Here is a 57,671-nt window from a genome sequence, read left to right as displayed (position 1 = left end):
AAGAAAATCATTTTAAATCATTTTCCACAGCCCGAAGTGCTTTCTATAGAAACTAATCTAAATTATTATGACAAATCTGATGGTTTGTTTAATAAGTTTGAAGCTAGTGACTTAACAAGCTTGCATAATGATGCAAAACAGCATATTCAAGAAAAAATACCAGAAAGCGGGCTCATTCAAGTAGCACAAAAAGAGGCACTAGAAACCATTTTGCTTATCGAAACTATTGTTGAAACCATTGGTTGGAAATTAGATTACTCAGCTTTAGAAATAGGAACTTCTGAAACCAAAAAACTTGAATAATGTTGAATATTTCTGATGATAAAAGTAAACTTCAAATAGAAGTTATTCATGGTTTTTTAACAAAATCATATTGGGCTAAAGGAAGGACTTTAGAGGAGGTTAAAAAATCAATAGACCATTGTTTTTGTTTAGGTGTTTACTTAGATGGAAAGCAAATAGGTTTTGCAAGAGTAGCAACTGATTATACTGTTTTTGCATACCTCATGGATGTATTTATATTACCAGTTTACAGAGGTAATGGCTATTCTAAGGAATTAATAAAAACAATACACGAGTCTCCAGAATTACAAACCTGTAAAGTATGGATGCTTAAAACAGCAGATGCACATGGATTGTATAAACAATTTGGATATTTAGAGTTAGCACATCCTGAAAAAATCATGGAACGTCTTTTAAAATGAACATCGAGCAAATTCGAGAATACTGTTTAAGCAAAAAAGGAACCACGGAAGATTTTCCCTTTGATAATGATACCCTTGTTTTTAAAGTACTAGGCAAAATGTTCGCATTGGCTTCTCTTAAATGGTGGGAGCGCGGAGAGGCAGCTATAAATCTAAAAGCAGATCCAGAATATTCAGAAGAGTTACGTGCTGAATATAACAGTATTCGGCCGGGGTATCATATGAGTAAAAAACATTGGAACACACTCTATCTTCATCAGGGTGAATTACCATCAACACTTATTAAAGCATTAATAGATCATTCTTATGATATGGTTATAAAAGGCATGACTAAAAAAATGAAAGAAACTTTACTTGAGTAAAGTGCTGATAATCATTTGTTTTTAAGTATATTTATAATCTCTCAATCTCCTTAATATTTTTTATAGCATAGTCAAAGCCCTTAAATCTTAAAGCCGTATTTAATTTTTTAACTAAATATATTAACTTTAATTTTTAACAGATTATGAAAACAATCAACCAATTACTTTCAGCAATAGTTCTAACGCTATTGTTATTTAGTACAACTACAATTTTAGCACAAGATGATGCTCCAAAGAGTCAGGAATTTATGACTGTAACCACCAATCATTGGAATATGGATAAGGAGGATTTTAAAATGTCCGAATGGAAGGCTGCTGCAAAAGAGTACCATGAAAAAGTAACCATGAAGAATGAATATATAATGGGTGCTTCATTTTATTTACATAATATGACGGCAGATAATACTGAGTTTCTTACAGTACAAAACTTTGCCTCTTGGGAAGATATGGGTAAGTTTGGGGAGAGAAACGGTGAGTTAGAAAAGGAAGCATGGCCAGATGAAGCAGAAAGAAAAGCATTCTTGAAAAACTTAAGCTCATATTATGCTAACGAACATTCAGACGAAATTTATGCACCTATTGAGGGAGCTAAACATATGACTGAAAAACCAACAAAAGACATGGTGTGTTACGTTAGAAAAAGCCATTTTGCTTTTCCAGAAGATGGCACTATGGAAGAATTTAATAAATTAAGAATGGAAGGAAATGCTGGAATTGTTCAAAAAAACGAATATGTTAAAGCATATTATCCTAATGTACATGCTTGGGGCTCTGACAAAACCGAGTATATAGAAGCGTTTTTTCTAGATTCAATAGCCGATTTAGATAAAATGTTTGATAGAGGGGATGAATTAATGAAAGAAGCATTTCCAGATACTGAAGAGAATAAAGCCAAAGGAAAAGCTTGGAGATCTTACTTTACTGGAGTTCATGGTGATTATCTGTATACATGGATTCATGACCTTGGAAAGTAAAAGTTGTCTAATTAATTTAACAAAAAAGAACGTTTTATGCGTTCTTTTTTGTTTGTAATAATTTCTACTTGTGTTACCTGCTAATAAGCCGTAATATTGCAAAAAATATAAGCTATGAGCGTTTTACAAACATTACAAGAACGAAGCAATAATGCTTGCGAATTATGTACATCTACACAAGATTTAAACCAGTACACCATTCCACCATCATTAAACGAAAATGTAGCCAATGATGTTTTAGCTTGTAAGACTTGTTTAGATCAAATAAATGGCGATACAGAAATGAATCCAAACCATTGGAGATGTTTAAATGATAGTATGTGGAGTGAGCATGTTGCGGTTCAAATTATGGCTTGGAGAATGTTGCAAAGACTTCGTAATGAAGGCTGGCCAAAAGATTTATTAGACATGATGTATTTAGATGATGATGCCATGGCTTTAGCTAGAGCAACAGGAGAAGATAAAGACGAAAGCGAAAAAATCATTCATAGAGATATTAACGGAGTAATTCTTGAAAATGGCGATAATGTAGTACTTGTAAAAGACCTAAAAGTAAAAGGCTCTAGTATGGTTGCAAAGCAAGGTACTGCTGTGCGTAATATTCGTTTAGATCGCGATAACGAGAAATATATTGAAGGTAAAGTTGGGCCAACGCTAACGGTTATTATTACAGAATTTGTAAAGAAGCTTTAATAAGGCGTTTTTTTAAATTCAGACGGATTACAGTTTTTTATAGTTTTAAATTGCCTGTTAAAGTTCGACATATTGTTAAAACCAACTTGATCTGCAATTTCAACTACAGGTAAATCGTTGTCAGATTGTAATAATCTGCAAGCATATTCTACACGTAGTTCGTTTAAAAATTTAACGAAGGTTTTATTAGTCCGCTTTTTAAAATATTTACAAAAAGCATTTTTTGTCATATTTGCTATATTGGCAATAACGTCTAAAGATATTTCTTTTTGAAAATTGTTCATAGTATATTCAAAAACATTACGCATTCTTTGCCCTTCATTATCAGTATATGTTTTATCATAAATAAAAGAAGAAAGGCTTTTGTAGTTCGATTTTGAAGTAAGTTTTAAGATTTTAAGTAGTGTTAAAAATCTATCTAATTTTGTTTCTTTTTCAAGTTGAAAAAATAAAATTTTTATCTGTTTTAGTTTTGATGTTACTTTAAAACCATGTTTAGCACGTTTAAAAAAACCATGCAATTCTTTGAGTTCTTCCAAATCAAAAAAAAAGGAACCAAACGAGTCTCTTGTAAAAAATAAAGAAAGCATATGGAAGTTTTTAGAAGCATTATTATCACTTTTAAAAACGTGCGGAATATGACTTCCAATTATTAAAACATCATTTTTTGTATAATCATTTACAGAATCTCCTACCACAAGAGTACCTGAGCCATCTACAATCAAACTTATTTGTATTTCTTCATGCTGATGGAGTTTCTCATAAAAAGTATCGCCTTGATCAATCTGAAATATAAGAGCATCTTGTTCAGGTTTTGGAATTTTAAAAGGGAGGACTTTCACTTGTGCTGAATTTATTGCAGTATCTCATTAAATTATTTTCATAACTGCGAGTACAATGATACAAAAATAATACTCTAAAATTTAATTTAAATAATTAAAATGGATAATATAGTATGCGTTATGATTAAAAAAGCATTTATAAAATCCTAAAACACGAAGTAATTTTACAGTATTAAAATTTAATGTTATGAGTATTCAATGGAAAGGCGTAATGCCAGCAGTAACAACCCAATTCAATGCCAATGATGAATTGGATATGCAATTATTTAGAAAAAACATAAATGCACAATTAGAAGCAGGTGTGCATGGTATTGTTTTAGGCGGAACGCTAGGAGAAGCAAGTACACTAACCGAAGAAGAAGGGCGTATCTTAACAAGAGAAACCGTTGCTTTTGTTGAAGGTAGAGTTCCGGTACTAATGAATATTGCAGAACAAACTACAAAAGCTGCAATTACCCTAGCAAAAACAGCAGAAGAAGATGGAGCTAAAGGGCTTATGATGTTACCTCCAATGCGTTACAAAGCAAGTGATCAAGAGGTAATTGAATATTTTAAATCAGTAGCAAATAGTACATCACTACCAATTATGATTTACAATAACCCTGTAGATTATAAAATTGAAGTTACCCTTGATATGTTTGGAGAACTTTTAGAGAGTTGCCCTAATATTCAGGCTGTAAAAGAATCTACCAGAGATACAACAAATATTACACGAATAAAAAACCGTTTTGGAGACAGATTAGCCATTATGTGTGGTGTAGACACCTTAGCCCTAGAAAGTTTGCTTATCGGTGCAGATGGATGGGTTGCTGGATTAGTCGATGCGTTTCCAGCCGAAACAGTAGCCATTTATGAACTTCAAAAAGTAGGAAGAATACAAGAAGCTATATCAATTTACCGTTGGTTTATGCCACTACTAGAATTAGATATACACACAAAATTAGTTCAGTATATAAAAATGGCAAGCGTACACACAAACATAGGCTCAGAATATGTTAGAGCACCACGTTTAGTGTTACAAGATGAAGAACGCAAGCGCATAACAAAAATTATTGAAGATGCTTTGGCAGTTAGGCCAACATTACCAGACTATAAAAATCTAAGTGTTTTAATATAAATAGTTTTGGTGTTACCACGCTTTGGCGCGGTCAGGCTTGTAGCCTGTCTTGAACGAAGTCGAAGGTTATATCTTTTGCGAAAAAACAAAAGAATGCCACTTCAATCCCTAATACAAAAGCAATATGCTAGAGATAAGGCCAACTTGCGAACACTGTAATAAATCATTGCCATTTGATTCTCAAGAGGCAATGATTTGTACATTTGAATGTACATTTTGTAAAGATTGTGTTGACACGATTTTACAACAGGTTTGTCCAAATTGCGGTGGTGGTTTTGAGAAACGACCTATTCGTCCAAAAAGATTATTAGAAAAATATCCAGTATCTGTAAAAGTAGTCCATAAACCAGTCGATATTGAGATGCATTTAAAAAATATAAAAATAAAGAGTGACTAACTCTAAAGGCATAATAGGTGTTATTATAGTACCATTTGGTTTTGAAAAAGGGTAGTTATAAAAGATGTAATTTAAAAATGGCAAATCATACTTTTGTTTGCATTGATGCTCACACTTGTGGAAATCCGGTGCGCGTTATTAAAGAAGGAGGTCCAAAATTGGTTGGTAAAACCATGAGTGAGAAACGTCAACATTTTTTAAAAGAATACGATTGGATTAGAAAAGGATTAATGTTCGAACCTCGTGGACATGATATGATGAGTGGTAGTATTATATATCCACCACATAATCCTGAAAATGATTTTGCTATCTTGTTTATTGAAACCTCAGGTTGTTTGCCAATGTGTGGTCATGGTACTATTGGTACTATTACGATTGCTATTGAAGAAGGGTTAATTGCTCCTAAAGTTTCAGGAAAAATCAGAATGGAAGCACCAGCAGGTTTGGTTGAAATTGAATATAAAAAATCTGGAAATAAAGTTGATTGGGTAAAACTTATTAATGTTAAAAGCTATTTAGCTGCTGAGAATTTAACTATTGATTGCCCAGAATTAGGAGAAGTTACTTTTGATGTTGCATATGGCGGAAACTATTATGCTATTGTAGATCCACAAAAAAACTTTTCTGGCGTGCATGACTTTACAGCTTCAAAAATCATTCAATTTTCACAGGTTGTTAGAGATAGAATCAATAAAAAATATCCTAATAAATTTATCCATCCAGAAAATGAAACCATTAAAAATGTAACTCATATGTTGTGGACTGGAAATCCAATAGATTCTGCGTCATCGGGTAGAAATGCTGTATTTTATGGTGATAAGGCTATAGATAGAAGCCCGTGTGGTACAGGTACATCGGCACGTTTGGCACAACTGTATGCTAAAGGAAAATTAAAACCCAATGAACCATTTATTCATGAAAGCTTTATAGGAAGTAAATTTATAGGTCGCGTTGAAAAGGAAACAACTATAGATGGTGAATTAGCAATTATTCCAAGTATACAGGGTTGGGCAAAAATATACGGGTATAATACTATTTTTATTGATGATGTTGATGATCCTTATGCTTATGGATTTCAGGTAATTTGATATTGAATCTATGAAAAGTAATAAGAATGATATTCTAGAAAATCATTGCTATACAGAACTAGTTTATAAAAGAATAAATAAAAAGTTAAACACAAACTTATCGAATAGTGAAACAGAAACGCTTATTAAAAGCGTTTTAAAAGAAACAGATGTAGAAAATTATAAGAAGAAAGGAAAGAATTTTTATATTTCTAATAAAGATTATAACATCAGGATTACAATTAATTCAAATACTTTTAGAATTATAACAGTTGATAGAATTAGAAAAATAATCACGACTTAATTTATTTAGTAAATGTCGAAGAAAGTAATAATTATTGGTGGTGGAATTATTGGTTTATGTTCTGCGTATTACCTTCAAAAGGAAGGGCATCAAGTTACTATTATTGATAAATCAAACCTTGATTCTGGAGCATCATATGTAAATGCAGGTTATTTATCTCCAAGCCATATTATTCCTTTATCTGCTCCCGGGGTTATGAAAAAAGGATTAAAATGGATGCTTAATAAATCAAGTCCACTGTATATAAAACCACGTTTAGATTTAGACTTTTTAAAATGGACTTTGGCTTTCAATAAATCATGTAATGTAAAACATGTTGAAAAAGCAATTCCCGTTATTAAAAATATTTCACTTTTAAGCCAAGATTTATATGATGATATAAAACGTGATGAAGGCTTTTCATTTCATTATGAAAAAAAAGGTTTACTTATGTTGTGTCAAACTTCTAAAATGCTAGAGGAAGAAATAAAAACAGCCAATTTAGCAAAGCAAGAAGGTTTAGATGCTAAAGAAATTAATTTAAAGGAATTAAAACAACTAGAACCAAATGTTTCGTTAAATGTAATAGGAGCTACTTATTATAAATGTGATTCTCATACAACGCCAAATGAATTTATGGAGGAAATGAAAACACATTTAAAAAACGTGGGTGTTGTTTTTTATACAAATGAAAAGGTTGAAGATTTAGAGGTGATAAATCAAAAAATTTCATCAATAAAAACCAATAGACAAATTTTAAAAGCAGATGATTTTGTTTTATCTACGGGTTCTTGGTCACCAATATTGAGTAAAAAATTAGGAATACAACTATTAGTACAAGCAGGAAAAGGCTACCGGATTAATACAAAAAATGAAACAGAAATTGTAATACCTGCAATTTTAACGGAAGCAAAAGTAGCAGTAACTCCTATGAATGGCTTTACACGATTTGCGGGTACAATGGAAATAGCAGGTATCAATCATAACATAAATAAAGTTAGAGTTGAAGCTATTGCTAATGCTGTTAAGCGATATTATCCAGAAATCAACTTAACTTCAGAAGAAAAAAATAATGTAGCATCTGGTTTACGCCCAGTTTCACCAGATGGATTACCGTATATTGGAAAATCTTTAAAATGTGAAAATTTAACTATTGCTACAGGTCATGCTATGATGGGTTGGACTATGGCAACAGGAACAGGAAAGTTGGTCTCTGAAATTATTTCGGAACAAAAACCTTCATTAGAACTAGCCAATTATCATCCAGATAGAATTTTTTAAATTATGAGGTACATCAAATTTCAAATAACTTATTCATAAAAAACAGAGTTAATTTCTGTTCTAAAATGAAGCCAAATACCATTGTTATTTTAACATCAAATGATGTAAAGCATAATAATACAGATGATATAGGTTTGGATGTACATGATGTTGGATTATATTCGCGTTCGTTTGAAGCTGGTATGGTTTTAACTTGTGAACCAGGAATATATATATTCCTGAAGAAGGCATAGGTTGTCGTTTAGAAAACGATTATTTAATTACAGAAAACGGCAATATTAATTTAACCGAAACTATGCCAATAGAAATTGAAGATATTGAAGCCTTAATGAATAATTAAAATAAAAAATATGATTGGAATTGGAGGGTCAACTATAGAAGAAGAACTAAATGCAATCGTATCAAATACACATTTAGTAAAGCCTATACAAAAGGAAGAGTTTCAACAACGAATTAATACAGCCTGTAAATTAATGAGAACTCAAAATGTTCAAGCTATATACTTACATTCAGGAACTAATTTGTTTTATTTTACTGGAACCCATTGGAATTCTAGTGAGCGTATGGTTGGTGCTTTGTTATTTCCAAACGGAACACTTCATTATATAGCACCTCAATTTGAAAAAGGTACTGTTTTAGATTTTATGATTATTGATGGCATAGTTCATTGTTGGGAAGAACATGAAAGCCCTTATCAATTATTTATTCAAATTCTTAACGACAATGGTGTAATAAATGGCGAGGTTTTAATTGATGAAACAACACCTTTTTTTATTAGTAATGGTATTCAAAAAATTACATCTGTATTTACATTAAGTAATGCTAAATCTATTATATCTGGGTGCAGAATGATAAAGTCTGAGGCAGAAATAGCTATTATGCAGCATGCCATGAATATTACTTTAGAAGTCCAGAAAGCCACAGCTAGAATTTTAAGAGTAGGTATTAGTGGTAAGGAAGTTGAAGACTTTATTAATGAGGCGCATAAACGATTTGGAGCTGCTTCTGGTTCTTATTTTTGTATTGTATTATTTGGTGTAGATTCTTCATTTCCGCATGGTGTTAAATCACCAAAGAACTTGGAAATGAACGATATGGTTTTAATTGATACGGGATGCGTAATCCATGATTATATATCAGATATAACACGAACTTATGTTTTTGGAGAGGCTAATGATTTGCAACGACGCATTTGGAATATAGAAAAAGAAACACAACAAGCAGCTTTTCACGCGGCTCAAATAGGAAACACTTGTGCTACAATTGATTTGGCGTCTAGAAAGATTCTAGAGTCTCATGCACTTGGGCCAGATTATAATCTTCCGGGGTTACCACACAGAACAGGCCATGGTATTGGCTTAGATATACATGAGTATCCATATATTGTTAAAGGAGATGAAACTATTTTAAAACCTGGAATGTGTTTTAGTAACGAGCCTATGATTTGTGTACCCAATAAATTTGGAGTGCGCCATGAAGACCATATTTATATGACAAAAGAAGGGCCTAAATGGTTCACTAAGCCAATGAGTAATATTGATAATCCATTTGAGTAACAAGAGAACCTTATCTTAAAATAAATCCATCTTTTATGGGAGTTGGTTAGGGCAATAATAAAGGTTTGCATTTCTGGCTATTCTAAAAAGGTTTGCATTTCTGGCTATTCTAATTTAAAGGAGACATACATTAAGACGACGTATCGGCAATTATTTTCCATTCTCCATTAATTTTTTTGAAAACAAGCATAAAAATACCATCGGCATTTCCAACTTCGCGTTTTAAATGATACTCACCTAAAACATAATATGCACCTTCACTTATTTTTGTAATATCGTTAATTCTAAAGCTTAGTTTTCCTGTGTGGTCTTTTGTAGGGTAGGCTTTTTGGTATCGCTCTAATGTATTATACCAGCCATAAGTTACGCCATTACTGCCATAAAACTTTAACAAATCACTTTTCCAATAACCTTCCATATATTCTTCCAAGTTGTTATTAGACCAAGCTATTCGTTGCTTTTTTAGAACTTTATTAATGGCTTTTATATCGGCTTCTTCATTAGTTTGTGCGTAACTATTAAAAAAACAGACCATAAAAAGTAATACAATAATTTTTTTCATCTGTTTAAATTTATAATGAGTAATAATTTTATTTGTTAATACAAAACATGTACCATGTTTTAAAACGAAGGTAAATGTAGTAAAATCTTAAAAGCAGTTTTAATTTTTTCGATTAAGTGAAAATTAGAAATTAAAAAAGGTAGCTCATCGATGAAATTTACATAAAGGTTTTTTTTATCTAGAGTAAAAATCTATTGGTCGAAAAAATAGTGTGTAAACCTCATATCTTTTCTACTTTTAACTCACAATAAAAAAAGAACTCTCCCTCAAGTTTATTTTTAACCTCTTAAAATCAAATGATTATGGATTTTCAAATTTCCCAATGCAACAATTTTTTCAAAGTAAAAGGTATACTTAACAAGCAAAGTGTAAATGTGTTTAATGATGAATTTAACAACATTTTTGAAAAAGTAAATAATCTTACTATAAGTATTCAAGATATTGAAAGTATGGATAAATATGGTGTTGATGCTATTTCAAAGCTTCATGAAGAAGCTTTAGCTAAAAACAAAAGATTATCTATAGTTGGTTTTGGTTGTAAAGAGTTATACGATCATTTCAAAACTGAAGTAGCAGCAGCTTAATTATAATATATTTTTCTGTTGTTTATAAAAGGCATCTGCCTGCAATTGCATAAGTTCCCTCGCTTTTTTGCGCTTGTAATTATATAGCTCGTCCTCTTTTTCAATATCACTATATATTCTATCGTTAATAGCGTAATCTGCTTTTAACATAGCTTCGAGTTGGTTTTTATTTTGAAGTACGTTAGTTTTTAAAGCTGTTTCTTGGTCTTCTAACTTAAAGTCATAAGCTCCTTTAGGTGATAATAGTTTTGCAAAAATAGGCGAGGTCTCAATGGCTAAAAACAACAAAAAGATAAATAAAGATGGTAACCAAGGGAGTTTACCTAAAGCGTCTACCCTTGCCATTAATCCATCAAAATTATTAATTATGGGTTGTGTGGTTGTCACTTGGGTATCGTAATCACCTTTTAGTTTAACTATTTCATTTTCAATAGCAGCAATTTTTGCTTTATTATCTAGTTTTAATTGTTGTAATTCAGCAAGAAGCGCATCATGTTTCTCTCGTTTTTCTTTGTAGACAGGCCCTTTGCCTAATAATTTTGTTCCTGCTGTTCCTTCGGCTTCAGCAATATAAGTGTCATAAAGCTGATTAACTTCTGCTTCTTTAGAGTCTATTTGTTGTTGTAGTGCTAAAATATTATTGTTTAAACCATCGATACTTGGTGTAAACTGCTCCGCAAGTTGAGTTTTATTTGCTAATGTCATCTCGTTTTTTTGTTCTAGTAAAACTTGATTTATCTCTTTCTCAAAAATCTTAAGTTCTAGAGGTTTTGAAATTACTACGGCTATAATAATGGCTAATAAAATTCTAGGAGATGCTTGAATTAATTCATCTATAACATGGCCTGTTTTTTTTATGGTAGAAACAATATAGCGGTCTAGATTGAAAATGAGTAAACCCCAAATAAGACCGAAGAAAATAGAAGTGTAAAGATTGTCAAAAACAGTAAATAGGGCATAACTAGCGGCAATAAAAGCCATTACTGCAGTAAAGAAAACGGTGGCGCCTATGCCAGCGTATTTGTTTTGTTCTCCTATAGAACAGTCTTCTAAAATATCTGTATCTGCACCAGAGCAGATGATGAAAAAGCGCTTTAACATAATGTGATTGTTTTTTGATTGATTGACTATTAGAACGTTAAAGCGGGTGGTTTGTTACACTTTTTCAGAGAAAAAGATAATTGTTTATCTTTTTCTAGACCGAACACTTTCAATAACCACAGTAGCTAAAATTAAACTTCCGCCAATAAAGGTGTTTAATGTGGGGATTTCGTTTAAAGAGAAAAATGCGATAACAATGCCACAAATGGGTTGTGCGCTTCCAATGATGCTAGCAGTACTTACCGAGAAATGCTTTAAGCTCCCAATAAATAAGGAGTGACCAATAGCTGTGGTTACTAATCCTAAGATTATTAAATATGGGAACTGTGTACTTATATTTTCTGTATTCATAGCAAACATTATGGGAAGAAGTAGAACGCTTACTATAAGCACTTGCTGCGTCATAAGTACTGTACCATTATATTGGTTTACATGACGTTTTAAAATTAAATTTCTGAGGGAGTAACATAAGGCTGAAATAAGTCCAAAGCAGATGCCTTTTAGTTGTGTATTTTCAAAACTAAACTCGGGAGCTAAAATGTAAATACCTATTAAAACTATTATTGCTAAAAGCACATGAATAGGGTTGAATTTTGATTTGGTGAAGAAAGGCTCTAACAGCGCTGTCATTACTGGAAACGTAAACATAGATAGCATACCTAATGCTACATTGGAAAGTTTTAAAGCATAAAAATAGGTAAGCCAATGTGCGCCCAATAAAACTGCACCTAGTATAATTGTTGGTGTATCTTTTTTAGATTTTATTTTAATACTATACTTTTTGTAAATACAATAGATAAATAGGAAAAAGGCTGCTATAGCACTTCTAGACCATATTGTTACAGGGGTTGGTAGATTTATGAATTTCCCTAATGTACCAGATGTACTTATTAAAACTGTAGCAAGTGCTAATAGTAAAAGATGGTTGGTATGCTGGTTTTTCATGTATTACATATTAAAGTTGGGACTGCGTTAGGGATTGCAGTGGCATCCTTTTTTGTTTTTCTCAAAAAAGATATAACGGAAAGCCCGACCCCTTGTGGGTAACGCCCAAATTATTTTTTTGATAGTTCTGTGAAATATTTGTAAAAAAATGGAATGGTTTCTATGCCTTTTAAATAATTCCAAATTCCAAAATGCTCGTTTGGCGAATGAATAGCGTCGCTATCTAAACCGAAGCCCATTAAAATGGTTTTGCTTTTTAACTCTTGCTCGAAAAGTGCCACAATAGGAATGCTACCACCGCTACGTTGCGGAATTGGAGTTTTGCCAAAGGTGTCTTGATAGGCTTTGCTAGCCGCCTGATAACCAATGCTATTTATTGGGGTAACGTAACCTTGGCCACCGTGATGTGGTGTAACTTTTACTTTAATACCTTTTGATGCGATTTTTTCGAAATGCGTTTTGAATAGTTTTGTAATGTTTTCCCAATCTTGATTTGGCACTAAGCGCATGGAAATTTTAGCATAAGCTTTACTGGCAATAACGGTTTTTGCGCCTTCGCCAATGTAACCTCCCCAAATACCATTAACATCTAATGTTGGGCGAATGGAGTTGCGCTCGTTGGTGGTATAGCCAGCTTCTCCGTAAACAGCATCAATATCTAATGCGTTTTTGTAGTGTTCTAAATTGAAAGGTGCTTTTGCCATTTCTGCGCGCTCTTCTTTAGAGAGTTTCTCTACGTTGTCATAAAATCCTGGTATGGTTATGTGATTGTTTTCATCATGAAGTGAAGCAATCATTTTAGTTAGTATATTGATTGGATTTGCTACAGCTCCGCCGTAAAGCCCCGAGTGTAAATCTCTATTTGGCCCTGTAACTTCTACTTCAACGTAACTTAAGCCTCTCAGTCCGGTTGTGATTGATGGTACATCGTTGGCTATCATTCCTGTATCAGAAATTAAAATAACATCGTTCTTTAGTTTCTCTTGGTTGTTTTTTACAAAGGTCGCTAGGTTTGCGCTCCCTACTTCTTCTTCGCCTTCAATCATGAATTTTACATTACATGGGAGTTGGTTTGTGGAGGTCATGAATTCCATAGCCTTAACGTGCATGTACATTTGCCCTTTATCATCACAAGCACCACGAGCAAAAATAGCACCTTCTGGATGTTTGTCTGTTTTTTTAATTACGGGTTCGTATGGTGGTGAATCCCATAATTCGATGGGGTCTGCGGGCTGCACATCATAGTGTCCGTAAACCAAAACAGTTGGTAGGCTTTTATTAATAATTTTTTCGCCATAAACTATGGGGTATCCATTTGTTTTGCATATTTCGACTGAATCACATCCTGCTTTTTCTAGGCTGGTTTTGATGACTTCGGCTGTTTTTAGAACATCATTTTTATAAGCAGAGTCTGCACTTACAGACGGAATTTTTAAGAGTTCTACAAGCTCATTTAGAAATCTGTCTTTGTGTTCTTTTATGTAAGATTGAATGTTATTCATTAGGTTTTTATGTGGATGCATTCAAAAATATAAAAAAGAATGTTTTTTGATACTATAAAGTTTGCAATTTAAAAATGTTGATTATATTTGCAGTCCTTTAGCGGGCGTGGTGGAATTGGTAGACACGCTAGACTTAGGATTTAACCTAATTATTAGTGTTAAAATATTTGAAATGCAGGTGTGGTGGAATTGGTAGACACGTTAGACTTAGGATCTAATGCAGCAATGTGTGGGAGTTCGAGTCTCCCCACCTGTACAAAAGCTCTCAATTTATTGAGAGCTTTTTTTATTTAAAATCAGACTTCGTTTTTACTCAGGTACAACATAGGTACAACATTTTGTTATTTTCTTTGACTTAATTTAGAATAATGAGATTTAAATAGATTTAATATCAAAAACTATTATCTTTTTTTTGTTATTGATATTTTTTCGTAGTAGAAGTGATTTAAATGATTAATCAAAGTTTTAAATTTCATAACCTAAGAGTCGCCGATTCGAGCCCAGTTTCCATAACTAGTAAGGAAAATGCAAAACATTTTCTTATTTAATATTTGCAAAATAAGGCTGTTTTTACTCTTTTCATTTTTTAATTTAAAAAAATCAGTATGTTGGAATAAAATAAAAGCATTATTTTTACAAAAAAACTAACCCCTATGAAAAAAAACCTCGTATTTTTCTTCGTATTAATTTTTCAATTAAGTTTTTCTCAAGCTATAGAAATAGGTCTTTTGACCGACAAGGATACACCAGAAGTACAACCTTTATTAGAACAATTAAAAACTGAAATTAAAGCAGTTTTGGGTCAAGGTAAAACAGTAAACTTTAAAAATGTACTTTCAAACAACTATAATTTAGAAACAGCAAAGGCAAACTACCAATCATTGGTTAATAGTGATGCAGATATTATTTTGGCTTTTGGAGTTATGGATAATATAGTTTTGAGCCAACAGGAAAGTTATACCAAACCCGTCATTGTTTTTGGTTCAATTAATTCAGATTTTATAAACTTACCTTCAGAACAGAAAACGTCTGGGATTAATAATATTACATATATCATCGCTCCGCTGTCTTATAAGAAGGATTTGGACGCCTTCGAAACTATCTACGACTATAAAAATATCGGCATTATTATAGATGATTACATTATAGATGCGCTTCCATTAGAGACGATATTTGATCCATATTTTCAGAAAGCAGGAAAACAATATCGTTTAATTCCGTTATCAGAAAATGGTATTGGTTCTTCTGATTTAGATGGCATTGATGCCGTTTATCTTGCTGGTGGTTTTGATTTTGGTAATGCACAATTTGAGACCCTAACCTCAATGATTAACACTAAAAAACTACCATCATTTTCAGCTAACAGAGTTAAGGATGTAGAGCGTGGTATATTAGCAACCAATCAACCTCAAACGAACTTAGATCAGTTTTTTAGACGTATCGCTCTAAACGTAGAAGCTATTAATAGTGGTACTAATGCTTCAGAATTGCCATTGTTACTAGAGTATAAAAATAAGCTAACTATTAATTTCGATACTGCAAAACTTATTGATTTTCCATTGAGATATGCCATGTTAGGCTCCGCAGATTTTATTGGAAGTACTACAAAACCTAAAACAGAAAATGCATTGTCTATATTAGATATCATGGGTGGTGTTTTAGACCAAAACTTAGGCTTATCTTCGAGTAAAAAGAGTATTGAACTAAGTGGTCAAGATGTTAAAATTGCTAAAAGCGGTTATTTGCCAAATGTTACCGCTGGCGTTAGTGGTGTTTATCTAGACCCTAGAGTAGCAGAAATTTCAAATGGTTCTAATCCAGAAATTTCAACATCAGGAAATGTTGTTTTGGAGCAATTGATTTATTCTGAAAGTGCTTCAGCAAATATTGATATTAAAGATGAATTACGAAAAGCAGAACAGGAAAATTATAATGCTAATGAATTAGATGCCCTGTTAAATGCTTCAGTAGCTTATTTTAATGCCTTAATTCTAAAAACAAATACAAATATTCAGAATCAGAACTTGCAAACTACAAAACGTAATTTAGAATTAGCTGAACAAAATTTTGAAGGCGGTGCATCAGGTAAGTCTGATGTGTTGCGTTTTAGGAGTCAGTTGGCACAGAATACGCAAAACCTTATTGATGCTGGGAATCAATTACGACAAGCCTATTTTACAATTAATCAATTAATGAATTCACCTATTAATAAAGATATAGATATTAATGATGCAGTACTTTCCGAAGGTGTTTATAAAAATTATAAATATCAAGACTTTTATGTCATTTTAGATAATCCGAAATTACAACCAGCTTTAATTGAATTTTTAATTCAGGAGGCTAAAAATAATGCTCCAGAATTAAAAAGTATAGATTATAACCTAAACGTCACTAAACGCACTTATGATTTAAATGATTATGGTCGTTTCATACCTACAGTTGCATTACAAGGACAATATAATCTGGCTATCTCCCAATCGGGAAAAGGCTCGACGCTGCCAGCTGGTTTTCCAGCAGCTCCCGACGGAACATATAATGTAGGGTTGAATCTATCCTTACCAATATTCAATCAAAATCAAAGAAATATAAATCGTCAAACAGCACTAATTCAGCAAGAACAACTAGGTTTTGAAAAGGAAAACATTCAATTAAGTATAGAAAAGAATGTCAATGATATTATTTTAAATTTAATTAGTGAAATAGCAAATATTGAAATTTCTAAAGTATCTGAAGAAACAGCTAAAGAAAGTTTAGAGCTTACACAAAATGCTTATAAACAAGGCGCGGTACCAATTATTCAATTAATAGATGCACAGACGAATTTCCTGCAAACACAGTTAGCAAGATCTACTGCAAATTATAATTATTTAATTACTTCTATGCAATTAGAACGTGCTATAGGGTATTTCTTTTTAACCCATACCGAAGCCGAAAATCAAGAATTCATTCAAAGAGCCAATCAATATATATTGAGTAAAAACTAACAACCTGTATTATGAAGATTAAAAAATATATCCTAATCACAATTTTAAGTTTAATTGCCTTTATCTCTTGTAAAGAAGAAAAGCAAGTTAAAGAAACTGTTTTGCGACCCGTGAAATATGAAGTAGTGGGAGATGTTGATGCTCATAAAATAAGAACATTTAGCGGTACTGCAAAAGCCAGTGATGCAATAGGTTTAAGTTTTAGAAGTAGTGGTGTTATTACCAAAGTTAATCATTGGAAAGGAGCAAAAGTTAAAAAGGATGATGTGATTGCCAGATTAGATAATGTAGAAGCAAATTTATCTTATCAACAATCAGTTTCAGCTTTAAATACGGCGAAATCGGCTATGAATACCGCTAAATCAAATTTAGATAGAGTAAAATCTTTATATGAAAAAGGAAGTAATTCATTAAGTGAATATGAACAGGCAAAAAATTCATATCAATCAGCTTTAGATCAATTTGAATCTGCTAAACAGGGTAAAACTATACAAGCAACACAATTGAGCTATGGTGTTATTAGAGCACCAAAAGATGGTGTTATTGCTTGGACTGATGGTGCTGTAAATGAACGCGTTTCTGCTGGTCATCAGTTTGCCGAATTAAATGCTGGTGATGGAATGAAGGTTGAGGTTGGTTTACCCGAATCTGTTATTAATAAGGTAAAAGTAGACATGACTACCAAAATGGATTTTTCTTCAATTGAAAATAAAACATTTGAAGGTAGAATCTTTGAAGTGTCACCCAGTATTGATCCAAATTCATCAACTTATATTACTGCCATAGAAATTATTAATCCAATACAAGACATTAAACCAGGAATGGCAGCCAGCGTTACTTTCGATTTTACAAATGGTGACAACAAGCAAAGTAAATCATTAATTATTCCTGTTAAATCAGTTGGTGAAGATGGGAAAGGGCGTTTTGTTTTTTTAATTACATCTAAGGATGATGCAACGGGAACAGTGAATAAACGCTATTTAGAATTAGGAGAGTTGACTGCTGATGGTTTTGAAGTGAAAAATGGATTAGTAGCTGGAGATAAAATAGCAACAGCTGGTTTACAAACCTTATTAGACGGACAAGACGTAAGATTAAAATAATAATAGCTAACCAAACCATTAATTATGAATCTTACAGAATTTTCAATAAATCGTAATCGCGTAGTTTTAAGTATCCTAGCTGTTGTTATGGTCATGGGGATGTTGTTTTACGCAAGCCTTTCAAGAGATAGTATGCCACCATATACCATTAGAGTAGCATCAGTAGTATCCTCATTTCCTGGCGCAAGTCCAGAACGTGTAGAAGAATTGGTTAGTGACAAAATTGAAAAAGTAGCACAGGAATTACCAGAATTAAAAGTGGTGAAAAGCACATCGCGTACAGGACTTTCAGTTGTTCAGGTTGAATTAAAAATGGAAGTTTCACCTGAAGAATTACAGCCAGTATGGGACCGTTTACGTCGAAAACTGAGCACGATTCAAGGCTTGCCTAGTAATGTAAATCCGCAATTACGGGATGATGGTATTGGAGAAGTATTTGGTATTGCTGTAGGTTTAATTTCCGATGGTTATGACTATGCAGAAATGAAAGATTATGCAGATGATTTGAGAGATGATTTAATAAAACTTGAAGATGCTGCCAAAGTTGAGTTGAACGGTGCGCAGGAAGAACGTGTTTTTGTTGAGTTTGAAAATACCAGATTAAAGGCCTACGGACTAACTTCTAGCAGATTGAAAAATATTATTGGTAGTACGAATATATTAAGCTCAGGTGGAACTATTAATGTTGAAGCCGAACGTATTATTCTTGAACCAACGGGTAATTTCAACGATTTAAGGTCGATACAGAACATGTTAATCCCCGTTGGAGAAAGTGGACAAGTTATAGCTCTTGAAGATATTACTACGGTTAAAAAAGGGTATATCAATCCGCCAAAACAAAAAGTACGTATTAATGGAAAGGATGCTATCTCATTGCATATATCTTTAAAAGAAGGTGCAAATATCATTAAGTTAGGCGAAGAAATTGATGTGTTGTTAGCGGAGTGGCAAGATAAATTACCAGTTGGATTAGAGGTATCTCGTTTAGCATCAATAGATCAATACATCGATTTAAAAATTAGTGATTTTATTGGAAACCTTTTACAGGCTATTGCCATTGTATTGGCAGTGATGTTATTCTTTTTAGGAATAAGAACAGGATTGGTCATAGCAAGTTTAATTCCTATTGTAACCATCACCACACTTATGGTTATGGGGTTAATTGATGTTGGATTAAATCAAATTTCGTTAGCAGCTTTAATTATGGCTTTAGGGATGATGGTAGATAATGCTATTGTTGTAGCAGAATCGGTCATGGTAAAAATGGAGGCAGGTATTTCTGTTAAAAAGGCAGCCATAGATTCGTGTTCAGAATTATTTACACCCTTATTAATTTCAACATTAACAACATCTGCAGCGTTTTTAGCTTTCTATATGGCAGAATCGGTCATGGGAGATATTATGGGACCCATTTTCGTTGTTATAACGATTGCTCTCTTGTCTTCATGGATTATAGCGTTAAGTGTTATCACCCTATTCTGTGTTTTCTTTTTAAAAGTAAAACCAAAAGAAGCTGGGAAAGTAAGCTTCTTAGATAAATTAATTAATGGATTAAAAAGTAAGTATAAAGATTTAATCTTAGTAGCGCTCAATTGGAAAAAATCAGTATTGGTGCTTATCGTTTTTATGTTCTTTTTATCCATTTTTGGATTTGGTCTTTTAGGATTTGTATTCTTTCCAGATAGTGATCGTAATATGATAACGGTAGATGTTAATTTACCAGAGAACACAAAAATTGAAAGTACCACAGCTGTAATTTTAGCACTTGAGGACTTTATGGGAAAAGAACTAAAAGTAACAGATGATAAACCAGATGGGATTGTAGATTGGTCGGCTTATATTGGAGAAGGCCCATCAGCTTACGATTTAGGTTATAATGCAGATGAAGCAAATTCTAATTATGCACATATTTTAATTAATACCTCTTCTTTCTTGGTGAATAATCTTATGGTTGAAAAACTAGATGCATTCAGTTTTGAAAATTTCCCAAATGCCGATATTAAAGTTGGTTTACTTGGTTCTGGTGGTGGTGGAACACCTGTAGAAATTGAAGTTTCAGGTGATGATCCAGATAAATTAGCAAGTATCTCCGAAGAAATTAAAGCAAAGTTATTTACCATTTCTGGAACAAAAAACATCAAAGATGACTGGGGACCAAAAGGGAAGAAGTTTGTTATAGATATTGATCAAAGTAAAGCACAAACTGCAGGCATTACTAATCAAGATATTGCAACGTCTCTGCAAACTGTTTTAGATGGTTTTCAAGCAGGAGAGTATAGGGAAGGCGATAAATCCATTCCTATCATAATGAAGAGTAACCAAAGCAAACAACAATCATTATCGTCATTAGAAACCTTAAATATATATGCTCAAAGTTCAGGAAAAAGTGTGCCTTTATTACAGGTAGCCACTATTATTCCAGAATGGCAATACTCTAAAATAAAGCGTATTGATTTAACAAGAACCATTAAGGTATCCAGTGAATTAACAACTACGGGTAATGCTTCCGAGGTGACTCAAGCGATTACGCCTTGGCTAGAAGAACAAAAAGAAGTTTGGGGTAAAGGCTATACTTATGAATTAGGAGGTGATGCAAAGAGTTCTGCAGAAAATATGGGAGCAGTAGCTAGTTATTTACCGCTTTCAGCTTTTATCATTGTCATGTTATTAATCATTCAGTTTAACTCATTTAGAAAAATGGTGATGATTGTTTGTACAATTCCGTTGGGAGTCATTGGGATGGTTTTAGGTTTATTATTGTTCGGTGTTCCATTTGGATTTATGGCATTTTTAGGTGTAATTTCATTAGCAGGAATCGTTATTAATAATGCCATCGTTTTAGTAGATAGAATTGAAATTGAAGAATCTGAATTAAACCGTAAACCACAAGATGCTATTATTGCAGCATGTTTACAACGATTTAGACCCATTTTATTAGCCACATTTACAACCGTTTTAGGCTTAGTGCCTTTATATCTAGGTGGTGGAGAAATGTGGGAACCTATGGCGGTAACCATTATGGTTGGTTTACTGTTTGGAACCGTAATTACATTATTATTTATTCCAGCATTTTATAGTGTGATGTATAAAGTGAATTATAAAGATTATAAATTCAATGATGCCCTTTTAGATTAAAATGCTAAAGAGATTATATCCATACCGTTTCGAGGTTTTCTTTTTTAGTCAGATTGCGATACTGTTTGGGTCTCTTATTGTACCGTCAATTGTATTTGAAACCTATCTATCACCAGTACTGTTTTTAATTAATCTATTTGCTGGGATTGTGCTGTTATCAAAACAGAAAAAAACAATGTGGTTTTTAGTTGCTTTACTTGTTCTAAGTGCCGTATTACTTGGCTCAGAATTAATAGAAACAGCAAATGAGAATTTAGTTGGTCCAATAAAAATGTTGACTTACTTTTTGTTTTACATCGTAGTTACTGTAGAAATTATAAAGCAAGTATGGCAAGCAAAAAAAGTCAGCAAAAATGTGATATTTGGACTTGTTAGTGGATACATTTCTCTTGGGTTAATCGGTTTTTTTATCTGCTTAAGTATCGAAATGGTATACCCTAATTCGTTTTCAGGTTTAATAGATGGGATTTCAATTACAGAAAATCTGATGTATTACAGCTATATTACATTATTAACCATTGGGTATGGAGATATTTTACCTGTTAGTGCATTAGCGCATAAAGCAGCTATTTTAATTGGTTTAATGGGGCAAATATATTTAGTTGTAATAACAGCTATTGTTGTTGGGAAATATATAAATCAGCTATCTATAAAGAATGATAAAAATTGATAATAAAAATGAAATAGTTATATCTTTAAACTTTTAAATATTGTTGTGTTCTTATAAAAAAAAAGAAAAAAATAAAATTATAGAATGAAGAAATTAAATAAAACTATTGCCTTACTTGTACTAAGTATTGTATTATCAAACTGTGCGTCGACTAAGCTTACTGAAGCATGGTCTTCAAAAGATTTTAATGACACAAAATCTAAAAAACTATTAGTAGTAGCAAGGTCTAATGATTTAGAGGTTCGTAAAGCATACGAAAACGAATTGGTTTCTGAATTAAAAGAACAAGGTATAGATGCTGTGGCTGCTCATGTAAAATTTCCTAATCTTAAAGAAGATAAAAACCGTTCTCAAGAAGAGATTGATGCCATTTTATCTATGTTCAATAAAAATGGAATTAAGAGTATCATGCTTACAGCTTTAAAAGATACTAAAATAGAAAGCTCATCAGCGAAAAGTCCTACTGATTATGGTTCGGCTTCAATAAAAGGGAAATATGGAGTAAGTTTTACAGATTATTATAATGTGCATTCTATTGAATATATTAGTAGAAACTTAAAACCAGTGTATAATGATAATGCAAGTGAAAACAGTTTTGTTTTATCCTCAAAAACTTATATTTTAGAGGCTGTTGTTTATAATTTAACATTAGAGAGTGACAAGCAGCTTGTTGGTATTTATGAAATAGAAGCAACAAACCCGTCATCGTCACAAAAAATATTGGATAAATTCACAACATTAATTTCAAAACAATTTAAAAGATAGATAATGAGCCCACTTAAATCATTTTTAATACTTAGCCTAATATTAGTTACTATAAATGGGTTTTCCCAACAGAAAACTCAAAAACAGAAAGAAAGAGAAAAGAATAAAGTTGAACTTTATACACCAGAAGAAAAAGATAATTTACAAGAATTCTATGCAGAAGAAGTAGATAAGATGAAATTATCAGAAGAAGAAAGGGATGAATATTACAATATCTTATTGTTTTATACTCACAGTATGTCTAGACTTGATGATAAAGATAAGAACTATACACAAACAGAAATTTTAGATAAATTTAATACTTTACATTTTAAAATGAATGAAAAGATGAAGGTGGTATTAACACCAGAGCAGTACGTTATTCATCTTGAAACTTTTAATAAAATAATATATAGTGTAAGTAGAAAAACAAGTTTATTTAATCAAAAAAAATAGATTTAGATATGAGTAATTCAAGAAGTATTTATTTTGAGGCTTTTGCCTCTATTATGAAAATTACTTTAAGAGATGATAATGCTACTGATGAGGAAAAGGTCTTTTTACAACATTTTGGGAAAAAATTAGGTGTTACGAGTACAGAATATTTTGAGTTAATTGACGACAATCTGTATATGAAATATGAAATAAAAGCACCTTACCTGTATAATAAGCGTTTAGAAAGTTTATACAAAATTACTCAAATTGTCGATGAAGATAATTTATCAAAAGCCACAAAAGAGAAATGGTTAAATAGAGTGGTAATAGCAATTGGATTTGACCCAAGTAATGTTAAATATGTTGTGGGTAAATCTCTAGATATGTTTAATACAAACAAAGATTTAACTTTAGAGGAATACAAGGATGGTATCAAAAATATTATGATGTAGAAGTAAATACTTTTTACATAATTAAATAAAAAAAATGCTAAATAAATTATGACTATTTTTTTTAGAAAACTAAAAATACTCAAAAAGAGCCATTTATTACTTGGGGTAATACTTCTATTTCTTTTTAACGTTCTAAATGTTAATTCTCAAACTAAGGACAAAGAACAAGACACTATTAGTAAAAATGAAATATATTCAAAGTCTGAAGAAAAATACATGCAAAATTGGTTTTCAGATAATGTGGAGGAAATGACTTTAACAAAATACAAAGAAGCTGAATACTATAAAATTTTACATAATCATATTTTAGAAATTAATCAGCTTAGTAGATTAGAAGAAAAGAAGAATTCTAAAAATGAAATAAAAGAAGAATTGAATAACATAGTTAAGAGTATGAATATAAAAATGAAAATGTTGCTAACTAAAAAACAATTCGATATTCATTATAAAACATTTGATAAAATATTATGGAATGTTTATGTTCGAAAAGGGTGGAATTAAATATCTTCAGCTGTTAAAATTTAAATAATTTTACTTTATGTCTGAGTTCATTTCAAACATTGGTTTACCTATAATTTCCGATTATTAATAGAGCCAATTTGTTCTTATGTAGAACGAAAACACTATAATCTAAAAATCACCCCAATATTAAAACTTAAGTATGGGGCAAGGAATTTTATATTCTTAGTAGCTTCCAACTCATTTTCATCACTGTCATCGACAAAAGGTAAATTAAACCCTTCAAAATTAACAGGAGAAAATATACTACTTTTTAAATTAATACCAATTTTTTCACTAACCCAGTAGACAGCACCAATCTCAAAATTTACAGCGTAGTATGATGATTTTTTTATGTTATTATTTAGTATATCTAAATTTGGATTTTTAAAACTTGTAAATGCGGCTCCTACTCCTGCACCCAAATAGGGTTGTAACTTTGTTTCTGTTAGGTAATAAGTTACTCCCGCTAGTATAAAATTTAGGTTAATGTCTGATAAATCCGATTCATTGATACTAACATCTTGGTCTTTAATTAAAATAGAAGTAGATTGATTATGCCATGATAATTTAATTAACATTTGCTCGCCAATATTAACACCTCCAGAAATATTAATATTACTTCCTGAATCAAGTTTTAAATAATTAATATCATTTGGTTTTTCTGTGAGCTTAGCACCTAATTCATAGCCATAATTTGCCTCTAACTCAAATTTTTGGGCTAACAGAATATTAATACTTAATATAAAAAGCAGACTTAAATGGAAATTACATTTCATATAATAGATTTTATTGTTATCATTTACTAGTACGAGTCAAATTTCAGATCAAAAATTATTGAACCAATGAATTTGAAGTATTATTTAGTTTCAATCAAAAATAATTGAAAAGTCAAATATATTTAACGAATTTCAAAAAAACAAAAGGTTTTAAATAGATAATTTAAAGAGGTTTAGATAATTACTTTCAGCGAAAGGAATAGTTACTAATACGATTATTCATAATTGAGTTTATTGTTTTATAAATTTAACTAAAATTTATAAGAGAAGGCAGTAGTCTCATGAAATTTTATGTGTAAAATGCATTTTAATTTCAATATTAGCAATTATTTGATTAATAATGTAAGAGGATTTATTAATTAGTTCATAAGCACTAGAAGGCTTCATTTATACCAAAATAAAAACCATTATTACCATTTACTCCAGAGCCTATATCTAAGCGTAACCATGTGTCCTTGTCCTTAAATATTTTATAGCGTGCACCAATTCCTAGACTAGGTTTTATGTTTTTTATGCTAAAAAAGTCTTCAGGTTCATTAGCGACTTCTCCGGCTAGTCCGAATGTAGCAAGCGTCCATCGCGGCTTAATTCGCCAGCGAAATTCAACTTGAGATACGTACATATGTTTATCAATGTAGCGTCCATAAAAATAGCCTCTAGCTCTAGAGCCACCACCATAGCTTGCAAGAGCCTGGAAGGGAACATCTCCAAAATTATTTTCGGAATACAATTGAAATGCCAAAAGACCATTTTTACTTATTGGTAAATACTCTCTTAAATCAAGAGTGAATTTGTTAAATCCGGAAGTTGCACCAAATATTTCACCCGAAAATAGTGCTTTAGCTTGATAGTAAAAGCCCTTATTTGGAGAACCAACATTATCACGGGTATCATAATTGAAAACAGCTCCTAACCCTGCGACAACAGTTCTTCTATTTCCTATAATATCTTGAGTCTCCAAAATACCGCCTTCTTTTATTTCTGTGATTTCATGGTTCTTGAATACAAATTGAAATCCAAAATTAAGATCTGGGGGTAATCGTTTCAAGAATGAAATATTCAAAGCATGTGTTGTTTGGTTGTATATTTCCTCATTTGTGTCCGGTGTGCTGTTTCCAACACCCCAAAATGAATTAGGGTATATTTCTAATAAATAATGTGCATCAATAAAATAATTCCCTCCTCCAAAATAAACTTGAGGAGTAATTTCAAAAATGAGTTGTTCATTAAGGGTGTAAATACCACTGAATATAACATTTGATAATCGGTTCTTAAATGTATTCTCTTTTTTTAAGAAGAATAATTGTCCACCTCCACCAAAACCAAAACCAGTTTCTGGCGTAAAAAAAGCAATGGGAATTGCGATTAGTTGATAATCTTTATTACTAGAAATTGTATCAGTCTTAATGACATTGTTTTCATCTTTCCTTTGACTGAACGAAGAAAAGGTGAAAAGTAATAAACAGCTATATATGAGTATTTTTTTCATTTAAAAAAAGAAATCATCAAGTATAATATTAAAACCAAAAGAAAAAGAAATGTCATTTGATGCTATACTTGTATTAGCAACGGTTTGACTTGGTAAAGATTCTTGCTCGATATCAACCCAAAACAAGTTAACATTTAAGCCTAAATCAAAAGCTATAAAATCGTTTATTGTATATGAATATCCTAAACCAACAATGGCTCCTAAACCGCCGCCTTCACCATTTTCTTGAACTAGTTGCAGCTGCGTTTCATCCCTATATCTTACATAACCTAGAGAAGCAGTAGCGAACAGTGACCCTGTTTTATTGTCGGTTAAATAATAATTGGTAAAAGGCCCTATATAAAAGGTTTCAGTAGTTCTTTCAACAGTACCGTTCGTACTACTTTGATTGGCTTGAAATCTACCTCCTAATAGAAAACGATCTTTAATGAATTTTCCTGTTTCTATATTAATTCCATAATTATTTGATGAGCTTTTGAAATCAGCATTTTTTACTTCGGTTGTGGATGAGCTAATAGTTCCAGATAACCCTGTTAACCAACGCCCTTTTCTAAAAGCAGTATCTAAAGAATCTATATTTTGTGAGGTAGCATTGAAACTTAAAATCGATACAGCTAATATGAATAAATAATATTTTTTTTGATTCAAAAGATGAGTTATTTAGATTGCAATTTAATAATTTTTCCACCTCGTAATACCGTCATTTCAAATTTAGGCTTTTTTTCTAAACTATTTGCAAAATCAGCTATTTTCAATAGAGTGTAATCTGTAATATCATATGTTATGTCATTAAAAGCCAATATAATATCACCGCCCATTATTAGTTTTCGAAGTCCAATGGTTACTTCTATACCGCCTTCTTTTATATCCATTTTATCAAATAAAGAATTTGAAGCAATACGTTGGACCAGTAGACCACTGTTTTGCGGTAAATTAAATAATTTTGCTTCATTCCCAGAAAGGGAGTACAATTCTGCTCCAAACCAAGGCATTTTGTTGTTTAATAATAATTTGGCAGCTAAGTTTGAAGTTGAAGCATAGCCTATACCGTCTGACCCTCCTGATTTGGATGTTATATGACTCACAATGCCAATAACGTCCCCATCTAAATTAAACATAGGACCTCCTGAATTGCCTTGATTTATAGCAGCATCGGTTTGAATATACTCGGTATTTGTAAATGGATTTCTTCCAAGAGATTGTTTTTTAAATGCGCTAATATAACCTGAAGATAAGGAAAAGCCTAAGCCTAACGGTACGCCAATAACAAACACCCGTTGTCCAATTTTCATTCGGTCTGAGTCTCCAAACCTTACAACTGTAGCATTCATCTTTTGTCTTGATAACTCTAATAATGCAATGTCTGCACCTTCATAAGAAGTGATTACTTTGGCTGGAATCGTTTCTCCATCTGCAAATTGTACAACTAAAATATCAGGTACTTTTACAACATGTGCTGCCGTAACCACTAATTTATTAGAGATCATAAAGCCAGATCCTAATCCTGAATTTGTAACCGTTTGAGAAACATTGTTTGGTGAGGTTACTATATTATTTTCTTTGGTATAAATAGCAACAACCGCAGGACTTACTTTTTCGTAAATAGAAGAAAGGTCTTGAGCTCCTAATGATATAAAAAATAATGTACAAATAGTACACGTCAAAATTGTTTTTTTCATATTTCAATTGTAAATTATTATCTTTATAGAAGGTCTAAAGTTACTAATAAAATAACTAAATGATTATAACATTTTACGGAACTAGAGGTTCTATACCCGTATGTGAATCAGGATTTCAAGAATTTGGAGGAAATACAACTTGTGTTGCCGTTTCTGGAAATACTTTAGGAGAAAGTGTTCTTATTTTTGATGCAGGTACAGGTATACGACAGTTAGGAAAAAAATTGATTCATCAAGTCTTTTCTGAAAAGAATAAAATATTCATTACTTTTTCGCACTTCCATTGGGACCATATTCAGGGATTCCCTTTTTTTGCACCAGCTTATGATAAAACTAAACATATTGAATTTTTTATTTTATCCGATACTCCTCCTGTTGATGATTTAAAGAATGTTTTGTCAAAACAAATGGAAAGTACTTATTTTCCAATATTAATAGATAATATGGGTGCAAATTTCACATTTACTATAAACAAGTCTGATGAATTGTCTTTTGATGGAGGGAAGCTTCTTGTTAATAAACATAATCATCCAGGAGGTGCTTATGGATATAGATTAGAAGTTGAAGGAAAAATATTGGTTTACTGTACTGATATTGAACATGGTGAAGAAATAGATCAAAAAGTAGTCGATTTTTGCAAGAGTGCTGATGTTTTGATTCATGACGCTCAATATACACCAGAACAGCTTTTTAATCATAGGGGTTGGGGGCATAGTAGTTGGGAACAGGCTATCGAAGTGGCAGAACTAGCTGGAATAAAGAAATTGTTTCTTACACATCATGATCCTGAGCATAATGATGAATTTTTAAGAAATATAGAAAAGCAATGCCAAAAACGATTTCCGAATTGTTTTTTAGCTAGGGAAGGTCAACAAATAAAGATTTAAATAAAATTATAATACCACATGATTATGTTATAACAAGAATAAGGTAAAGATATAGAATTTATTAGAGTTCAATATATAACAAAAATAATATGGAATTTCAGCCTTAATGAAATTATTAAATCTATAAAACTAAGTTAAAAACGATAGCCGAATTGAACTGTTGTAGTTTTTCTATCACCAAAGCCTACTTGAAATAATAAATCCCAATGTTTGCCAAAGCCTTTATAAACACCTACTAATCCGTTCCATACTATAGGTTCAAAACTCACATTATAATTTAAAACATCTCCAGTATCGGTTTCTATAAAACCTTTAATATCAGAATCATAAAATTGCCCTAATGCTCCAGCCATAATGTTAAAATCGTAAGGCAATCTGTAGCCTACCAACGGTAATAATGAATGTACTAAGGTTGAGGTATTTGCTTCTTTAACATTTGCTAAAATAAATTGGTAGTTAGCACTAAAAAAAACATCATCAATACCACCAGCTAAAGTTAAACCTCCTCCATATAAATTAGCAGTAACATCAACATTTAATGGGATTTGGCTAGGTATGTCGGCAGGATTTAATCCTAAAGCAGGAGCAAGGTTAACTAAGGTTTCTCTTAATTCCTGGTCTAAAATTAAATTACCGCTAATACTATTATCTAAAGTACCAACAAGCCCCATAACATTAAGAAACGGGAAGATCCAAACATCGCTTCTTACCATATATGTGGTGGTGTTTTCGGTTAGAAAGGAGCCTTCTATATCAAATAAATCATTTAAAGGGTTAATTTTACCATCATTCAAACTAATGCCTAGTCCCGTAAAATCTAGTGTTGATTCTTGCGTGTGTACAATAGCATTTAATCCTATTGGTCTAGGTAAGCCATACCCTAATTTTGTAGCAGGTTTTCCCCAAATAGGTAATGCCCATCCTAAGGTTACGTTAACAGTATCTTTTGCTGTTTCTTGGGATAGGAATTCAGATATATTTTCCTTTCCAGACCAAGTAATTGTTTTACCTTCTGAAGTTTTATAATCAGAAGTGGTAAAATTCATTGTATACTTGATGTCTTTAATGCGAAACTTTTCTTCTATATAGGAAACAATATATCCTTTTTGAGTTTCAATTTTTTCATAAAATACAGTTTTTGTATAGTCTGATTTTCCTTGAGAAAGCGGTTTTGTATTTGAAAGCACAACTTTGTTGAGTACGCCATCTACAATATGTATTTTCCCTGTTAACTTTTTTATATCCTGAAGTTCGGGTTCAATATCATCTTTAGAATATTTAAAGCTTATAATTTGTTCATTATAATTAGATGAGATGAGTTTTAAAGACGTTTCATCATATAAATACTTGCGGGATAACCGCCCCATTTTATGACTTTTTTCAATAGCTTTTTTTAACTGTTTAATTTCATTTTTATTAAAAGTGCCTGTTTCGACAACAAATCTTATGTCTTTTCCATCCTTAAAAGAAGGATCATAAATAATTTGAGTTTTGTATGTCCTTGTAGAATTGTCTTGTAAAGCGATAGTTATGCTTAAATTTTGGATAAAACTACCATCTTGTAAAAGTTCACTAGCTGCGGCATCTAAAACTCTAGGCGAAATACCATTTTCAATTAAATAATTACTATTTAAAGGCATGCCTTCTTGAGCGTTTATAAATTGTCCCATCAAAAAAAGGCAGAGAGAAATAAGGTAGTAGCTGTAAGATTTGTTTTTAGTAGATGTTTTCATCTCATTTAATTATTAATTCGAGGTTTGTTTCATTACAATAGCGAAATTTATTAAAAAAAATAAAAATATGGAAAAAAACACGAAACTTTCAATTTTACCTGCAGGATAGATACTTTGTAATTTAAAAATGAAATTTTAGTATGTGATACTAATTTATAATTAAGGCGTCTAAAAAGGCCAAATCATAGGCACTAAAATCAAAGATAAAATAAAAAATAGTAGTAATAAAGGTGTACCAACTTTTACATAATCCATAAATTTATAATCGCCCGCAGCCATAACCATGGCATTGGTTGTTGTGCCAACGGGGGTTAAAAAAGCAGTAGATGCACTAATGGCAACAACAATCATAAATGGTTCGGGTGAAATATTTAAAGACGTGGCGGCTAATATGGCTATTGGTGCCATTAAAACAGCAGTAGCTGAGTTATTAATGGCTTGACTAAAACCAGTAGTTAATAAAAATATGCCACCTAATAAAACAATAGGGTGTATACTTCCTAAATTAGTAACCAAGCTATTGGCAGCAAGTTCCGCAACACCCGTTTTTTGAAGCGCAATACCCATAGGAATCATTGCTGCAATCATTACGACACTTATCCAACTAATACCTTTATATGCTTTAGCCATTGGTACACAACCAGTCAATAAAATAACACCTGCAGAAATCATAGCTGCAATTGCTCCAGGAACAATTTTAAAAACTAATAATACAATCATTAATAAAAGCATTGCTAGCGATATATATGATTTAAAGGTTAGCTTATTTACATCTTTAGCCATACTTTCTGGGCTTCCAGAAATGACAAGATTTTTATAAACACTTTTTAAATGTTCTATGCGTTCCCATGTACCTCTAATAATAAACGCATCTCCAGCTTTTACAGCAACGTTTTTATCTTTTAAAGGTTTGTTGTTTCTTGAGGCTGCCAATAGTTGAATACCAGCTTGTTCCAAATATAGTCCCATAGGTATGTTGTGTCCTAAAAAAAGCGATTTGGGTGTCACAATCATTTCAGCCATACCTACTTCCTGATTTATGAACTCATCCTTTAAATCATCATTATTGTTTTTAAAAGGAATTAAATTGAGTTTAAATTTTAGAATTAAATTATCAACATCTTCTGTCTTCCCTTTTACTGTAATAATATCATGATATTGTAAAATTGTATCTGGTGTTGGAAATTCAACATACGGTTTCACACCTTTTACTAAATTAGGAAATCGTCGTCTTAATCTAATTATTGAAACATTATGTTTATTATCGAAGTCCCATTCACCAATCGTAGTATTTAGTAATGGAGACATAGAGCGGACTCTTAGACGATAAATATTTTCATCAATACTATAATTTTCAATCCATTGATGCATTTCAGAATCTATATTTATTGGCTGATTTTCAGAGGTGTTTTTTGGCAATAATTTATAACCAATAAAACGGAAATATAAAATTGAAATAAGTAGCAATGGCAAGCCAATGAGGGCAAATTCAAAAAATGAAAAGGATTCGAACCCATTTTCTACTAAGGCATTACTGGCAATAATATTTGGAGGTGTACCCGTTAATGTCAATAAACCTCCAGTATTTGACCCAAAAGCAACAGGCATTAATAATTTTGAAGGCAATGTGCCCATTTTATATGCGGCAGATACAGTAACTGGTAGTAATGTAGCAACAGTTCCGGTATTGCTTACAAAACCAGATAAAATACCAGAGCCTAAGGTAACTAATACTAATAGCTTAGGAACACTTTTACCAGCCCATTTAACAAATTTTTGTCCTGCTAATGCTGTCCATCCTGTTTGAGATAAACCTTCTCCAATAATAAATAAGGAAGCAATCATTATTACTGTAGGGTTACTAAACCCGCTAAGAGTTTCAGGAAGGTCTAAGATGCCAAATAAAAATAAGCTTAACATGGACATAAGCGCTACAATATCTGGTGTGAATTTACCCCAAACAAAAAGCCCTATTGTAATACCTAAAATAATTAAAAGTGTAAGCATAAATTATAAAAGAAGTTAGTTGGACTAAAATAGTTAAAACTAAAGTCTATTCAAATGAAAAGAGGTGCGTTTTATATTTTCGCACCTCTTTTTAAACTCTGTTTTTTATTCAAATATAACATCACTTGTTTTTAAATTTTCAATATCCTTTTGATTTCTAGTGTTAACAGGAACCTCAATAGTTAAAAAGGTATCTTTTCCATCAGAATCTTCACCTTGATAAAATTTAAAAACATAAGTTTCTTTCTGTAATGCTCTTACTGGTATTGAAAATGTTGTTTCAGTAATAACTTCATTACAACCAATACCATCATCTACATGTACTATAGGGTATATAAGCCTTGTTGGTCCATCATAAATATAATCAAACTGGTCATAGTAAAAATAACAACTATTGGGTAGCGATATGGTTATATTAATTTTGTAAGTGCTCCCGTAATTAAATTCATTTGGAAGTTCTGCGTTTGTAACACCTGAATACTCTAAGTGGTAGTCGTGGTCGTTGTAGTCGTTGTCGCTGCTGCATGATAATACAGATATAGAAAGACTAGCGATTGTAATTAATAAATACTTAAAATTTTTCATCTTATTTTGTTTTTAATTTCTATTCAAATGTACCCGTGCTTTACATTTTTAATGGATTCATTTGAAGTGTTTAATGGTTAATAATGATTTTATTTTCTCTCTTGTTTTAGTGTATCCAAAAACTCCTATTTGAATTAATGCCGACACTAATACTATAATTTTCAGGTATTCTAATAAAATAGCCATAACTTTTAGTGTTTATTGTCTCATAGCTACTCCTGCAGCTGTACCATATTCTTCTAGCATTTTGATAGTGTTTTTGAAAACTATTTTAACTTTTTCCAGTATTGTATATGTTGGTTTTTCTCCCATTATAGGTCTATAAAAATTCTTATTGAATTGAGCATTGTTAATTGTTGTGCTTTGAGTTCTCATATCTATTTGTATTTAATTATTATTTATAGTACAAATTTAGGTCTAAGTGAAAGTTGAAATTGTGGTTAACTAAGTGAAGTGACCAAATAGAATAGTGAAGTGATTCTAATTGAAAGTGAACTTAAAATGTTAGTATTAGGTAAGTGATAAGAGTTGAAGAAAACAGTCCTGTTTTGATGCCCTAATTATAGTGGTATAACTTCAAAAATGCTACTTAGATTGGAGAGTATCCTCAGTGCGTGTTACGGAATAGATATTTACTGTTCCCTGCTTACCTTTTAGAAGCACATTGCCTTCAAGTTTAGATGTCGTCCATGAGTCAATTTCTACGACTTTTAAAAATTTTTCTGAAATAAGTAGGTCAAACCCTAATCGATTACATTGGTCTTGGATTCTTGAAGCTGTATTTATAGTATCACCATGATATGCAATTTCACGTTTATATTCTCCAACTTCTGCAACAGTTACGGTACCACAATTCATACCTGCTTTAAATTCTGGTACTAAACCATAAGTTTTTAGATAGTAATCTGTTTTACTCTTAATTTGATCTTTAAAAGCATAAAAAGCGCGAATACTTTTAGCGTTTTTAAGGCCTTCTTTATACGGCCAAGTTAAAACAGCTTCATCTCCTACATATTGGTAAATAGAAGCTTTATATTTATTAACTATGCCCTAATTTTTCAGCAATTGTGGTAGAATTCCTAAGGTCTAAAAACATAAAAATAAGCTCTTTTTCTTTTGGAGTATAGAATTTTCCTGAAATAAATTTAATCAAATTGCCTTCACCTAACATTAAATTAATATTGAGAAAAAGACTGATAAAGAAGTTAACTACTATAGTATAGATAAAGCTTACCCAAATAACAGGTAATTGAATAAACTCTGACATTTTAAAAGTAGTATCTACAAATATTTCAATCTTAACAAATAAATAAAATATAAATAAAATATAAATAAATAAAATCCAATAGCCGATATAATTTGTAGTATAAGTGCAAATACCAATAACTTAGATAATGGAATACGTTTTCTAACCAATTTTTCAAGGAAAATATGAAGTATACCGTAAAGTATCCCTTGGGTTATCCATGCTATAATGAATATAAAAAGTATATTGGAGAAAGAGTCCTCCATATAAGGGATGTTCACGTCTTGAGACCCGCGAAGGAGTTGCCAGACCAGGCTTGCCATTAGCCAACCAATGATATAATCTCGTAATATTTTATAATGTCTAGATTTCAAATTAAATCATTGATAGTTAAACATTTTTAGTGAGCCTAATTATTTATCCATGTCTTTATTTCTGATGATTTCGCTTTGCTTATTGTAATGCGCTCCTTAGATGACGGATTTACATTAATAATTAGTTTTCCATTAAAGTAGAATTTAATATTCTGTATAGCATTTCTATTAAGTATAAATTGCCTGTTTACCCTATGAAAGTTATACGAGTCTAATTCGTTTTCAATGTCTTCTAGTTTTTTATCTATTATATAAGTTTGATTTTTAAGCGTCACAGCTTTTACAATACTATTTTCTATAAAAAAATAAGCAATATCTTCTGTTTTAACTGGAATTAATTCATCTCTCTGATGTACTAAATATGTAGTTCTGAAAACCTGATTTTTAGATTGCATTAATTGTACTAATTGTTGGATATTATCGTAAGAGATTGTGTCAATTTTGGTATTAGTTTTAAACTTTTTAATAGAGCTGCTTAATTCTTCCTCATTAATTGGCTTTAAAAGATAATCAATGCTATTTACCTTAAATGCTTTTAGTGCATATTGGTCATAAGCTGTTGTAAATATTATTGGAATATTGATAGTTACCTGTTCAAAAATTTCAAATGAAATACCATCAGAAAGGTGTATATCCATAAAAACTAAAACGGCTTCGCTTGGATTAGAAAAATAATCGATGGCAGATTTTACAGAATCCAGAACAGTTAGTATCTCTATGCTAGCATCTATATTATTTATTAAGTAAGTGAGTTGTTCACTTGCTGCTAATTCATCTTCTACAATAACTACTTTCATGGTATTCAATTTAAAGAAAGTTTAACTTTAAAGGTGTTGTTTTTATTACTTATTGATATGTGTTTCTTTTTTAGAGCATAATACCGTTTATTAAGGTTTGATAAACCATTTCCTGTTCCAGTAACTAAACTTTTTCTGGGTCTTATTTCATTTTCAATAATTATAAACTCATCTTCAGAATATATGTTGACTTGAAGCGGATTCTCTTCTGATATTTCATTGTGTTTAATGGCATTTTCAACTAATAATTGAAGCGCCAAAACAGGTACTTCTTTATTTAACCATTTTTCATGAATATTACAAGTGATGTTAAAACGATTACGATACCTTGTTTTAATTAAATGGATATAACTATTTAAAAACTCAAGCTCTTCTTCTATAGATACTAAATCTCGTTCACTGCTTTGCAGAATATAACGATACATAGAAGAGAGTTTGTTTATAAAGTTGGTAGCGTCTTTATTTTGTTTTACAAGTGCACTTAATGAATTTAGAGAGTTGAATAGAAAATGAGGATTAACTTGATTTTTTAAAGCCATCAATTCATTTTGTAAGCTTTGTTGTTTTAAAGCTTCTTGCTCTATTAATTTTTCTTTTAAGCTCAATTGATACCTTAAAATTCTAGCGACAAATATGATTATTATTGCTACGATAAAATATACGAAGTAGGTTAACCCTTGTTCTTCTGAAACCATTGATTCTCCTACTAACCTTGGGTACAAAAAGAAGAACAAATGTAATAAAGCGAAGTATAAAGCAATATTAATTATGATGGTTGTTAACCCTCTTAGTACGCTTTGAAATTTGGAATAAAAATATTTAGTGTTTGCATTAAATTCTAATAGTAACCAAGAGAAAAAAGTAAACCATAAAAATCGAAAGAGTATATCTTTTACAGAAGCCGAAGTGAAAGCAGTTGATAGGTCATCAACAATATCAAATATAATCAAAATTCTAGGTAAGGTTAAAAGTGTTGATATAATAAATGCTATACCTAGTAAAATGTTTTGCTTTATAAATTTGGTCGTCAAAATGGTTATAGTGTTATTGATGAAGAACATAACTAATATAGTTAAAATTAATGTAAGTAAATTGTATAATTTTAGCTGAATGAATGAAATTAAAAACTGCCAGAGAGGCATGAAATGTATTTCAATAATCTCTGGCAGTCAAACTAACCAACCAAACTAACTATGCATGAAAATTATTTTATCAATTTTTTTATTATTTGTTTTGAAAAATCTTTAGAAATAGTTCCTAAAGACTTAGGATTATCAATCTCTGTCGTTATAACTGATATTAATTGTTCGTTATCAGTTTTTGTTAAATCGTAAATAACAGTTTCTAGAATGTATTTTTTACCAGTATGGGTAATAGTGCTTTCAGGCTCAGATTTTACATGAATACTATTGTAGTAACGATAGAATGTTCCATTAGGCCCTCTAAAGTATGTGGGAAAATAAAGTGTTGAGTAGCCACCACCAGTTGTTTCTGTTCTGGTATATTCTTGAGTATCTTTTAAAGTATTAAGAATAATTATGTCTACTCCTTTGTTTTTCAAATCCTCAACGATTTTTTGCACTTCATTTTCGTTAAGTTTTACCTCAGTATCAATTTTTGGAAAAACGGTTAGGCTTTCCATAGAATTGAGACCATGCTCCCTTAACTTGTTTACAAGGTCACTCTCAAACTGACTTCTAACAATATTGTCATCCGTTTTACTTATTACCATGATGCGCTTATCATTTAAATTGAGTTCTTTTGAATGGTTCCAAGTACTAACAACTTTGACAGTTGAGCAACTTGTAAACATAATAATTAGTATTAATATGCTTAGTATTTTGCTTATTGTTTTCATGATTTCTAGTGTATTTATATAAACATATGAATGTTATTAATGTCTCTGTTGATTAAAATTAATCTAGCTGAGGTATCTTTTTTAGAGTTTTTTAGATGTAAAAAACGTTTTCCAAACTTCCATTTCTTTAGCATTGATATTAACTTTTTCATGACGTTATTGTTTTAATTCTTATACAAATGTATACCACGACTAAAGGCAGAATAATGACTTTCTAAGTGAAGTGACTAAAATCTAAAGTGAAGTGTTTTATATTGAAAGTGAACCGTATTTAAAGTTCAAGCAACCCATTTGTGATTTTAAAAGAAAGGTAGAAACCTGAAGATTGAGCATGAGTTATTTAAGAGAAAAAGCTTTCTTTCTGTAATAAGCTAACACAGATACAATGATGACTACAACAATTAAAACGTAAATGAATGTTGGTATGGGCAAGGGGTCTCCAGCAGCGTAACTATGTAAACCAGATAAATAATAATTGACACCAAAGGATGTCATGATAATAGAGCCAAATGCGAATACACTTGCAGTATTTAGCATGTAATTGCTTTTTAAACCAGGAATTAAACGAAGGTGTAAAACAATAGCATAGACTATAATGCTAATTAATGCCCAAGTTTCTTTTGGGTCCCAAGCCCAATAACGTCCCCAAGATTCATTTGCCCATATACCTCCTAAAAATGTGCCTACAGCTAACACGAATAAACCGATAGTCATTGAGATTTCGTTGATATATGTGAGTTCTTTAATTCTAATGTCAATTTCTTTCTTTGTCTTTTCAGTTTTAAAAATCATGAGCAATAATGCCATAAAACCTAATACAGCAGAAAGGGCTAAAGGCGCATAACTACTTACAATGGTAGCTACATGAATTTTTAACCAAAACGATTTTAGTACAGGCATTAAATTGGTTATTTCTGGACTTAACCAATCTAGGTAACTTACAAATAATAAAGCGCCTGAAAATAATGTGGAGAGTGGTAAGGCAAAATCCGATTTCCTAAAAGTCATTAATCCGCAAAGTAGCAATACCCAAGATACAAATACCAACATTTCATAGCCGTTACTCCAAGGTGCGTGTTGTGCTATATACCATCGTAGAATGATGTTTCCAGTAAATAGAAGGAAGCTAATAAGGGTTGTAATGATAAAGATATTCCAAAGATATTCAATTGCTTTTTTCTTAGTAAAAATTTTAGTTATAGCTAAAACTAAAAGAATAGCGCCCAAAGTAAAAAACACTTGAAACAACCAAAAATTTAAATTGAGTTGGTTGTACCATAATTCTGCTTCAATACGTTTTCTATTCGGAATAATGTCTTTGCCTAAAACGTCTTGAAATGTTTTAATATAGGCTAATTTTTCACTAGCATCTACCCAATTTTTAGTAGTAACATCTTTAAAATAAGTTGGTATAATTTGTTTAGCAAATGCACCATCTTCAGCAGGGAAATCTTGAAAATGATGTGTTTGACTATGCCATTTATTATTTTCATCATTGCTATTAGGAAATACTTTTAAATAGTTTCCAGAAAATACGTTGTAAAGAATATTGAAGCGTTCATCTACTTTTAAAACTTCTTTATCCAATTCACTTCGCTCTGCAGGTTTTTTTTTATTAGCCTGTTCAACAGCTTGACCAAATAAGTACTTTCCTTTATCGTCTAATAAGCCTACAAAAGCCACTAAGCCATCTTCGCTTATGTTTAATTTTTTAAAGAGTTCGCCTCCTTTTTTAGGGTCTATTTTTATAAGCGGGATATATTGCCAAACATTTGATGCCGATTGCATAGCTAAAAATGCCAGATTTGCACTAAAGCGAATACTTTCTCCATCTTGTGTAAATTTGAAATAAGGCTTGCGTGATAGTTTTCTTAAAAACTCGGAGGCCAGAGTATTCATTGGTTTTATACGTCCGTCTAAATCTTGTACCATTAAACGACCAAACAATTCTGCGTGTTGTACATCTATATGCTGTTGGCCTATAGTTTGTAAATTAAGTTTTGGTGCTTTGCTTTTTTTATTTTGTGCAAAAGCACTATTTGAAAGACCACAAAAAAGTAGAAATATTAAAGCGTTTTTCAGCTTGAGCTTTTTTAATTTTTTATTAATTAATGTAAAACGAGATGTTTTCCCGAAGAGTGTAAAAAACATACCTATCATCATTAAAAAATAACCCAAATAAGTAATATTTGTGCCAATAACATCATGATTAACGGCTAACACGGTTCCTAATTCGTCTGTGTCATAACTGGCTTGAAAAAAACGATAGCCTTTGTAATCCAATACATTATTCATGAAAATGCGGTGTGGTGTTTCTGTGTTATTATCAAGAACTTTAACCTCACTTGCATATGCAGATGGACTTGTTGATCCAGGATAGCGCTCTAATTGAAAATCGTCTAAATGAATTGAAAAAGGTATAGTTATAGCTTCAGCACCATAGGATAGCGATACTTTAATATTGTCAATGTTTACATTGTGTGTTGTTGGTAAAAAGCCTTCACGATATAGTAATGTTGCTTTTTTTAGGGTTTCGTTTACTTGAATATTTACAACTAAAGCATCATCTTTTTGTTCATCGTTATCTTTTGGTTTTTCAGAGGCACTTACAAGTGCTATTTCCGCTTTTGGATGATAAGAAAGTGGTACAAAAGACACATCACCATCACGATATAAGGTTCGTAATGACATGGTTTGTAAGCTATCTTTTTTTATGGTTCCTGCTATTTCGGTAGCCATAACAAATGTGCTTAAGTTTCTAGGAGATAGGATGCTGAAAGCATCATCTTTTTCAATAATATTAATCACATCAGGCTCGTCAACTTCAAAACCTACTTTGTGTTTATGCGCACCAATAGCTTCAACTTCTCCTTTTTCTAAAAACACAGTTTCTCTTCCGTTTCCTGCTGAAACGACCATTTGAATCATGGCTTTCCCGTTTTCTGCATCATCTTTTATTTCTGGTATGGCATCTGCAACAAATTCATTATAAGAAATTGTAATTGGTGTAGTGTTGAATTCTGTATCTATATTAAAATCGTTATTACTTAATGGAGAAAAATTGAGTTGCTTTTTTATCGTTTTTGTAGTTGTCCCATCTGATAGACATATATGAAGGAAATTGTTATCAGATACAATAATATTAGAAGATGCGCCTTCACGAATTCTCATGACACCTCCATAAGATGCATAGCGTGTAATACTGGCACCAATTAATATAACAATAAAGGCCAGATGAAACATCAGCAAAGCCCATTTTTCTAAACGCCAAAGCTTGTATTTATAAATATTCATTATAAAACAAAAGCCTAACCCTAGCATAACGAGTTCAAACCACCAAGCATCATAAATAAGTTTCCAAGCCGTAGCAGTGCCAAAATCGTTTTCAATAAATGTAGCCACAGCCATAGAAATTGCGAAAGTAAATAAGAATAGCACTGCTAAAATAGGAGAAGAGAATAGGCGTAAAAGTTTATTCATGTAATTGATAGCATATAAATTAAAAGATACCTTACTGTTTGTTTAATAAGGTATCTTTGATATAGTAATCTTGAAAATAAATTAGTTTTCTACTGAAGATACTGCATTTATTGGCATTTTATCTTCGCGCGCTTTTGCTTCTTCAAGCCATTTTGGTAATAATGTTTTTTTGAACTCCGCTTTTTCATCTCTTAATTTTTCCATATCTAGACCTATAAATTCCTGTGCCTTTTCTTTCGTAGAAATATCAGGCATTTCTATTGGTTTATTGTGCCCTAAGTCAGCCAATAAACGTGCAAGTTTAACACGAGCTTCTTGGGCTATAACTAATCCGCTACCAATAACTCTTGCCGTTTCAACAGGAGAATGAAATGATGCGCCATGCGAAGCTGCCGAATAATCCCAACGCCATTGTCCGTGACGGATGTCTGTTAATATGGGCTTCATCTGTTCTTCAGTTGCTCCTAAATCCCAGCATTTTTTAGCTTCTAAATGTGCTTTTACAAGAAGGTCTTCTAATTTTAATCTATTCTCGGTAGCTTTACGTTGTCTTTCATAAACATTGGCAATGAGTTTATCAGATTCTTCTCTATGGCAAACTTGGCACGCATTAGATGTATTTGATAAAGGTGAGCGAATATGATGATCTGTAAATTTTTGACCCCCTTCACTTTTATATGGCATATGGCAATCGGCACATGATACGCCTCGGTCTGCATGTACACCAGTAACAAAAGTTTCATATCCTGGATGTTGTGCCTTTAGCATTGGTGTTTTACTTAATTTATGCGTCCAATCTGCAAACTCAATATTATCATAATACTCTTCCATAGCTTCAACTGTAAAGCCTCCTTTCCAAGGGAATTTCAAATAAGGAACACCTTCTTTACCAGGTAGTTTTTTGTCAAAGTAATACTCTACATGGCATTGTGCGCATACAAGAGAACGCATTTCATTGTGTGTTGCTTTATTAATATCTTTTCCCATTGCATCAAAAGCTTCAACTAAAGCGGGTCTTGTAATACGAAGTTTCATAGTTTCGGGGTTATGGCAATCTGCACACCCAATCGGGTTGACTATTTCTGCACCTTTATCTGCCCATTTTCCACTATAAAATTCAGCAATACCAATCTCATTCATTAAGCGCGGTACATCTGGACTTTTACAAGTCCAACATGTTGCAGGCATAGGGCCGTCTCCTTTTCCTTTAGGGCCACCAGTTCTCAAAGTATTATGAATATCTTCTATAGCATAAGCATGTCCACGTCCTTGATTATAATCTTTTGAAAAACCATAGCCTGCAAATAATACGATTAAGCGTGGGTCTTCTTCTAATACATCACGCATTCTTGAACCTCCTTGATAAGTTGCAAAAGAAGTATCTAATGTTTGTAAAGAAGATTGATACTCTAAAGGGAAATTTTCTCCCCAAACCTCATTTCTAGGTTCATTTTCTCCAATGTTTACCTGAGGGACATATTTATATTTTGCTTCTGACTTTCTATTTACAATACTAGAAGCTAAAAGCCCTAGTAGAAAAACTACGATAACGGTTACGATAAATAATACTTTGTTTTTCATACTATAATATTTTTATTATTCTTTAATTCGTTTTTCCATCCAAGAAGGAATAACGAGTTCATCTTCTTCATCTGTTGGTAATGGAGCAACATTAAATTTTATAGTGGTTAAGCCATGTACTTTACCATGTGGTACTTGTTTATGACAACTCCAGCATTGGCGCCCTGTTCTATTTTCTTTATGACCTTCTAACCAACCATCGTATTTTACTTGGGTTACTTGTTGTACATGACAGCGAATGCAGTTACTCTGCACCACTTCTTGCGAAGCTTCTTTCATTTCAATAACATCAGGTTCAGCACGTGCTGTAAAAACAGAGGCGTGGTATAAGCCGTCTTTTGCTTTAAAGTAATATTTATTGAAAATGTTGTTATGAGGTACATGACAGTCATTGCATTTTGCCCATTCTCTATGTGAACTGTGCATCCAACTATTATAAACTGGTGTCATAACATGGCAGTTCACACAGGCTTGTGGGTCATCAGACATATAAGATATTATCCGAGACTCTCTTGCCATAAATAACCCCAAACCTATAACCACAGCTATAAAGAATATAGCGGTGGTTCTCCATCTTGATGTCTTTGGTGGTAAAATTTTTGGTTTAAAGTTCAATTATGGAGTTTCTTTTTTTTAGTTTTTGATGAAAAAATAGACTTTTATAAAAGTAGTTAATAAATGTATAAATTTCAAGTGTTTGTTGGATAGTTTAGCAGCTTTTGTTTTAAAACGTAGTTTGCATATATTTTCAGTCCTTATAAATGCAATATTTCAAAATATATTAAAAAAGATATTTTTATAACAAGAAAAGTGGAATAAAAAACTATTTATTAAAATCTATGGGATGGTTTAGTATTCAAAGAAATTAATGTTTGTTTTAGTGCCTTAAAACTAGATTTTTTCTATTCAAATTTTGTGTTGATAAAACATAATTCCTGCTAAAAATGAGAGAGATATCTATATCAATATTGGCACAAAGATAAACTCGCAAAATATTATCATCAAAAGACTACGGCATAAAGCCAACGCTTCGCCCACAACTCATTTATTCCGTTTCCTTTTGAGCAGAAATTTTGTCTTCCGTTTGGGTTCTGCAAAAATATTGTTTAATCTAAAATTTAAGTATTATGACAACAAAAGCAAGTACTGCAAGCAAAAACGGAAAGGCAACAGCCACCGTAAAAAATGAAGTCAAGAAAAAATTGACACAAAGCGCCATTGGACTTCAAGTTCAAGAACTACCTATCGGAAGAATTATTCCTGACCCAATGCAACCAAGAAAAACCTTTAACGAGGAAGCGCTTAAGCAACTGTCCGAAAGTATCGAAGAACACGGTGTCCTACAACCTATTACAGTTAGAAAATCTGGAAAGGATTACATCATCGTAATGGGAGAGCGTAGGTTTCGCGCAAGCAAATTGACGAAAAAGAAAACCATTCCGAGCATCGTTAGGGAATATGCTAATAATGATGTTCTGGAAATTCAAATTATCGAAAATTTACAAAGACAGGATGTTGAACCTACTGAAGAAGCCGAAGCGGTAGTATTCTTAAGCGAAAAATATTCGCCAACGGAGATTTCAAAACGGTTGGGAAGAACAGAGAACTTTGTAAGGCAACGGTTAAAATTAGCAGGTCTAATTGAAGGTTTTAAAGTCTTTGTTCGTAATGGTGAAATGACGATTTCGTTAGGTATAGGTGTTGCACTTTTCGAGCCAGAGGAACAGCAAATGATGCTGGAAACCATGGGTGAAGATTTTAATGCCCATCAAATTAATCAGATGATTAAAAACCAGACTTACGATTTAGAAAATGCACCTTTCGATGTGGTCGATGAAAAATTGATTACTAAAGTTGGAGCTTGTACAACCTGTCCGTTCAACGCAGCAAATCAAGGTAATTTGTTTGGCGATGGTAAAATGGTGTGTACAAAATCAGCCTGTTATGAAACGAAGAAAAGCAAGGCGTTTTTGAACTTGATTGAGAAATCGAAGAAAGAGAATGTGTTGTTGATTCCTGAAATTCGCAAATACTGGGCAGATGACGAGAATAATCAGCTCATTATATCGCAATTGGAAAAAAAGGGATTGAAAGTCTATCTTCTGGACGATGTTGAAATAATCGAAGAGCCAATTAAACCTACAATAGAAGCAATTAAGATAGAATACCAACATTACGACTATTCTGAAGATGAAATAAAAGCTGAACTTGAAGAAGCTGTTGATAATTACAAGGAAGAATTGGAAGTTTATAATTCCGCAAAAGACAATGAATTTGTAACTGGTATTATGTTTCATCCAAAAACGTATGTTCATAAAGCCGTTTTTGTAAAGCGTTTAGAAGATTCAAAAAACGAAAATTCTACATATTCTGAACCATTGGCAAATAGAAAAATGGCAGAGTGTTCGCCTGAAGAGCAAATCGTTAAAATCAACGAAAGAGAGACTCGAAAGCGACACATCGAGCACAATAAGGAATTTGAGGACATAGTTCAGATGATTCGTGAAACCGATTATATTGACAAGAAGAAATCACTTTCGGTAAATGAAATGGTGGCTTTTTCATTAACCTTATATGAAAATAATGTGGACTATGTAGGTCGACAAAAACACTTTTCAAAATTATTGGGCAACATATCCAAGAAGACTGATGTGGAAACTGTTGAGCATTTCAAAAAGAATTTCAAAAAGGAAACCTTTTATAAGTTGATAAGGTACATCCTTACCAAGCAAGTACATTTTGGAGAATGCAATCACGTTAATAACTTGACAAACATTTCATTCTACAATGCGATGCAAGGATATTATAAAACTAAAATTGCCAATATTGATAAGAAATATACTGAAGAGGGAAACAAGCGTGAAGCACGTTTGAAAGAGCGAATAGGAAAACTTGAAAAGAAAATTCAGGAATTAAACGATTAGCTTTTGTTGTTGGAAGTAAGGGTTAGCATTCGTGCTGGCTCTTATTTTTTTATATAGTCCTTCGTAAAAAAAAGGTAGGTAGAACCTATTCAATCAATATCAGCGCAAAGGTAAACTCGTAAAATACACCCATCAAAAGACTACGGCATAAAGCCTACGCATCATCCAACGCTTATTTATTCCGTTTCCTTTTGAGCTGTGATTTTAGCTTCCGTTTAGATACTGCTCAAATATTGTTTAATCAAAAAATATTAGAATTATGAAACAAGTACCTGAAAAACCCAACATGTCATTACAAGAAGCAGAAGAACATTACCGATTAAGTAGTGAAAATTACGATGTCGATAGTGGAGAAAGTCATTTAGCTTATTACAGGGAAAAGCATCCTGCGAATTATCAAGTATTATTAGATAGCGTTTAATCTAAAATCTCACATCAATGGAAAATTTAAAAGTAGTTCAGTTTGATTTCGGTTTTGAATGTAAGCCGATATCAGTAAAAGAAAAAGTAGTGAAACCAAGTAAAAAGGATAAGAGCGATTTCGTCTTCGATTTAATGGATTGTCTTGCGAGTCCAATCATTGTTTTTAAATCGGCATGGCAAGACACCATTCCAAAAGAAATTCTCGGTAGAATAAAATTATCAAGAATAATTTGCTCAATGACAGGAAATAAAATGGCATCACTTACAGAGACTTTAGCCTATATGATGCTGCCAAGAACTTACGAAGCACCCATGCAAACAGAATGGGCAAACATTTACACATGGCTAGGACTTCAATATGCAATGCAGAACAAAAGTAAGAACCAATTGGAAGCTATGATTGAAATAGCACCAAAAGAACTGTCTGATTATGAAAAAGGACTCTTAAAAAATCTGAGATTATGGATTTACGATAAGCGAAGAAAAGCGCTTAAGGTTATTTTGAAAAAGAACAAAGTGTCAAAAGATGATGGTATTTTGGATATTCAAGAGAAACTGTTTTAAAAATAAATATTCAATTTTCAAGGGGAATTTATCTTCCTATCCCATTCAGCACATTTCCTTCCATTCCGTAAAAACTTCATTCCAGAAAAAGAGCTTCATTATCAAAGTCTTGAACCTAATCCACACTTTTGACTTTTCATTCCGTTAACCCTTTCCGTTTCTCTGGAAAGGAACACTTCATTCCCTAGTAAAAAGCGTGAATCAAGTCCGCCAAATAGGATAAAAATGTATTTACATTTTGTTCCACTTCCTATGATTTTGTATTTCACAAAGACTTTAGAATCACTTCCGTAATCCAACACCGTCATACCTTTTTTTGACAGCAAAATAACAACATTCAGCTTTGAACGACAGCATAATCAGGCTCGTGCCTCGCACTTTTTATATGTCTAAACAAAGCTGAATATCGAAAGCACTAAGCAACAAAAAGAAGGTAACAGCGTCGGCTCTATGGGAAGTAAATCTAAAATGAATCTTATGAAATCTTACAAAATCAATAAAAAGGAAGCGGAACAAAAGTTAAAAAAACAAAAAAAGGAAAACGCTCTGGATATAATAAGTAAATCACTATGACGATACAGCTTTTGAAGCATCAATGGGTGGATGGTGTCTCTAGCAATATTTCCGAATGAGTGGCGAGCAATGTGCATTGTTACTTTCTTATTTATTCCAGCTTTCAGAGCAATAGACTTTAAGTTCTTGTTGAATTTTTTATTAGCAGTTTTAATTTTATTGTATAAGTCTTTAGCATCGTCAAGATTAGCTTTTTTTAATTCTGGAAATATAAAGTCATCATCATAATTCTTATTGTAAACATATTCCTCTAAAATTTTATTGATTTTTAATGGTATTTTTAGAGAAAGCAATTTGGAATTTTTACCCATTCTGTAATGTAATCTACCATCATAAATTTGAGACCATCTTGTTTTCAGAACATCTGAGACCCTCATTCCAGCAAAGTAAAAACTAAAAAGCCATACATTCAATGAATGACGTTCTACATCAGATAGGCTATCTAAGCTCTCGATGACTTTTAATTCTTTCTCTGAGAGTCCAACTTTGACAGTTTCTGGAAATTTTATTTTGAATTTTCCTGGCCCAAAGCAATAAAGTTCTTTACTTACAACCTTATCCTTAATCGCTCTATTGAATAACAGCCGAATAAAAACCATAACATTCATTGCGGTAGTTTCGGTAAGAGAACAGTTGCCGTTTAAGTATATTTTAAATTTTTCAAGAAACCGTTCATCGATTTCTTGAAAAGTTAGATGCCTTACTTTACAATATTTTTCAATATAACTAACCCAAGCCGAGTCAGTAGAAAGACGATTCATTTTGCCTTCGACTTCTAAAGCTTCGAGGTGTTCATCAACAAAATCAAAAAATGTTAAGTTTGATGTGGGTTTGTAAATCTCTTTTTTAATTTGATTTGCAGATGCATCTTTATTGTTAGTTTGTAGAGCAATAAGACCTTTCCTAGCTTCAGATAATTTTGAAGTTATAAGGTTGTTTAAACTTTCAGAATTTGGATGAGATTTTTTTATTTCATTATTTTTTGAATCCCAATCCTCTAAATCTATATAATGACCTAAAAGCTTATAGGTAGAGCGTCGATTTTTAGTAATTCGAATTGCAAGTGGATAAAGCCCTTTGGTGTTGGGCTTTTTACGTAGAATTATTTTTGCACTTGCTGACATCTTTGATTTGTTTTGCGAAAGTCAAATCATAATATCATTTGATTAAGTACTTATGTAAAGATACAAATTATTATCTGCGTTTGGGTACAACATAGGTACAACAAATATTGATATCATATGATATTATATGACTTTAAAGAAAATTGACAAACAATTAAATCATTGAAAATGAGTGTGTTTGTGTTTCTTTAGTGCAATATACGCTAGACTTAGGATCTAGTGCCGCGAGGTGTGGGAGTTCGAGTCTCCCCGCCCGCACTGTAAAGGAAAAGCTGAAGAGAAATTTTCGGCTTTTTTTGTTTATAGCCTTAGCTCTTTTTTTGAATAACTCAGTAGTATTGTTTCAGAGCAGTAATTGATAAAAGAGTAGTGTTTTTTTAAAAATTTACCGAAAGTACAGGATAGATGTTTCATTTTATTATAATTAATTTGATGAAGTTGGTTTTTTTTTTTTTCAATGATGCCAAAAGATTTTTCTTTACTAACGAAGATTCTATTTTTTTTCTATGATTGCTCAGAAAGTTTTTCTTAAAGATATTGATGGTAACAATATTCCAAAATATCTTAAAATTGTTAATGCATTTAAGGAGTCTATTAATATAAATGCATTTGAATCTGGGGATAGTATACCCTCTATAAATGAATTTAGTAAAGATTACGGTGTTTCAAGAGATACTGTTTTTAAGGCATATACTTTATTAAAGAAACAAGGTTATATAAAGGCCACTCCTAATAAAGGTTATTATATAAGCGAAAGTAGAAAAAAAATCCTATTACTAATTAGTACTTTCAAAGCCTATAAAGAAGTTTTTTATCACTCATTTATGAGTTGCTTGCCCGAAAATGTTATTGTCGATTTGCAATTTCATCATTATGATATAAAAAACTTTAAAGCGATGTTAAATACAGATAATGGTGTGTATTATAAATATATTGTTATGGGGTTTGATCATCCGGAAGTCTCTGATATTCTCTTAGGAATTGATAAGAATAAATTACTGTTAATTGATTCACAATCAGGATTTAAAAATGTAGAAAATTATGTGTTTCAAGATTTTGGAAAGGCTTTTTACTCGTGTTTAGAAAAAGCGCTAGATGTATTTGAAAAATACGAAGTTTTGAATTTTGTTTACCCTGAGTTTACCCATCATCCACCTGAAAGTTTGGAATACTTTAAGAGGTTTTGCAAGAACTACAACTTTAAATGTGCTATTTCTGATAATTCGAAGGAATTTGTCGTAAAGAAGAACACAGCCTATATTACAGTAAATGATAGGATGTTATATGAGGTTTTAAATCAATGTTCTAATGCTAATTTTGAATTAGGAAAGGACGTGGGTATTTTATCTTATAATGATACGCCGTTAAAAAAATATACGTACAAAGGCGTTTCGGTAATTTCGATTGATTTTAAGGAGTTTGGAGCTAAAGTTGCAGAGTTTATTAATTCTAATCAAACATTGCAAATGTATTTAAACACTAAGCTTATATTAAGGGATTCTTTATAAAGAGGTAATCAGCTTGGAGTAATCTTCTGATTAAAAATTAATATTTCCAAAATTTTAAATTATTGTTTTTTTTCTGTCGAAAAAAAATTAATTTTACAAAAAAAACAGGACAGAGCAGGACGGTATAAGTGTCCTTGTTTTCTATATTTGATTAATAATTTTTTTCTTTTTTACTAAGAGATTTTAATGAAAATAATAGGGTGCAGAAAAGTACAAATTGTGTATAAATTAAGTACATTTCTCAATTAAAATATTGTTAAATATCAAACAATATGGTTTTTTTACAGAACTTACGCTTAGAGATGATTATTAAAATATTAATAGTTGAAAATATAACAAAACTAAATACTTAAAAATGAGTAAAACTATAGTAGTTACTGGTGCAGGAGGTGTGCTTTGTAGTACTTTGGCTGAGGCCTTGGCAAAACAGGGGCATAAAATAGCCTTATTAGATTTAAATAAAGAAGCGGCTGTAAAAGTAGCTGATAAAATTATAGAGGCAGGTGGAACAGCTATTGGAGTTGAAGCAAATGTTTTGGAAAAAGATTCGTTGGTTTTAGCAAAAGAAGAAGTTAATAAAGCATTTGGAAAATGTGATATTCTAATAAATGGTGCAGGAGGAAATCATCCTTTAGGAACAACTAGCAATCCGTTTTTACAAGCCGAAGATTTACTTAATAAAACAGAAGGTTTTAAAACATTTTTTGATTTAGATCCTACGGGAATTCAATTCGTATTTAACTTAAATTTTATTGGAACTTTATTACCAACACAAATTTTCGCAGAAGATATGGTAGGAAGAGAAGGTTGTAGTATTCTAAATGTATCTTCAATGAATGCCTTTACACCTTTAACAAAAATACCAGCTTACAGTGGTGCTAAAGCAGCAGTGTCTAACTTTACGCAGTGGCTAGCAGTTCATTTTTCTAAGGTTGGAATTCGTGTTAATGCCTTAGCACCTGGTTTTTTCTTAACAGAACAGAATAGGGCTTTATTAACGAATAGTGATGGAAGTTTAACACCTCGTGGTAATCAAATTATTGAACAAACGCCAATGGGTAAGTTTGGAGAGCCTGAACATTTAGTTGGTACAACATTGTGGTTATGTGGTGAAGGTGCTTCTTTTATAACAGGAGTTGTAATACCAGTTGATGGAGGTTTTAGTGCTTACAGTGGTGTTTAAATAAATAATAATATGGAACAAACATGGAGATGGTACGGGCCAAATGACCCTGTATCTTTATCAGATATAAAACAAGCTGGAGCAACAGGAGTTGTCTCGGCATTACATCATATTCCGAACGGAGAAGTATGGGCAATTGATGAAATTGTTAAAAGAAAAGAAACTATTGAACAAGCAGGTTTAACTTGGAGTGTTGTTGAAAGTATTCCTGTTCATGAAAATATAAAAACACGCTCAGGTGAGTTTGAAACTTATATTGAACGCTATAAGGAAAGTATAGAGAATTTGGCTAAAAATGGTGTAAACATTGTGTGCTACAATTTTATGCCAGTTTTAGATTGGACGCGTACTGATTTAAATTTTGAGGTTGAAGATGGTTCTAGAGCATTACGTTTTGATGTGATTGCTTTTGCAGCTTTCGAATTGTTTTTATTAAAACGACCTGGAGCTGAAGATAGTTATAATGATTCTCAAAAAGCAGCGGCTAAAGTTTATTTCGATGGTCTTGATGAAGCGCATAAAAAACAACTTGTTAATAATATTATAGCAGGATTACCAGGAGCTGAAGAAGGGTATACGTTAGAACAGTTTCAAACCATTTTAGATACTTACTCAGGGATTGATGCGCAGACATTAAGAGAAAATTTGGTATTATTTTTAAAAGAAATTATACCTGTAGCTTCTCAAAATGAAGTATTAATGTGTATTCATCCAGATGACCCACCTTACCCAATATTAGGCTTGCCTAGAGTAGTAAGCACTGAGTCAGATTACGCTTATTTATTCGATAATGTTCCTGATAGATCAAATGGAATTACGTTTTGTACAGGATCCTTAGGAGTAAGAGCTGATAATAATTTGGTGCAAATATTTAAACGTTTTGCAGATCGTGCTCATTTCCTTCACTTAAGAAGTACAAAACGAGATGAACAAGGTAATTTTTACGAAGCTAACCACCTTGATGGCGATGTAGATATGTATAGCATTGTCAAAGAAGTTCTTGTAGAAGAAAAAAGAAGACAGGCTGAAGGATATAAAGATTACGCTATTCCAGTAAGACCAGATCATGGGCATCAAATGCTTGATGATTTGAATAAAAAAACTAATCCAGGGTATTCAGGAATTGGAAGATTACGTGGTTTAGCAGAATTAAGAGGTTTAGAATACGGTTTAAAACAAAATATATAAATTAAAAGCATAGGTTAATCATGAATACAAATTATGAAACGCGTTACGCATCAAGTCCACAAGGCGTAAAACAATATGATACAAATCAATTAAGAGAAGAGTTTTTAATTGAAAATTTATTTGAATCCGATAAAATAAACTTAGTCTATTCGCATTATGATAGATTTATAACTGGTGGGGCTATGCCAATTTTAAATTCAATTGAATTAGAAGCTATAGACCCTTTGAAAGCGCCGTATTTTTTAGAACGAAGAGAACTTGGTATTATAAATATAGGGGAATCAGGTACTGTATCTGTTGATGGTAAAGACTATGTTTTAAATCATAGAGAAGCATTGTACGTTGGACAAGGAAATAAAAAAGTGGTTTTTTCAAGTGTATCTGAAAAAAATCCAGCTAAGTTTTATTTAAACTCTACACCTGCACATAAAGCACATCCTACTAAAAAAATTGGAATCAATGATGTCGAAGTTATCGAGTTAGGTGCACCTGAAACTGCAAATGCGCGTACTTTAAGAAAGTACATAGTAAATAGTGTAGTTGATGTTTGCCAATTGCAAATGGGAATGACAACTTTAAAATCAGGAAGCTCATGGAACACCATGCCTGCGCATGTACATGATAGACGAATGGAAGTCTATTTTTATTTTGAAGTTGCCGAAGACCAAGCGGTATGTCATTTTATGGGGCAACCACAAGAAACACGCCATATCTGGATGGGAAATAATCAAGCAGTAATTTCGCCACCATGGTCTATACACTCAGGTTCTGGAACGAGTAATTACTCATTTATTTGGGGTATGGCAGGCGAAAACCTAGATTACGGAGATATGGATCATTGTAAAATAAACGAATTAAAATAAAATTATAGATATGTCAATTAACTTATTTGATTTAACAGGTAAAGTAGCATTAGTAACTGGTGCTGTTCATGGATTAGGAATGGCAATGGCCAAAGGATTAGGTAATGCTGGAGCAACTATTGTAGTAAATAATAATTCTACAGATAAGTTAGCAGCAGCAGTTGAAGAATATAAGGCGTCAGGACTTAATGCATACGGATACGTTTTTGATGTAACTGATGAAAAGGCAGTAAAAGACTCTATTGCAAAAATAGAAAAGGAAGTTGGATCTATAGATATTCTAGTCAACAATGCAGGAATTATAAAAAGAACTCCTATAATCGATATGGAAGTCACAGATTTCAATGCTGTAATTCAGGTAGATTTAGTTGCACCTTTTATTGTATCTAAGTGTGTTGCGAAAGGAATGATTGAAAGAGGAGGAGGGAAAATCATCAACATTTGTTCTATGATGAGTGAATTAGGACGAGACTCTGTAAGTGCTTACGCATCAGCAAAAGGAGGTTTGAAAATGTTAACAAGGAGTATGGCTACCGAGTGGGCCAAATTTAATATTCAAACTAATGGTATTGGTCCTGGGTATTTTGCAACATCACAAACAGCTCCTATTCGCGTAGATGGACATCCATTTAACGAATTTATTGTAGGTAGAACACCTGCAGGTCGTTGGGGTGATCCTAATGATTTAGCTGGTGCAGCAATATTTTTGTCATCAAAAGCTAGTGATTTTGTTAACGGTCATGTTGTATATGTTGATGGTGGAATTTTAGCTACTATAGGTAAACCTTCAAACGAAGATTAATTATGAAAAAAGCAACTTTATTTTTAGTGGTTCTAGCTTTTTTTATCCTTTTAGGTTGTAAGAAAGAGCATAACCATATTATCATGGTTAAAAACACTTTAGATATAGCACGTACATTTGAAACAGTTGAAATCAATAAAGCAGATTTAAAACTTAATGAAGATGAAGATTTTGAAAGCTTTTCAGTCAAGGATATAAAAACTAATAAGATCTTAGTATCTCAATTTGTAGATAATAATGAAGATGGTAAAGCAGATGTGCTATTATTTCAACCAGAAATAGCTGCTAATGCAACACATCAATATAAATTAGTTTCGGTTGATGCTTCTGAAAAACCTGAAACATTACAGTATTGTTATTCTAGATTTGTTCCAGAAAGAACAGACGATTATGCGTGGGAAAATAACAAAGTTGGATTTAGAACTTTTGGACCTACGGCACAAAAAATGGTTGAGGATGAGGTTAAAGGAGGTACACTTTCTAGCGGGATTGATGCGTGGTTAAAACGTGTTGAATATCCTATAATTAATAAATGGTACAAAAAAGCTGAAACGGAAAAAGGTGCTTATCATAAAGATTCAGGAGAAGGACTAGATAATTTTCATGTAGGTGTTTCTCGTGGTGTAGGTGGTATTGCTGTAAAAGCAGATTCTATATATCACATATCTAGAAATTTTACTAACTGGAAAACGATTACTACAGGGCCAATAAGAACCAGTTTTGTTTTAGAATATGCAGATTGGGATGCTAATGGGAAATCTATTTCAGAAACCAAACATATTTCTTTAGACTATGGAAATAATTTATCTCGATTTGAAATTGAAATTTCAGGAACAGATACGTTTTCAACAGGATTAACTTTACATGAAAAAGATGGAGAGGATACTCAAAACCAATCTTCAGGATGGGTATCATATTGGCAACCACATGGAGATTCTGAATTAGGAACAGGCATAGTGGTTCCTAACGGAAGCATGATTACTTCAACACTATATGATACACCATTGAAAGATGAAAGTAATTTATTTGCAGAAGTTAAAATAAACAATAATAAAGCAATTTATTACGCTGGTTTTGGCTGGAAAAAGGCAGGAGAATTTATTTCTAAAGATAATTGGAATACGTATTTAGAAAGCTTTTCAAAAAAAATAAATAACCCGTTACAAGTATCATTGAACTAGATTTTATCTATGAATACAACTAACTTTATTAACGATAATTTTATTTTGCAATCTGATGTAGCTGAAAAACTATACCATAATTATGCAAAAGATTTACCAATTATCGATTATCACAATCATTTATCACCTCAATTAATAGCAGAAAATCAACCAATAAAAAACATTACCGAAGCATGGCTTAAGGGAGATCACTATAAATGGCGTGCTATGAGAGCTAATGGTATTGACGAAATTTTTATTACTAGTTCTGCAACATCTCATAAGGAAAAGTTTTTAAAATGGGCTGAAACAGTGCCTTATACTTTAAGAAATCCATTATTTCATTGGACACATTTAGAGTTGAAGCGTTATTTTGATATCGATGAATTGTTACAACCTAATACAGCCGAAGCTATTTACGAAAAAGCAAATGCTGTTTTAGAACACAAAACACCAGCCCAACTTTTAGAAGATTTAAAAGTTGAGGTAATTTGTACTACTGATGATCCTATTGACGATTTAAAATACCATCAGGAAATTGCTGAAAAAGGTTTTTTTACTAAGGTGTTTCCAACATTTAGACCTGATAATTTGTTAATGGTGCAAAAACCATCATTTTCATCTTATATTGCTAAACTTGCTGCTTGTGTAGATTTTTCTATTCAAAATTTAGAAGATTTATTAAAAGCTATTCAAATGCGTATTGATTTTTTCGATAGTTTAGGATGTCGTTTATCTGACTATGGTTTAGAAGAGATTTTTGCTTCAGATTTCACAGAAGATCTAGCTGATGTTATATTTAAGAAACGCATCTCTGGAACTGAAATTTCTAAAGAAGAGGCAAACATATTTACATCTTGTATTCTTGTAAAGTTATGCGAAATGTATCATGCTAAAAGCTGGACGCAACAAATGCATGTTGGCGCCATTAGAAATAATAATAGTAGATTACTAGAGCAAATAGGTCTAGATGCTGGTGTAGATTCTATAGGAGAGTTTCCTGTAGCTCAGTCTATGTCTAAATTATTTAACACATTAAACTTAAATAATAAACTAGCAAAAACCATTACATATAATTTGAATCCGTCGCAAAATGAAGTTTTTGCAACTATGATGGGGAATTTTCAAAATTCTGATTACCCAGGTAAAATGCAATGGGGGTCTGGATGGTGGTTTTTAGACCAAAAAGATGGTATGGAAAAGCAAATTAACTGCTTATCTAATATGGGCTTATTAAGTAAATTTGTTGGTATGCTTACAGATAGTCGTAGCTTCTTGTCATTTCCAAGACATGAATATTTTAGACGTATTCTATGCAACATCTTAGGTGAAGATGTAAAGCAAGGATTAATTCCAAACGATATTGAATTTTTAGGAAAAACGGTTCAAGACATTTGCTATTACAATGCCAAAAACTATTTTGGTTTTAAAATAAAATAATTATGAAACACGTTATCTTAGTCTGTATTTTGGTTTTAGCGTTTTCGTCTTGTAAAGAAGAAGGAGATACACAAACTTTATATTTGGCACACACTTTACCACAGGGGCACCCTGTTCACAAAGGTATTTTAGAGTTTAAAAAAGCACTAAACAAAAAGTCTGGTGGTAAAATGAATGTGAAGGTGTTTCCTGATGGCCAATTAGGATCTGAGCGTGAAGTTCTTGAGCTTTTGCAAATAGGAAGTGTAGCGATAACTAAGGTTAGTGCAGCAACATTATCTAATTTTGTTCCAGAATATCATGTATTAGGTATTCCTTATTTGTTTAGAAACAAACAACATCAATTTGATGTTTTAGAAGGTGAAGTCGGTAAATCTATTTTAGAAAAAGGAAGTAAATTTTGGTTAAGAGGACTTGGGTATTATGATGCAGGAAGTAGAAGTTTTTACACCTCCAACAAAGCTATTAGAACGCCTGAAGATTTAAAAGGCTTGAAAATTAGAGTGATGAATAATCAAATGGCTATTAATATGGTGAATGCCTTAGGAGGTTCGGCAACACCAATGGCTTATGGTGAATTATATACTGCTATACAGCAAGGTGTGGTGGATGGTGCGGAGAACAATCCACCTTCATTTGTATCTTCAAATCATTATGAAGTTAGTAAATATTATACTTTAGATCAGCATTCTTCGGTTCCAGATGTGTTGCTAATTGGAACTAAATATTGGGATAAACTTACAGAAGAAGAGAAGCAATGGGTTCAAGAGGCTATGGATGAGTCTGTGCAAGCTCAAAAACGGTTTTGGAACGAATCTGTAGAAGAATCAATGGCTACTGCAAAAGCAGCTGGTGTAGAAGTTATTATTCCAGAGAAATCATTGTTTCAAGAGCAGTCAAAATCTGTTTTAGAGGCTTTTATGGAAGAACACCCAGAAATGAATGATCTTATCAACCAAATTAAAAATCAATAATTATGAAAACAGCAGATGTTATTTTTAATAAGGCATGCAAAGTCATGGAAATTATTTTGGTTTTCATTTTCGGTCTATTAGTTATAGATGTATTGGGGCAGGTGTTTTCAAGGTATATTTTAAACACATCGTTTGCTTTTACTGAGGAGCTGGCACGTTTTTCATTAATATGGATGTCTATTTTAGGAGCAGCGTATTTAAATGCTAAACGTTTGCACTTATCAATGGATTTTCTGTATCAAAAGTTCTCACCTAAAACCAGAAAAAAAGCATTGATTTTTATTGAAATCTGCATTTTTGCATTTGCACTTATTGTTATGGTTATTGGCGGATTTAATCTTGTTTACACCACGTTACACCTAGGTCAATTATCAGGAACATTACGTATTCCTTTAGGATACATTTATGCTATTTTACCAGTAAGTGGCTTATTGATTATGTGGTTTTCTGTCTACCACA

The 57,671-nt window shown here is 32.0% G+C and carries 57 protein-coding genes and 1 tRNA gene (2 of these 58 running past the window's edge); 35 read left to right on the top strand and 23 right to left on the bottom strand.

The genetic code is table 11. The features are described from left to right. The 5 genes from Q0870_RS04740 to Q0870_RS04720 all read left to right on the top strand — a co-directional run. Positions 1 to 303: the 3' portion of a DUF4230 domain-containing protein gene (locus Q0870_RS04740; RefSeq protein WP_298551632.1), read on the top strand. It extends 306 nt beyond the left edge of the window; the window shows 303 of its 609 coding nt (coding positions 307–609); its start codon lies off the left edge, out of view; its stop codon occupies positions 301 to 303. Next, positions 303 to 704 carry a GNAT family N-acetyltransferase gene (locus Q0870_RS04735; RefSeq protein WP_298551630.1) on the top strand — a complete coding sequence of 134 codons (402 nt, stop codon included), beginning with the start codon at positions 303 to 305 and terminating at the stop codon, positions 702 to 704. Before Q0870_RS04740 ends, Q0870_RS04735 begins: the two co-directional genes overlap by 1 nt. Beyond that, complete coding sequence (locus tag Q0870_RS04730) at positions 701 to 1,066, top strand: MmcQ/YjbR family DNA-binding protein (RefSeq protein ID WP_298551628.1); 366 nt, start codon at positions 701 to 703, stop codon at positions 1,064 to 1,066. Before Q0870_RS04735 ends, Q0870_RS04730 begins: the two co-directional genes overlap by 4 nt. Positions 1,067 to 1,209: 143 nt before the next feature. Then, positions 1,210 to 2,040: a hypothetical protein gene (locus Q0870_RS04725; protein ID WP_298551626.1), complete on the top strand. Its 831-nt coding sequence runs from the start codon at positions 1,210 to 1,212 to the stop codon at positions 2,038 to 2,040. A gap of 114 nt (positions 2,041 to 2,154) precedes the next feature. After that, a complete protein-coding gene (locus Q0870_RS04720) occupies positions 2,155 to 2,733 on the top strand; it encodes an alkylphosphonate utilization protein (RefSeq protein ID WP_298551624.1) in 579 nt (192 codons plus the stop codon). Here the strand turns inward: Q0870_RS04720 and Q0870_RS04715 are convergent. Continuing rightward, positions 2,730 to 3,575 (bottom strand): helix-turn-helix transcriptional regulator, encoded by an 846-nt coding sequence (locus tag Q0870_RS04715; RefSeq protein WP_298551621.1) that lies wholly within the window; start codon positions 3,573 to 3,575, stop codon positions 2,730 to 2,732. The genes Q0870_RS04720 and Q0870_RS04715 overlap by 4 nt on opposite strands. A 187-nt stretch (positions 3,576 to 3,762) precedes the next feature. On the opposite strand from Q0870_RS04715, the gene Q0870_RS04710 reads away from it, so the two are divergent. The 7 genes from Q0870_RS04710 (at position 3,763) to Q0870_RS04680 (ending at position 9,276) form a co-directional block, all read left to right on the top strand. Further along, positions 3,763 to 4,692 carry a dihydrodipicolinate synthase family protein gene (locus Q0870_RS04710; protein ID WP_298551594.1) on the top strand — a complete coding sequence of 310 codons (930 nt, stop codon included), beginning with the start codon at positions 3,763 to 3,765 and terminating at the stop codon, positions 4,690 to 4,692. Between the two features lie 124 nt (positions 4,693 to 4,816). After that, the gene (locus Q0870_RS04705) at positions 4,817 to 5,089 is read left to right on the top strand and encodes a DUF1272 domain-containing protein (RefSeq protein ID WP_298551592.1); all 273 of its coding nucleotides are present in this window, start codon (positions 4,817 to 4,819) and stop codon (positions 5,087 to 5,089) included. Between the two features lie 77 nt (positions 5,090 to 5,166). Beyond that, complete coding sequence (locus Q0870_RS04700) at positions 5,167 to 6,177, top strand: 4-hydroxyproline epimerase (RefSeq protein WP_298551590.1); 1,011 nt, start codon at positions 5,167 to 5,169, stop codon at positions 6,175 to 6,177. Positions 6,178 to 6,187: 10 nt separating this feature from the next. After that, positions 6,188 to 6,460: a DUF3781 domain-containing protein gene (locus Q0870_RS04695; RefSeq protein ID WP_298551588.1), complete on the top strand. Its 273-nt coding sequence runs from the start codon at positions 6,188 to 6,190 to the stop codon at positions 6,458 to 6,460. Positions 6,461 to 6,472: 12 nt separating this feature from the next. Further along, complete coding sequence (locus Q0870_RS04690) at positions 6,473 to 7,720, top strand: FAD-dependent oxidoreductase (RefSeq protein ID WP_298551586.1); 1,248 nt, start codon at positions 6,473 to 6,475, stop codon at positions 7,718 to 7,720. A 65-nt stretch (positions 7,721 to 7,785) separates the two neighbouring features. Then, positions 7,786 to 7,953, top strand: coding sequence for a M24 family metallopeptidase (locus Q0870_RS04685; RefSeq protein WP_298551584.1), 168 nt, complete (start codon positions 7,786 to 7,788; stop codon positions 7,951 to 7,953). 117 nt (positions 7,954 to 8,070) lie between these two features. Beyond that, complete coding sequence (locus tag Q0870_RS04680; protein ID WP_298551582.1) at positions 8,071 to 9,276, top strand: Xaa-Pro peptidase family protein; 1,206 nt, start codon at positions 8,071 to 8,073, stop codon at positions 9,274 to 9,276. A 130-nt stretch (positions 9,277 to 9,406) separates the two neighbouring features. Here the strand turns inward: Q0870_RS04680 and Q0870_RS04675 are convergent, their stop codons facing one another. After that, complete coding sequence (locus Q0870_RS04675; RefSeq protein ID WP_298551579.1) at positions 9,407 to 9,838, bottom strand: nuclear transport factor 2 family protein; 432 nt, start codon at positions 9,836 to 9,838, stop codon at positions 9,407 to 9,409. 302 nt (positions 9,839 to 10,140) lie between these two features. On the opposite strand from Q0870_RS04675, the gene Q0870_RS04670 reads away from it, so the two are divergent. Beyond that, on the top strand, positions 10,141 to 10,422 hold the full coding sequence (locus Q0870_RS04670) for an STAS domain-containing protein (protein WP_298551577.1): 282 nt from the start codon (positions 10,141 to 10,143) through the stop codon (positions 10,420 to 10,422). On the opposite strand, the gene Q0870_RS04665 is transcribed toward Q0870_RS04670, so the two are convergent. The 3 genes from Q0870_RS04665 to Q0870_RS04655 form a co-directional block, all read right to left on the bottom strand. Continuing rightward, positions 10,423 to 11,523 carry a DUF4407 domain-containing protein gene (locus Q0870_RS04665; protein ID WP_298551575.1) on the bottom strand — a complete coding sequence of 367 codons (1,101 nt, stop codon included), beginning with the start codon at positions 11,521 to 11,523 and terminating at the stop codon, positions 10,423 to 10,425. 84 nt (positions 11,524 to 11,607) lie between these two features. Next, positions 11,608 to 12,468 (bottom strand): DMT family transporter, encoded by an 861-nt coding sequence (locus Q0870_RS04660; RefSeq protein ID WP_298551573.1) that lies wholly within the window; start codon positions 12,466 to 12,468, stop codon positions 11,608 to 11,610. A 110-nt stretch (positions 12,469 to 12,578) separates the two neighbouring features. Further along, complete coding sequence (locus tag Q0870_RS04655) at positions 12,579 to 13,970, bottom strand: dipeptidase (RefSeq protein ID WP_298551571.1); 1,392 nt, start codon at positions 13,968 to 13,970, stop codon at positions 12,579 to 12,581. A 174-nt stretch (positions 13,971 to 14,144) separates the two neighbouring features. Here Q0870_RS04655 and Q0870_RS04650 point away from each other — a divergent pair. The 9 genes from Q0870_RS04650 (at position 14,145) to Q0870_RS04610 (ending at position 23,994) form a co-directional block, all read left to right on the top strand. Then, positions 14,145 to 14,226 (top strand) — tRNA-Leu (locus tag Q0870_RS04650). A 397-nt stretch (positions 14,227 to 14,623) separates the two neighbouring features. Beyond that, positions 14,624 to 16,954, top strand: coding sequence for a TolC family protein (locus tag Q0870_RS04645; RefSeq protein WP_298551569.1), 2,331 nt, complete (start codon positions 14,624 to 14,626; stop codon positions 16,952 to 16,954). Between the two features lie 11 nt (positions 16,955 to 16,965). After that, positions 16,966 to 18,057 carry an efflux RND transporter periplasmic adaptor subunit gene (locus tag Q0870_RS04640; protein ID WP_298551567.1) on the top strand — a complete coding sequence of 364 codons (1,092 nt, stop codon included), beginning with the start codon at positions 16,966 to 16,968 and terminating at the stop codon, positions 18,055 to 18,057. Between the two features lie 24 nt (positions 18,058 to 18,081). Next, positions 18,082 to 21,192, top strand: a complete 3,111-nt coding sequence (locus tag Q0870_RS04635; RefSeq protein ID WP_298551565.1) for an efflux RND transporter permease subunit — start codon at positions 18,082 to 18,084, stop codon at positions 21,190 to 21,192. Between the two features lies 1 nt (position 21,193). Further along, positions 21,194 to 21,862 carry an ion channel gene (locus tag Q0870_RS04630; protein WP_298551563.1) on the top strand — a complete coding sequence of 223 codons (669 nt, stop codon included), beginning with the start codon at positions 21,194 to 21,196 and terminating at the stop codon, positions 21,860 to 21,862. 84 nt (positions 21,863 to 21,946) lie between these two features. Beyond that, on the top strand, positions 21,947 to 22,627 hold the full coding sequence (locus Q0870_RS04625) for a hypothetical protein (protein WP_298551561.1): 681 nt from the start codon (positions 21,947 to 21,949) through the stop codon (positions 22,625 to 22,627). Positions 22,628 to 22,630: 3 nt separating this feature from the next. Continuing rightward, a complete protein-coding gene (locus Q0870_RS04620; RefSeq protein WP_298551559.1) occupies positions 22,631 to 23,062 on the top strand; it encodes a hypothetical protein in 432 nt (143 codons plus the stop codon). An 8-nt stretch (positions 23,063 to 23,070) separates the two neighbouring features. After that, the gene (locus tag Q0870_RS04615) at positions 23,071 to 23,493 is read left to right on the top strand and encodes a hypothetical protein (protein ID WP_298551557.1); all 423 of its coding nucleotides are present in this window, start codon (positions 23,071 to 23,073) and stop codon (positions 23,491 to 23,493) included. A gap of 48 nt (positions 23,494 to 23,541) precedes the next feature. Next, the gene (locus tag Q0870_RS04610) at positions 23,542 to 23,994 is read left to right on the top strand and encodes a hypothetical protein (protein ID WP_298551555.1); all 453 of its coding nucleotides are present in this window, start codon (positions 23,542 to 23,544) and stop codon (positions 23,992 to 23,994) included. 122 nt (positions 23,995 to 24,116) lie between these two features. Here the strand turns inward: Q0870_RS04610 and Q0870_RS04605 are convergent, their stop codons facing one another. From Q0870_RS04605 to Q0870_RS04590, 4 genes are all read right to left on the bottom strand, one after another. Then, entirely contained in the window at positions 24,117 to 24,770 is a 654-nt protein-coding gene (locus Q0870_RS04605; protein ID WP_298551552.1) for a hypothetical protein, read from the bottom strand. A gap of 373 nt (positions 24,771 to 25,143) precedes the next feature. Continuing rightward, complete coding sequence (locus tag Q0870_RS04600; RefSeq protein ID WP_298551550.1) at positions 25,144 to 26,259, bottom strand: BamA/TamA family outer membrane protein; 1,116 nt, start codon at positions 26,257 to 26,259, stop codon at positions 25,144 to 25,146. Then, entirely contained in the window at positions 26,260 to 26,907 is a 648-nt protein-coding gene (locus Q0870_RS04595; RefSeq protein WP_298551548.1) for an outer membrane beta-barrel protein, read from the bottom strand. It abuts the gene before it with no gap. A gap of 8 nt (positions 26,908 to 26,915) precedes the next feature. Continuing rightward, the gene (locus Q0870_RS04590; RefSeq protein ID WP_298551547.1) at positions 26,916 to 27,938 is read right to left on the bottom strand and encodes a trypsin-like peptidase domain-containing protein; all 1,023 of its coding nucleotides are present in this window, start codon (positions 27,936 to 27,938) and stop codon (positions 26,916 to 26,918) included. A gap of 59 nt (positions 27,939 to 27,997) precedes the next feature. Between Q0870_RS04590 and Q0870_RS04585 the strand changes: the two genes are divergently transcribed. Next, entirely contained in the window at positions 27,998 to 28,825 is an 828-nt protein-coding gene (locus tag Q0870_RS04585) for an MBL fold metallo-hydrolase (RefSeq protein WP_298551544.1), read from the top strand. A 134-nt stretch (positions 28,826 to 28,959) separates the two neighbouring features. Here the strand turns inward: Q0870_RS04585 and Q0870_RS04580 are convergent, their stop codons facing one another. From Q0870_RS04580 to nrfH, 13 genes are all read right to left on the bottom strand, one after another. Continuing rightward, entirely contained in the window at positions 28,960 to 30,495 is a 1,536-nt protein-coding gene (locus Q0870_RS04580; protein ID WP_298551542.1) for a hypothetical protein, read from the bottom strand. Positions 30,496 to 30,726: 231 nt separating this feature from the next. After that, positions 30,727 to 32,565 (bottom strand): SLC13 family permease, encoded by a 1,839-nt coding sequence (locus Q0870_RS04575; protein ID WP_298551540.1) that lies wholly within the window; start codon positions 32,563 to 32,565, stop codon positions 30,727 to 30,729. A gap of 105 nt (positions 32,566 to 32,670) precedes the next feature. Next, entirely contained in the window at positions 32,671 to 33,150 is a 480-nt protein-coding gene (locus Q0870_RS04570) for a hypothetical protein (RefSeq protein WP_298551538.1), read from the bottom strand. A gap of 198 nt (positions 33,151 to 33,348) precedes the next feature. Continuing rightward, positions 33,349 to 33,525, bottom strand: coding sequence for a hypothetical protein (locus Q0870_RS04565; RefSeq protein WP_298551535.1), 177 nt, complete (start codon positions 33,523 to 33,525; stop codon positions 33,349 to 33,351). 210 nt (positions 33,526 to 33,735) lie between these two features. Continuing rightward, entirely contained in the window at positions 33,736 to 34,008 is a 273-nt protein-coding gene (locus Q0870_RS04560; RefSeq protein WP_298551533.1) for an adenylate/guanylate cyclase domain-containing protein, read from the bottom strand. Between the two features lie 181 nt (positions 34,009 to 34,189). Then, on the bottom strand, positions 34,190 to 34,417 hold the full coding sequence (locus Q0870_RS04555) for a hypothetical protein (RefSeq protein ID WP_298551531.1): 228 nt from the start codon (positions 34,415 to 34,417) through the stop codon (positions 34,190 to 34,192). A gap of 388 nt (positions 34,418 to 34,805) precedes the next feature. Continuing rightward, entirely contained in the window at positions 34,806 to 35,567 is a 762-nt protein-coding gene (locus tag Q0870_RS04550; RefSeq protein ID WP_298551529.1) for a LytTR family DNA-binding domain-containing protein, read from the bottom strand. Positions 35,568 to 35,572: 5 nt separating this feature from the next. Then, complete coding sequence (locus Q0870_RS04545) at positions 35,573 to 36,628, bottom strand: histidine kinase (RefSeq protein ID WP_298551526.1); 1,056 nt, start codon at positions 36,626 to 36,628, stop codon at positions 35,573 to 35,575. Positions 36,629 to 36,771: 143 nt separating this feature from the next. Further along, entirely contained in the window at positions 36,772 to 37,425 is a 654-nt protein-coding gene (locus Q0870_RS04540; protein ID WP_298551524.1) for a hypothetical protein, read from the bottom strand. Between the two features lie 14 nt (positions 37,426 to 37,439). Further along, positions 37,440 to 37,577 carry a hypothetical protein gene (locus tag Q0870_RS04535; protein ID WP_298551522.1) on the bottom strand — a complete coding sequence of 46 codons (138 nt, stop codon included), beginning with the start codon at positions 37,575 to 37,577 and terminating at the stop codon, positions 37,440 to 37,442. A gap of 184 nt (positions 37,578 to 37,761) precedes the next feature. Then, positions 37,762 to 40,905: a cytochrome c biogenesis protein CcsA gene (gene ccsA / locus Q0870_RS04530; RefSeq protein WP_298551520.1), complete on the bottom strand. Its 3,144-nt coding sequence runs from the start codon at positions 40,903 to 40,905 to the stop codon at positions 37,762 to 37,764. Positions 40,906 to 40,986: 81 nt separating this feature from the next. Beyond that, positions 40,987 to 42,486 carry an ammonia-forming cytochrome c nitrite reductase gene (nrfA, locus tag Q0870_RS04525; RefSeq protein ID WP_298551518.1) on the bottom strand — a complete coding sequence of 500 codons (1,500 nt, stop codon included), beginning with the start codon at positions 42,484 to 42,486 and terminating at the stop codon, positions 40,987 to 40,989. Between the two features lie 15 nt (positions 42,487 to 42,501). Continuing rightward, on the bottom strand, positions 42,502 to 43,101 hold the full coding sequence (nrfH, locus tag Q0870_RS04520; protein ID WP_298551516.1) for a cytochrome c nitrite reductase small subunit: 600 nt from the start codon (positions 43,099 to 43,101) through the stop codon (positions 42,502 to 42,504). A 587-nt stretch (positions 43,102 to 43,688) separates the two neighbouring features. Between nrfH and Q0870_RS04515 the strand changes: the two genes are divergently transcribed. The 3 genes from Q0870_RS04515 to Q0870_RS04505 all read left to right on the top strand — a co-directional run bounded on the left by Q0870_RS04515 (position 43,689) and on the right by Q0870_RS04505 (position 46,397). After that, complete coding sequence (locus Q0870_RS04515; RefSeq protein ID WP_298551514.1) at positions 43,689 to 45,410, top strand: ParB/RepB/Spo0J family partition protein; 1,722 nt, start codon at positions 43,689 to 43,691, stop codon at positions 45,408 to 45,410. 259 nt (positions 45,411 to 45,669) lie between these two features. After that, positions 45,670 to 45,831 carry a hypothetical protein gene (locus tag Q0870_RS04510; protein WP_157243276.1) on the top strand — a complete coding sequence of 54 codons (162 nt, stop codon included), beginning with the start codon at positions 45,670 to 45,672 and terminating at the stop codon, positions 45,829 to 45,831. Between the two features lie 17 nt (positions 45,832 to 45,848). Beyond that, complete coding sequence (locus Q0870_RS04505; protein WP_298551510.1) at positions 45,849 to 46,397, top strand: hypothetical protein; 549 nt, start codon at positions 45,849 to 45,851, stop codon at positions 46,395 to 46,397. A gap of 485 nt (positions 46,398 to 46,882) precedes the next feature. Here the strand turns inward: Q0870_RS04505 and Q0870_RS04500 are convergent, their stop codons facing one another. Beyond that, on the bottom strand, positions 46,883 to 48,094 hold the full coding sequence (locus Q0870_RS04500) for a site-specific integrase (protein WP_298551508.1): 1,212 nt from the start codon (positions 48,092 to 48,094) through the stop codon (positions 46,883 to 46,885). Positions 48,095 to 48,600: 506 nt separating this feature from the next. Between Q0870_RS04500 and Q0870_RS04495 the strand changes: the two genes are divergently transcribed. The 9 genes from Q0870_RS04495 to Q0870_RS04455 all read left to right on the top strand — a co-directional run. Next, positions 48,601 to 49,602, top strand: coding sequence for a GntR family transcriptional regulator (locus Q0870_RS04495; protein ID WP_298551506.1), 1,002 nt, complete (start codon positions 48,601 to 48,603; stop codon positions 49,600 to 49,602). 355 nt (positions 49,603 to 49,957) lie between these two features. Beyond that, positions 49,958 to 50,785, top strand: a complete 828-nt coding sequence (locus Q0870_RS04490; protein WP_298551504.1) for an SDR family oxidoreductase — start codon at positions 49,958 to 49,960, stop codon at positions 50,783 to 50,785. A 12-nt stretch (positions 50,786 to 50,797) separates the two neighbouring features. Beyond that, on the top strand, positions 50,798 to 51,973 hold the full coding sequence (uxuA, locus tag Q0870_RS04485) for a mannonate dehydratase (RefSeq protein WP_298551503.1): 1,176 nt from the start codon (positions 50,798 to 50,800) through the stop codon (positions 51,971 to 51,973). A 20-nt stretch (positions 51,974 to 51,993) separates the two neighbouring features. Beyond that, a complete protein-coding gene (gene kduI / locus Q0870_RS04480; RefSeq protein ID WP_298551501.1) occupies positions 51,994 to 52,836 on the top strand; it encodes a 5-dehydro-4-deoxy-D-glucuronate isomerase in 843 nt (280 codons plus the stop codon). 10 nt (positions 52,837 to 52,846) lie between these two features. After that, a complete protein-coding gene (locus Q0870_RS04475; protein ID WP_298551499.1) occupies positions 52,847 to 53,638 on the top strand; it encodes a gluconate 5-dehydrogenase in 792 nt (263 codons plus the stop codon). Between the two features lie 2 nt (positions 53,639 to 53,640). After that, positions 53,641 to 54,819 carry a DUF4861 domain-containing protein gene (locus tag Q0870_RS04470; RefSeq protein ID WP_298551497.1) on the top strand — a complete coding sequence of 393 codons (1,179 nt, stop codon included), beginning with the start codon at positions 53,641 to 53,643 and terminating at the stop codon, positions 54,817 to 54,819. 9 nt (positions 54,820 to 54,828) lie between these two features. Continuing rightward, complete coding sequence (uxaC, locus tag Q0870_RS04465; RefSeq protein WP_298551495.1) at positions 54,829 to 56,238, top strand: glucuronate isomerase; 1,410 nt, start codon at positions 54,829 to 54,831, stop codon at positions 56,236 to 56,238. 2 nt (positions 56,239 to 56,240) lie between these two features. Next, positions 56,241 to 57,212, top strand: a complete 972-nt coding sequence (locus tag Q0870_RS04460) for a TRAP transporter substrate-binding protein (RefSeq protein WP_298551493.1) — start codon at positions 56,241 to 56,243, stop codon at positions 57,210 to 57,212. A 2-nt stretch (positions 57,213 to 57,214) separates the two neighbouring features. After that, positions 57,215 to 57,671, top strand: the 5' portion of a protein-coding gene (locus Q0870_RS04455) for a TRAP transporter small permease (RefSeq protein WP_298551491.1). It continues 35 nt past the right edge of the window; only the first 457 of its 492 coding nucleotides appear in the window; its start codon is at positions 57,215 to 57,217; its stop codon lies beyond the right edge, outside the window.

Source organism: uncultured Algibacter sp. (assembly GCF_947487575.1).
Classification (GTDB): Bacteria; Bacteroidota; Bacteroidia; order Flavobacteriales; family Flavobacteriaceae; genus Algibacter_B.
Note: the sequence above shows the minus strand (reverse complement) of the source record. Positions and strands in the feature narration are given on the sequence as shown.

What these genes read in the sequence shown, in the direction of transcription:
- Q0870_RS04735 (WP_298551630.1), top strand. Translation starts at nt 303, where the DNA reads ATGTTGAATATTTCTGATGATAAAAGTAAACTTCAAATAGAAGTTATT.
- Q0870_RS04730 (WP_298551628.1), top strand. Translation starts at nt 701, where the DNA reads ATGAACATCGAGCAAATTCGAGAATACTGTTTAAGCAAAAAAGGAACC.
- Q0870_RS04725 (WP_298551626.1), top strand. Translation starts at nt 1,210, where the DNA reads ATGAAAACAATCAACCAATTACTTTCAGCAATAGTTCTAACGCTATTG.
- Q0870_RS04720 (WP_298551624.1), top strand. Translation starts at nt 2,155, where the DNA reads ATGAGCGTTTTACAAACATTACAAGAACGAAGCAATAATGCTTGCGAA.
- Q0870_RS04710 (WP_298551594.1), top strand. Translation starts at nt 3,763, where the DNA reads ATGAGTATTCAATGGAAAGGCGTAATGCCAGCAGTAACAACCCAATTC.
- Q0870_RS04705 (WP_298551592.1), top strand. Translation starts at nt 4,817, where the DNA reads ATGCTAGAGATAAGGCCAACTTGCGAACACTGTAATAAATCATTGCCA.
- Q0870_RS04700 (WP_298551590.1), top strand. Translation starts at nt 5,167, where the DNA reads ATGGCAAATCATACTTTTGTTTGCATTGATGCTCACACTTGTGGAAAT.
- Q0870_RS04695 (WP_298551588.1), top strand. Translation starts at nt 6,188, where the DNA reads ATGAAAAGTAATAAGAATGATATTCTAGAAAATCATTGCTATACAGAA.
- Q0870_RS04690 (WP_298551586.1), top strand. Translation starts at nt 6,473, where the DNA reads ATGTCGAAGAAAGTAATAATTATTGGTGGTGGAATTATTGGTTTATGT.
- Q0870_RS04685 (WP_298551584.1), top strand. Translation starts at nt 7,786, where the DNA reads ATGAAGCCAAATACCATTGTTATTTTAACATCAAATGATGTAAAGCAT.
- Q0870_RS04680 (WP_298551582.1), top strand. Translation starts at nt 8,071, where the DNA reads ATGATTGGAATTGGAGGGTCAACTATAGAAGAAGAACTAAATGCAATC.
- Q0870_RS04675 (WP_298551579.1), bottom strand. Translation starts at nt 9,838, where the DNA reads ATGAAAAAAATTATTGTATTACTTTTTATGGTCTGTTTTTTTAATAGT.
- Q0870_RS04670 (WP_298551577.1), top strand. Translation starts at nt 10,141, where the DNA reads ATGGATTTTCAAATTTCCCAATGCAACAATTTTTTCAAAGTAAAAGGT.
- Q0870_RS04665 (WP_298551575.1), bottom strand. Translation starts at nt 11,523, where the DNA reads ATGTTAAAGCGCTTTTTCATCATCTGCTCTGGTGCAGATACAGATATT.
- Q0870_RS04660 (WP_298551573.1), bottom strand. Translation starts at nt 12,468, where the DNA reads ATGAAAAACCAGCATACCAACCATCTTTTACTATTAGCACTTGCTACA.
- Q0870_RS04655 (WP_298551571.1), bottom strand. Translation starts at nt 13,970, where the DNA reads ATGAATAACATTCAATCTTACATAAAAGAACACAAAGACAGATTTCTA.
- Q0870_RS04645 (WP_298551569.1), top strand. Translation starts at nt 14,624, where the DNA reads ATGAAAAAAAACCTCGTATTTTTCTTCGTATTAATTTTTCAATTAAGT.
- Q0870_RS04640 (WP_298551567.1), top strand. Translation starts at nt 16,966, where the DNA reads ATGAAGATTAAAAAATATATCCTAATCACAATTTTAAGTTTAATTGCC.
- Q0870_RS04635 (WP_298551565.1), top strand. Translation starts at nt 18,082, where the DNA reads ATGAATCTTACAGAATTTTCAATAAATCGTAATCGCGTAGTTTTAAGT.
- Q0870_RS04630 (WP_298551563.1), top strand. Translation starts at nt 21,194, where the DNA reads ATGCTAAAGAGATTATATCCATACCGTTTCGAGGTTTTCTTTTTTAGT.
- Q0870_RS04625 (WP_298551561.1), top strand. Translation starts at nt 21,947, where the DNA reads ATGAAGAAATTAAATAAAACTATTGCCTTACTTGTACTAAGTATTGTA.
- Q0870_RS04620 (WP_298551559.1), top strand. Translation starts at nt 22,631, where the DNA reads ATGAGCCCACTTAAATCATTTTTAATACTTAGCCTAATATTAGTTACT.
- Q0870_RS04615 (WP_298551557.1), top strand. Translation starts at nt 23,071, where the DNA reads ATGAGTAATTCAAGAAGTATTTATTTTGAGGCTTTTGCCTCTATTATG.
- Q0870_RS04610 (WP_298551555.1), top strand. Translation starts at nt 23,542, where the DNA reads ATGACTATTTTTTTTAGAAAACTAAAAATACTCAAAAAGAGCCATTTA.
- Q0870_RS04605 (WP_298551552.1), bottom strand. Translation starts at nt 24,770, where the DNA reads ATGAAATGTAATTTCCATTTAAGTCTGCTTTTTATATTAAGTATTAAT.
- Q0870_RS04600 (WP_298551550.1), bottom strand. Translation starts at nt 26,259, where the DNA reads ATGAAAAAAATACTCATATATAGCTGTTTATTACTTTTCACCTTTTCT.
- Q0870_RS04590 (WP_298551547.1), bottom strand. Translation starts at nt 27,938, where the DNA reads ATGAAAAAAACAATTTTGACGTGTACTATTTGTACATTATTTTTTATA.
- Q0870_RS04585 (WP_298551544.1), top strand. Translation starts at nt 27,998, where the DNA reads ATGATTATAACATTTTACGGAACTAGAGGTTCTATACCCGTATGTGAA.
- Q0870_RS04580 (WP_298551542.1), bottom strand. Translation starts at nt 30,495, where the DNA reads ATGGGACAATTTATAAACGCTCAAGAAGGCATGCCTTTAAATAGTAAT.
- Q0870_RS04575 (WP_298551540.1), bottom strand. Translation starts at nt 32,565, where the DNA reads ATGCTTACACTTTTAATTATTTTAGGTATTACAATAGGGCTTTTTGTT.
- Q0870_RS04570 (WP_298551538.1), bottom strand. Translation starts at nt 33,150, where the DNA reads ATGAAAAATTTTAAGTATTTATTAATTACAATCGCTAGTCTTTCTATA.
- Q0870_RS04565 (WP_298551535.1), bottom strand. Translation starts at nt 33,525, where the DNA reads ATGAGAACTCAAAGCACAACAATTAACAATGCTCAATTCAATAAGAAT.
- Q0870_RS04560 (WP_298551533.1), bottom strand. Translation starts at nt 34,008, where the DNA reads ATGAATTGTGGTACCGTAACTGTTGCAGAAGTTGGAGAATATAAACGT.
- Q0870_RS04555 (WP_298551531.1), bottom strand. Translation starts at nt 34,417, where the DNA reads ATGTCAGAGTTTATTCAATTACCTGTTATTTGGGTAAGCTTTATCTAT.
- Q0870_RS04550 (WP_298551529.1), bottom strand. Translation starts at nt 35,567, where the DNA reads ATGAAAGTAGTTATTGTAGAAGATGAATTAGCAGCAAGTGAACAACTC.
- Q0870_RS04545 (WP_298551526.1), bottom strand. Translation starts at nt 36,628, where the DNA reads ATGTTCTTCATCAATAACACTATAACCATTTTGACGACCAAATTTATA.
- Q0870_RS04540 (WP_298551524.1), bottom strand. Translation starts at nt 37,425, where the DNA reads ATGAAAACAATAAGCAAAATACTAAGCATATTAATACTAATTATTATG.
- Q0870_RS04535 (WP_298551522.1), bottom strand. Translation starts at nt 37,577, where the DNA reads ATGAAAAAGTTAATATCAATGCTAAAGAAATGGAAGTTTGGAAAACGT.
- ccsA (WP_298551520.1), bottom strand. Translation starts at nt 40,905, where the DNA reads ATGAATAAACTTTTACGCCTATTCTCTTCTCCTATTTTAGCAGTGCTA.
- nrfA (WP_298551518.1), bottom strand. Translation starts at nt 42,486, where the DNA reads ATGAAAAACAAAGTATTATTTATCGTAACCGTTATCGTAGTTTTTCTA.
- Q0870_RS04510 (WP_157243276.1), top strand. Translation starts at nt 45,670, where the DNA reads ATGAAACAAGTACCTGAAAAACCCAACATGTCATTACAAGAAGCAGAA.
- Q0870_RS04505 (WP_298551510.1), top strand. Translation starts at nt 45,849, where the DNA reads ATGGAAAATTTAAAAGTAGTTCAGTTTGATTTCGGTTTTGAATGTAAG.
- Q0870_RS04500 (WP_298551508.1), bottom strand. Translation starts at nt 48,094, where the DNA reads ATGTCAGCAAGTGCAAAAATAATTCTACGTAAAAAGCCCAACACCAAA.
- Q0870_RS04495 (WP_298551506.1), top strand. Translation starts at nt 48,601, where the DNA reads ATGATTGCTCAGAAAGTTTTTCTTAAAGATATTGATGGTAACAATATT.
- Q0870_RS04490 (WP_298551504.1), top strand. Translation starts at nt 49,958, where the DNA reads ATGAGTAAAACTATAGTAGTTACTGGTGCAGGAGGTGTGCTTTGTAGT.
- uxuA (WP_298551503.1), top strand. Translation starts at nt 50,798, where the DNA reads ATGGAACAAACATGGAGATGGTACGGGCCAAATGACCCTGTATCTTTA.
- kduI (WP_298551501.1), top strand. Translation starts at nt 51,994, where the DNA reads ATGAATACAAATTATGAAACGCGTTACGCATCAAGTCCACAAGGCGTA.
- Q0870_RS04475 (WP_298551499.1), top strand. Translation starts at nt 52,847, where the DNA reads ATGTCAATTAACTTATTTGATTTAACAGGTAAAGTAGCATTAGTAACT.
- Q0870_RS04470 (WP_298551497.1), top strand. Translation starts at nt 53,641, where the DNA reads ATGAAAAAAGCAACTTTATTTTTAGTGGTTCTAGCTTTTTTTATCCTT.
- uxaC (WP_298551495.1), top strand. Translation starts at nt 54,829, where the DNA reads ATGAATACAACTAACTTTATTAACGATAATTTTATTTTGCAATCTGAT.
- Q0870_RS04460 (WP_298551493.1), top strand. Translation starts at nt 56,241, where the DNA reads ATGAAACACGTTATCTTAGTCTGTATTTTGGTTTTAGCGTTTTCGTCT.